The sequence below is a fragment of the Novosphingobium sp. BL-A-41-Hi4B-X5A genome (assembly GCF_055521705.1).
In genome coordinates, this window is record NZ_CM145500.1 from 113,089 (window position 1) to 169,762 (window position 56,674).

At 63.1% G+C, this 56,674-nt stretch carries 49 protein-coding genes and 1 tRNA gene (1 of these 50 cut by a window edge); 25 read left to right on the plus strand and 25 right to left on the minus strand.

Features of this window, described 5'->3' with window-relative positions; genetic code table 11:
* Both ACZ1JY_RS00540 and ACZ1JY_RS00545 read left to right on the plus strand, forming a co-directional pair.
* Window positions 1-87, plus strand: partial view of a S8 family serine peptidase gene (locus ACZ1JY_RS00540; RefSeq protein ID WP_465130008.1) — the end only. Its footprint begins 1,371 nt before the window's first position; 87 of the gene's 1,458 nt are visible here — the last part of the coding sequence; the start codon falls outside the window, past its left edge; the stop codon is at window positions 85-87.
* A gap of 86 nt (window positions 88-173) precedes the next feature.
* The gene (locus tag ACZ1JY_RS00545; RefSeq protein ID WP_465130009.1) at window positions 174-1,865 is read left to right on the plus strand and encodes an MFS transporter; all 1,692 of its coding nucleotides are present in this window, start codon (window positions 174-176) and stop codon (window positions 1,863-1,865) included.
* 42 nt (window positions 1,866-1,907) lie between these two features.
* Here ACZ1JY_RS00545 and ACZ1JY_RS00550 read toward each other — a convergent pair whose 3' ends face one another.
* The 4 genes from ACZ1JY_RS00550 to ACZ1JY_RS00565 all read right to left on the minus strand — a co-directional run bounded on the left by ACZ1JY_RS00550 (window position 1,908) and on the right by ACZ1JY_RS00565 (window position 9,561).
* The gene (locus tag ACZ1JY_RS00550) at window positions 1,908-2,987 is read right to left on the minus strand and encodes a phytase (RefSeq protein WP_465130010.1); all 1,080 of its coding nucleotides are present in this window, start codon (window positions 2,985-2,987) and stop codon (window positions 1,908-1,910) included.
* Window positions 2,987-5,785: a TonB-dependent receptor gene (locus ACZ1JY_RS00555; RefSeq protein ID WP_465130011.1), complete on the minus strand. Its 2,799-nt coding sequence runs from the start codon at window positions 5,783-5,785 to the stop codon at window positions 2,987-2,989. The genes ACZ1JY_RS00550 and ACZ1JY_RS00555 overlap by 1 nt, the downstream gene beginning before the upstream one ends.
* Window positions 5,786-5,949: 164 nt before the next feature.
* A complete protein-coding gene (locus ACZ1JY_RS00560; RefSeq protein ID WP_465130012.1) occupies window positions 5,950-7,401 on the minus strand; it encodes a Ppx/GppA phosphatase family protein in 1,452 nt (483 codons plus the stop codon).
* Window positions 7,402-9,561 carry an RNA degradosome polyphosphate kinase gene (locus tag ACZ1JY_RS00565; protein ID WP_465130933.1) on the minus strand — a complete coding sequence of 720 codons (2,160 nt, stop codon included), beginning with the start codon at window positions 9,559-9,561 and terminating at the stop codon, window positions 7,402-7,404. It abuts the gene before it with no gap.
* A gap of 177 nt (window positions 9,562-9,738) precedes the next feature.
* Between ACZ1JY_RS00565 and ACZ1JY_RS00570 the strand changes: the two genes are divergently transcribed.
* The 3 genes from ACZ1JY_RS00570 (at window position 9,739) to ACZ1JY_RS00580 (ending at window position 13,783) form a co-directional block, all read left to right on the plus strand.
* On the plus strand, window positions 9,739-12,036 hold the full coding sequence (locus ACZ1JY_RS00570) for a TonB-dependent receptor (RefSeq protein WP_465130013.1): 2,298 nt from the start codon (window positions 9,739-9,741) through the stop codon (window positions 12,034-12,036).
* 2 nt (window positions 12,037-12,038) lie between these two features.
* Window positions 12,039-13,406: an alkaline phosphatase family protein gene (locus tag ACZ1JY_RS00575; protein WP_465130934.1), complete on the plus strand. Its 1,368-nt coding sequence runs from the start codon at window positions 12,039-12,041 to the stop codon at window positions 13,404-13,406.
* Window positions 13,407-13,597: 191 nt separating this feature from the next.
* Complete coding sequence (locus tag ACZ1JY_RS00580) at window positions 13,598-13,783, plus strand: hypothetical protein (protein WP_118074256.1); 186 nt, start codon at window positions 13,598-13,600, stop codon at window positions 13,781-13,783.
* A 63-nt stretch (window positions 13,784-13,846) separates the two neighbouring features.
* On the opposite strand, the gene sucD is transcribed toward ACZ1JY_RS00580, so the two are convergent.
* Window positions 13,847-14,737 carry a succinate--CoA ligase subunit alpha gene (gene sucD, locus ACZ1JY_RS00585; protein WP_118074255.1) on the minus strand — a complete coding sequence of 297 codons (891 nt, stop codon included), beginning with the start codon at window positions 14,735-14,737 and terminating at the stop codon, window positions 13,847-13,849.
* Window positions 14,737-15,936, minus strand: a complete 1,200-nt coding sequence (gene sucC / locus ACZ1JY_RS00590; protein ID WP_465130014.1) for an ADP-forming succinate--CoA ligase subunit beta — start codon at window positions 15,934-15,936, stop codon at window positions 14,737-14,739. Before sucC ends, sucD begins: the two co-directional genes overlap by 1 nt.
* Before the next feature lie 426 nt (window positions 15,937-16,362).
* Between sucC and ACZ1JY_RS00595 the strand changes: the two genes are divergently transcribed.
* Together ACZ1JY_RS00595 and ACZ1JY_RS00600 are read left to right on the plus strand one after the other, a co-directional pair.
* The gene (locus tag ACZ1JY_RS00595) at window positions 16,363-17,175 is read left to right on the plus strand and encodes a ferredoxin--NADP reductase (RefSeq protein ID WP_465130015.1); all 813 of its coding nucleotides are present in this window, start codon (window positions 16,363-16,365) and stop codon (window positions 17,173-17,175) included.
* 156 nt (window positions 17,176-17,331) lie between these two features.
* Window positions 17,332-17,844 (plus strand): ferritin-like domain-containing protein, encoded by a 513-nt coding sequence (locus tag ACZ1JY_RS00600; protein WP_465130016.1) that lies wholly within the window; start codon window positions 17,332-17,334, stop codon window positions 17,842-17,844.
* Window positions 17,845-17,861: 17 nt separating this feature from the next.
* On the opposite strand, the gene ACZ1JY_RS00605 is transcribed toward ACZ1JY_RS00600, so the two are convergent.
* Window positions 17,862-18,512 carry a TetR/AcrR family transcriptional regulator gene (locus ACZ1JY_RS00605; protein WP_240344712.1) on the minus strand — a complete coding sequence of 217 codons (651 nt, stop codon included), beginning with the start codon at window positions 18,510-18,512 and terminating at the stop codon, window positions 17,862-17,864.
* Between the two features lie 109 nt (window positions 18,513-18,621).
* On the opposite strand from ACZ1JY_RS00605, the gene ACZ1JY_RS00610 reads away from it, so the two are divergent.
* From ACZ1JY_RS00610 to ACZ1JY_RS00630, 5 genes are all read left to right on the plus strand, one after another.
* Window positions 18,622-19,539, plus strand: coding sequence for a sugar phosphate isomerase/epimerase family protein (locus ACZ1JY_RS00610; RefSeq protein ID WP_465130017.1), 918 nt, complete (start codon window positions 18,622-18,624; stop codon window positions 19,537-19,539).
* The gene (locus tag ACZ1JY_RS00615) at window positions 19,532-19,936 is read left to right on the plus strand and encodes a C-glycoside deglycosidase beta subunit domain-containing protein (RefSeq protein ID WP_118074251.1); all 405 of its coding nucleotides are present in this window, start codon (window positions 19,532-19,534) and stop codon (window positions 19,934-19,936) included. The genes ACZ1JY_RS00610 and ACZ1JY_RS00615 overlap by 8 nt, the downstream gene beginning before the upstream one ends.
* 90 nt (window positions 19,937-20,026) lie before the next feature.
* Complete coding sequence (locus ACZ1JY_RS00620; RefSeq protein ID WP_465130018.1) at window positions 20,027-22,405, plus strand: TonB-dependent receptor; 2,379 nt, start codon at window positions 20,027-20,029, stop codon at window positions 22,403-22,405.
* A 90-nt stretch (window positions 22,406-22,495) separates the two neighbouring features.
* Complete coding sequence (locus ACZ1JY_RS00625) at window positions 22,496-23,413, plus strand: alpha/beta hydrolase (RefSeq protein ID WP_465130019.1); 918 nt, start codon at window positions 22,496-22,498, stop codon at window positions 23,411-23,413.
* Window position 23,414: 1 nt separating this feature from the next.
* Window positions 23,415-24,746, plus strand: coding sequence for a family 1 glycosylhydrolase (locus ACZ1JY_RS00630; RefSeq protein WP_465130020.1), 1,332 nt, complete (start codon window positions 23,415-23,417; stop codon window positions 24,744-24,746).
* Here the strand turns inward: ACZ1JY_RS00630 and ACZ1JY_RS00635 are convergent.
* The 4 genes from ACZ1JY_RS00635 to hppD form a co-directional block, all read right to left on the minus strand.
* A complete protein-coding gene (locus ACZ1JY_RS00635) occupies window positions 24,743-27,055 on the minus strand; it encodes a xanthine dehydrogenase family protein molybdopterin-binding subunit (protein WP_465130021.1) in 2,313 nt (770 codons plus the stop codon). The genes ACZ1JY_RS00630 and ACZ1JY_RS00635 overlap by 4 nt on opposite strands.
* Entirely contained in the window at window positions 27,052-27,573 is a 522-nt protein-coding gene (locus ACZ1JY_RS00640) for a (2Fe-2S)-binding protein (protein ID WP_465130022.1), read from the minus strand. The genes ACZ1JY_RS00635 and ACZ1JY_RS00640 overlap by 4 nt, the downstream gene beginning before the upstream one ends.
* Window positions 27,574-27,659: 86 nt before the next feature.
* Window positions 27,660-28,202 carry a VOC family protein gene (locus tag ACZ1JY_RS00645; protein WP_118074247.1) on the minus strand — a complete coding sequence of 181 codons (543 nt, stop codon included), beginning with the start codon at window positions 28,200-28,202 and terminating at the stop codon, window positions 27,660-27,662.
* Window positions 28,199-29,332, minus strand: a complete 1,134-nt coding sequence (hppD, locus tag ACZ1JY_RS00650) for a 4-hydroxyphenylpyruvate dioxygenase (protein WP_118074246.1) — start codon at window positions 29,330-29,332, stop codon at window positions 28,199-28,201. The genes ACZ1JY_RS00645 and hppD overlap by 4 nt, the downstream gene beginning before the upstream one ends.
* Window positions 29,333-29,528: 196 nt before the next feature.
* On the opposite strand from hppD, the gene ACZ1JY_RS00655 reads away from it, so the two are divergent.
* Window positions 29,529-29,777 (plus strand): hypothetical protein, encoded by a 249-nt coding sequence (locus ACZ1JY_RS00655; RefSeq protein WP_465130023.1) that lies wholly within the window; start codon window positions 29,529-29,531, stop codon window positions 29,775-29,777.
* Between the two features lie 4 nt (window positions 29,778-29,781).
* On the opposite strand, the gene ACZ1JY_RS00660 is transcribed toward ACZ1JY_RS00655, so the two are convergent.
* From ACZ1JY_RS00660 to ACZ1JY_RS00670, 3 genes are all read right to left on the minus strand, one after another.
* A tRNA-Thr gene (locus ACZ1JY_RS00660) sits at window positions 29,782-29,857 on the minus strand.
* 30 nt (window positions 29,858-29,887) lie between these two features.
* Entirely contained in the window at window positions 29,888-30,796 is a 909-nt protein-coding gene (locus ACZ1JY_RS00665) for a hypothetical protein (protein WP_465130024.1), read from the minus strand.
* A complete protein-coding gene (locus tag ACZ1JY_RS00670; RefSeq protein WP_465130025.1) occupies window positions 30,793-32,115 on the minus strand; it encodes a replication-associated recombination protein A in 1,323 nt (440 codons plus the stop codon). The genes ACZ1JY_RS00665 and ACZ1JY_RS00670 overlap by 4 nt, the downstream gene beginning before the upstream one ends.
* 100 nt (window positions 32,116-32,215) lie before the next feature.
* Here ACZ1JY_RS00670 and ACZ1JY_RS00675 point away from each other — a divergent pair, with 100 nt between their 5' ends.
* Both ACZ1JY_RS00675 and ACZ1JY_RS00680 read left to right on the plus strand, forming a co-directional pair.
* On the plus strand, window positions 32,216-32,872 hold the full coding sequence (locus tag ACZ1JY_RS00675) for a PadR family transcriptional regulator (protein WP_118074817.1): 657 nt from the start codon (window positions 32,216-32,218) through the stop codon (window positions 32,870-32,872).
* 86 nt (window positions 32,873-32,958) lie between these two features.
* On the plus strand, window positions 32,959-33,411 hold the full coding sequence (locus ACZ1JY_RS00680) for a hypothetical protein (protein ID WP_168905382.1): 453 nt from the start codon (window positions 32,959-32,961) through the stop codon (window positions 33,409-33,411).
* 1 nt (window position 33,412) lies between these two features.
* Here the strand turns inward: ACZ1JY_RS00680 and ACZ1JY_RS00685 are convergent, their stop codons facing one another.
* Window positions 33,413-34,600, minus strand: a complete 1,188-nt coding sequence (locus ACZ1JY_RS00685; protein ID WP_465130026.1) for a glycosyltransferase family 4 protein — start codon at window positions 34,598-34,600, stop codon at window positions 33,413-33,415.
* A gap of 231 nt (window positions 34,601-34,831) precedes the next feature.
* On the opposite strand from ACZ1JY_RS00685, the gene ACZ1JY_RS00690 reads away from it, so the two are divergent.
* The gene (locus ACZ1JY_RS00690) at window positions 34,832-35,725 is read left to right on the plus strand and encodes an outer membrane protein (protein WP_465130027.1); all 894 of its coding nucleotides are present in this window, start codon (window positions 34,832-34,834) and stop codon (window positions 35,723-35,725) included.
* A 646-nt stretch (window positions 35,726-36,371) separates the two neighbouring features.
* Here the strand turns inward: ACZ1JY_RS00690 and ACZ1JY_RS00695 are convergent.
* Both ACZ1JY_RS00695 and ACZ1JY_RS00700 read right to left on the minus strand, forming a co-directional pair.
* Window positions 36,372-38,285 carry a potassium transporter Kup gene (locus tag ACZ1JY_RS00695; protein WP_465130028.1) on the minus strand — a complete coding sequence of 638 codons (1,914 nt, stop codon included), beginning with the start codon at window positions 38,283-38,285 and terminating at the stop codon, window positions 36,372-36,374.
* 93 nt (window positions 38,286-38,378) lie between these two features.
* The gene (locus tag ACZ1JY_RS00700; RefSeq protein WP_465130948.1) at window positions 38,379-38,537 is read right to left on the minus strand and encodes a hypothetical protein; all 159 of its coding nucleotides are present in this window, start codon (window positions 38,535-38,537) and stop codon (window positions 38,379-38,381) included.
* Here ACZ1JY_RS00700 and ACZ1JY_RS00705 point away from each other — a divergent pair.
* The gene (locus tag ACZ1JY_RS00705) at window positions 38,500-39,732 is read left to right on the plus strand and encodes a DUF4118 domain-containing protein (protein ID WP_465130935.1); all 1,233 of its coding nucleotides are present in this window, start codon (window positions 38,500-38,502) and stop codon (window positions 39,730-39,732) included. The genes ACZ1JY_RS00700 and ACZ1JY_RS00705 overlap by 38 nt on opposite strands.
* 67 nt (window positions 39,733-39,799) lie before the next feature.
* Here ACZ1JY_RS00705 and typA read toward each other — a convergent pair whose 3' ends face one another.
* Window positions 39,800-41,626: a translational GTPase TypA gene (gene typA / locus ACZ1JY_RS00710; RefSeq protein WP_465130029.1), complete on the minus strand. Its 1,827-nt coding sequence runs from the start codon at window positions 41,624-41,626 to the stop codon at window positions 39,800-39,802.
* Between the two features lie 345 nt (window positions 41,627-41,971).
* Here typA and ACZ1JY_RS00715 point away from each other — a divergent pair, with 345 nt between their 5' ends.
* A complete protein-coding gene (locus tag ACZ1JY_RS00715) occupies window positions 41,972-44,662 on the plus strand; it encodes a TonB-dependent receptor (protein WP_465130030.1) in 2,691 nt (896 codons plus the stop codon).
* Window positions 44,663-44,928: 266 nt separating this feature from the next.
* Here ACZ1JY_RS00715 and ACZ1JY_RS00720 read toward each other — a convergent pair whose 3' ends face one another.
* The 4 genes from ACZ1JY_RS00720 to pdeM all read right to left on the minus strand — a co-directional run bounded on the left by ACZ1JY_RS00720 (window position 44,929) and on the right by pdeM (window position 47,728).
* On the minus strand, window positions 44,929-45,669 hold the full coding sequence (locus tag ACZ1JY_RS00720; protein WP_118074237.1) for a L,D-transpeptidase: 741 nt from the start codon (window positions 45,667-45,669) through the stop codon (window positions 44,929-44,931).
* Between the two features lie 100 nt (window positions 45,670-45,769).
* Window positions 45,770-46,069, minus strand: coding sequence for a hypothetical protein (locus ACZ1JY_RS00725; RefSeq protein WP_039335290.1), 300 nt, complete (start codon window positions 46,067-46,069; stop codon window positions 45,770-45,772).
* Window positions 46,070-46,385: 316 nt separating this feature from the next.
* Entirely contained in the window at window positions 46,386-46,907 is a 522-nt protein-coding gene (gene infC / locus ACZ1JY_RS00730) for a translation initiation factor IF-3 (protein WP_039335224.1), read from the minus strand.
* Between the two features lie 146 nt (window positions 46,908-47,053).
* Window positions 47,054-47,728, minus strand: coding sequence for a ligase-associated DNA damage response endonuclease PdeM (gene pdeM / locus ACZ1JY_RS00735; protein WP_118074236.1), 675 nt, complete (start codon window positions 47,726-47,728; stop codon window positions 47,054-47,056).
* Window positions 47,729-47,790: 62 nt separating this feature from the next.
* On the opposite strand from pdeM, the gene hemF reads away from it, so the two are divergent.
* The 4 genes from hemF (at window position 47,791) to ACZ1JY_RS00755 (ending at window position 52,410) form a co-directional block, all read left to right on the plus strand.
* The gene (hemF, locus tag ACZ1JY_RS00740) at window positions 47,791-48,654 is read left to right on the plus strand and encodes an oxygen-dependent coproporphyrinogen oxidase (protein ID WP_465130031.1); all 864 of its coding nucleotides are present in this window, start codon (window positions 47,791-47,793) and stop codon (window positions 48,652-48,654) included.
* A 1-nt stretch (window position 48,655) separates the two neighbouring features.
* Window positions 48,656-49,279 carry a GNAT family N-acetyltransferase gene (locus tag ACZ1JY_RS00745; protein WP_465130032.1) on the plus strand — a complete coding sequence of 208 codons (624 nt, stop codon included), beginning with the start codon at window positions 48,656-48,658 and terminating at the stop codon, window positions 49,277-49,279.
* A gap of 74 nt (window positions 49,280-49,353) precedes the next feature.
* Window positions 49,354-51,441, plus strand: coding sequence for a RelA/SpoT family protein (locus ACZ1JY_RS00750; RefSeq protein WP_465130033.1), 2,088 nt, complete (start codon window positions 49,354-49,356; stop codon window positions 51,439-51,441).
* Between the two features lie 153 nt (window positions 51,442-51,594).
* A complete protein-coding gene (locus ACZ1JY_RS00755; protein ID WP_465130034.1) occupies window positions 51,595-52,410 on the plus strand; it encodes an OST-HTH/LOTUS domain-containing protein in 816 nt (271 codons plus the stop codon).
* A gap of 278 nt (window positions 52,411-52,688) precedes the next feature.
* Here the strand turns inward: ACZ1JY_RS00755 and ACZ1JY_RS00760 are convergent, their stop codons facing one another.
* The 3 genes from ACZ1JY_RS00760 to ACZ1JY_RS00770 all read right to left on the minus strand — a co-directional run bounded on the left by ACZ1JY_RS00760 (window position 52,689) and on the right by ACZ1JY_RS00770 (window position 54,253).
* Entirely contained in the window at window positions 52,689-53,429 is a 741-nt protein-coding gene (locus ACZ1JY_RS00760) for a transglutaminase-like domain-containing protein (protein ID WP_465130035.1), read from the minus strand.
* A 95-nt stretch (window positions 53,430-53,524) separates the two neighbouring features.
* A complete protein-coding gene (locus ACZ1JY_RS00765) occupies window positions 53,525-53,932 on the minus strand; it encodes a DoxX family protein (RefSeq protein ID WP_465130036.1) in 408 nt (135 codons plus the stop codon).
* Between the two features lie 78 nt (window positions 53,933-54,010).
* Window positions 54,011-54,253, minus strand: coding sequence for a hypothetical protein (locus ACZ1JY_RS00770; RefSeq protein WP_465130037.1), 243 nt, complete (start codon window positions 54,251-54,253; stop codon window positions 54,011-54,013).
* A 309-nt stretch (window positions 54,254-54,562) separates the two neighbouring features.
* On the opposite strand from ACZ1JY_RS00770, the gene rpsM reads away from it, so the two are divergent.
* From rpsM to ACZ1JY_RS00785, 3 genes are all read left to right on the plus strand, one after another.
* Window positions 54,563-54,931 (plus strand): 30S ribosomal protein S13, encoded by a 369-nt coding sequence (gene rpsM, locus ACZ1JY_RS00775; RefSeq protein ID WP_039335281.1) that lies wholly within the window; start codon window positions 54,563-54,565, stop codon window positions 54,929-54,931.
* A gap of 49 nt (window positions 54,932-54,980) precedes the next feature.
* A complete protein-coding gene (gene rpsK / locus ACZ1JY_RS00780; protein ID WP_008065643.1) occupies window positions 54,981-55,370 on the plus strand; it encodes a 30S ribosomal protein S11 in 390 nt (129 codons plus the stop codon).
* 121 nt (window positions 55,371-55,491) lie between these two features.
* Complete coding sequence (locus tag ACZ1JY_RS00785; RefSeq protein WP_039335210.1) at window positions 55,492-56,556, plus strand: DNA-directed RNA polymerase subunit alpha; 1,065 nt, start codon at window positions 55,492-55,494, stop codon at window positions 56,554-56,556.
* Window positions 56,557-56,674: the final 118 nt, after the last annotated feature.

Genomic DNA, 56,674 nt, shown 5'->3' on the forward strand with positions numbered 1-56,674 from the left:
GCCTGCCGGCTGCAGCTCAGGAAAGCGGCGAAGGATCTGGGGACGCAGGGTTTCGACGAGACCTACGGCTTCGGCCTGATCGAATAGCGCGACGCAAGGCTGCGGTCGCAGGATTCCGTTCGGATTTGCCGTCAAAGACCGTATCAGGGAGTCGACAAGAACAAAGAACGAGGATGCCGCACTTGGAAACCCGCGATGATATCCAGGCCTTGCCGAAGCATCACGAGGCCACGCACAGCGAGAAACTGATCATCACCGCCTCATCGCTCGGCACGGTGTTCGAGTGGTACGATTTCTACCTCTACGGCCTCCTCACCGCGATCATCGCCGCCAAGTTCCTGACCGGCCTCAACGAGACGACGTCTTTCATCATGGCGCTGCTGGTGTTTGCCGCGGGCTTTATCGTCCGCCCGTTCGGCGCGCTGGTGTTTGGCCGCATCGGCGACATGGTCGGAAGGCGCTACACGTTCATCGTCACGCTGCTGGTCATGGGCCTGTCGACCTTCCTCGTCGGTTGCCTGCCGACGTATGAAAGCGTCGGCGTCGCCGCGCCGATCATGCTGGTCGTGCTGCGCATGTTCCAGGGCCTTGCCTTGGGCGGCGAATATGGCGGCGCGGCGACTTACGTTGCCGAACACGCGCCCGAAGGGAAGCGCGGGCTCTATACCAGCTGGATCCAGATCACCGCCACGGCGGGGCTGGCCATGGCGCTGCTGATCGTCATCCTCGTACGCTCGCCCGTCACCGGCGTTGGCGAGGAGGCCTTCAAGGACTGGGGCTGGCGCGTCCCTTACCTGCTGTCAGGCCTGTTCCTGGGCATCGGGCTGTGGCTGCGCCTGAAATTGCATGAATCGCCCGTGTTCCAGAAGATGAAGGCAGAAGGCACCTCGTCCAAGCGCCCGCTGTCCGAAGCCTTCGGCGAATGGAAGAACCTGAGGATCGTGCTGATCGCGTTCTTCGGCGCCATCGCCGGGCAGGCGGTGGTCTGGTACACCGGCCAGCTCTACGCGATGTATTTCCTCGAAAAGATGCTCAAGGTCGATGGTCTGACGGCCAATACCCTGATCATCATCGCGCTGGCCTGCGCCACGCCGTTCTTCCTGTTCTTCGGCTGGCTCTCGGACAAGATCGGTCGCAAGAAGATCATCCTGGCAGGCTGCGCGCTGGCGGCGCTGACGATGTTCCCCGCGTTCAAGGCGCTTACCGCAGCGGCCAACCCCGCGCTCGCCCGCGCGCAGGCAAACGCACCGGTCAAGGTCCTGGCCGACGCTGCCGAATGCTCCTCGCAGTTCGATCCCGTCGGCGCCAACAAGTTTGACGGCACCAGTTGCGACATCGTCAAGAACGCCCTCGCCAAGGCCGCGGTGAACTACGAGAACGTCGCCGCGCCCGCCGGAACCCTTGCCTCGATCCAGATTGGCGCGACCACCGTGGTCGCCCCCGATCCGGCCCGGCTTTCGGGCGAGGAAAGGAAGGCGGCTATCGCCGCTTTTGCCGCGCAGGTGACCAGCGACCTGGCGACTGTCGGCTACCTCGGCAAAGCCAACCCGGACGAGATCGACAGGCCGCTGGTCGTGGCCATCCTGTTCTACCTCGTGCTGCTGGTGACAATGGTCTACGGCCCGATCGCGGCAATGCTGGTGGAACTGTTCCCCAGCCGCATCCGCTACACCTCGATGAGCCTGCCATACCACATCGGCAATGGCTGGCTCGGCGGCCTGCTGCCGGCCATCGGCTTTGCCATGGTCGCGGCCAACGGGGATATCTACTACGGCTTCTGGTACCCGGTCATCGTCGCCGCTGCCACTTGCGTGATCGGCCTCATATTCCTGCCGGAAACCTACGAGCGCAGTATCGACGAATAGCCCTGCGTCAGGGGGCCTTCAGGCAAGGCCCCCAAACGCCGACTACCGCTCGAGCCTGTCTAATATCGTCTGCCACGACACCAGCTTGAAGTTCTGCGCGCGTGGCGCATTATCGCCATCCTGCGCGACGAACAGGCCAGCAGGGAAGGCCGGGCCAAAGTCGCCCGGCAGCAGTTCGATCCCGTCGGTATCGCTGGTTGCGCCGAACTGCCCCGCGATGATGCGGAAGCGTCCTTTCGGTGCGGCTGTGCCCAGGTCGAACAGCGCATAGGCGTTGTCGCCCTGGCTCGATGCCACGAGCATGCCGCCATCCCGCCCTTCGGGTGCCAGCGCCAGCCCTTCGACATCGGCTGCCAGCCCCTTTTCCGCGCCCACTATGGCAAAGGCTTCGGCCCGCAGCACCGCGCTGCGCAGATCCACCCGCCAGATGCCGACATCTTCCTCGGCGACATAGAGCTGGCCCGTCCGATCATCGACCACGCAACCCTCGGACTGGGTGCGGAAACGGACCGAGCGCAAGTGCCGCGCCGTGATCGTGCGGCCAGCCTCTTCCAGCGCGCTTTCGGCCACCGTGCCATCCTTCAGCACGACATAGGCCCGCGCCAGTTCGCCTGCCGCCAGAGCCTTGCCCATGCAGAAGCCATAGGCCTCGGCGGGAGCATGGCCAGCGTCCAGAAACGCCAGCGTGCCAAGACTGGTCAGCCTGCCCGTCGCGCCATCCAGCCGGAACAGCGCGATCTTCGGTTCAGCCAAGTCACTGCGGTCGCTTGCCGCCACGAGCACGAAGCCGGGCCGCACCTCGCGCAAGTCGACATTGTTGAGCGCGCCCGCCGCCACGAAATCGCGCACCTTGCCGTCCAGCCCATAGACATAGAGCCCGGCCTTCTTGTCGGTGCCGACGATCAGGCTGGCCGCGGGATCGGCAGGATTGCGCCAGATCGCCGGGTCGTCGGCGGCGTCGGCATTGGCGGACCCGACTGGCTCGGTTTCGCCCGTCGCGGCGATGTCCACCGCCGGATAGAATGGCCGCGGGAACTCCGCCACGCTGGCGCAAGCAGAGAGGAACAGGACCGGGAGCAATGCCCCCGATCCTGCCGTGACGAACCTGGGCAGGGCAACCATCAGAAGTTGATCCGCACACCCGCCGCATAGCGACGGCCGAAGCGTTCGTATTCGATGGTGTAGATGTTGGTGGCGGGTGTCGGCGTGCCGGTTGCCGTCAGCAGGTTGCCCGGCTCGGAATAGCGGCGGCCCGGCTTGTTGAGCAGGTTCGAGGCATCGAAATAGACTTCGAAGTTCTTCGTCACCGCATAGCGCGCCGAGAAGTCGAGCTCGTCGTCAGCCGCCCAATAAGTGTCGCCAGCGTCGGTCAGGTCATCGGCATAGCCATCAAGCCAGGTGCTGCGGCGCTGGTACTGCAGGCGCAGCGAAAGGCCGTACTTCTCGTAGTAGGCACCGAGGTTGTAGACCCAGTCCGAAGTGCCGGGCAGGCGGACCTTGCGGGCGGGGACGTCACCCACTGCAGGCTTGGTCACTTCGCTGTCGTTATAGGTCAGGTTCGCACTGACGCCGAAGCCGCCCATGAAGTCCGGCAGGCCAAGGCTTTCGGTCCACGGTTCGAGCTGAAGCTGCGCTGCCACTTCAAAACCGAAGATGCGGCCATCGCCACCATTGGTTATGCCCGTGAAGGTGTACTGCGAACGGTCCACGCCGTTGGTGTTCAGGACATCCGAATTGAAGGTCCGGCGCTGAGAATAGAGCACGTCCTCAACCTTCTTGTAGAACGCACCAGCCATCAGGTAGCCCTGAGGACGAACGTACCATTCGAAATAGGCGTCCACGCCATAGGCACGCTCGGGCTTCACGCCGGGATTGCCGCCGGAAATGGTCAGGTTGGCGTCATTCACCGTCACGTTCGGGCGGATCTGGTCATAATCTGCGCGCGCCGCACCGCTGTTGAACGAGAGCCTGAGCTTCTTGTCCTCGGCCAGGTCGTAATTCACGTGCAGGCTGGGGAAGGCGAGGGTCTGGCTCGCCTCGGCGGTGACCAGACCTGTGGTCCCGGCAATATTGGCCTCGGCAATGCCGCGGTTCTTCACATGCTCGACGCGAACCCCGCCGACCACCGAACCCCAGTCATAGCGCAGCGTGCCCATGGCGAAACCGGCAAAGACCTGCTCGCGCACGTCATAGATGTTCGCGGTATTGGGCGTGAAGGTAAAATTGGCGCGCGCGGCGTCGGCATACTGGCGCATCTTGTCGGTATCGAAATAGCGGAAGGTGTAGCCCATCGGGATCTTGCCGAGGAACGCCTGATCCAGCGAGAACTGGTTGTAGTCGGTGGGGATGCCGATCTTGGCGAAGTCGCCCGCCGCCGTCAGCGAGATCTGGCTTTCGTCCACCACCTTGGTGCGCTGGTCGAACTGGAAGCCCAGCTTGAATGTGGCATCACCACCCAAGAAGCTGGTGTCCTTGGCCACGATCAGGCGGCCGGTATAGGCCTTGGTCGTGTCCACCGCGTCAAGCAGGCGAAGCTCGGCCAGTGGCTTGGTGAACGTGTCGATTGCGCTGACGGCAGTCCCGGCAGTGTAGCGCGTCGGGCTGGAAAGCTGCACAGTCGTGAACAGCAGCGGCGTGTTGCGCAGCGGGTTGGTGAAGTCATAGGCCACGGTCGGGCGGGCAGAGCGGGTGGAAGGGCTGTTCCAGCGCGCTTCGCCCACCACCGACCGGTCGTCCTTGGACTCGGTATAGTTGCCCAGCCAGTTCACCTTCCAGCCTTCGCCGAACTCGTGGGTGCCTTCCAGCGTGTTGGTGAAGATCGACTGGCGGAACGCGCGCAGGGTGGAGCGCTGGTTGATGTCGATGCCGTATACCGTGCCCTTGAGCGGCGTATTGCCGATGCAGACGTCGGCATAGCCGGTGGTGGTCGGCGTGGTGTTGACCGTAGTCGGGCAGGCGGCCGAGCTGTTCGAAAGATCGCCCTGCTTGTCATCCATGTCGAAGATGTAGTTGTCGCGCGCTTCGTCGTCGGTGAAGATCGTGTAGACCGAGCGCAGCGAAATCGTGTTCTGGCTGTCGGGCTTCCAGTCCATCCGGCCAGAGACCGACCAGTTGCGGCGGCGCAGGCGATAGAGCTTGTTCTCGGTCTCGCGCGCCCAGAAGCGGGTGCCATTGCCGGGGCGCTGGTCCTGCGAAACGCGCTCCCAGTCGATCTCGAAATTGTCGGTGATCATGTTGCGTTCGAAGAAGCTGCCCGAAAGCAGCACGCCGATCTCGCCGTCACCCGCCTTGAAGCGATCGGAAACGACCAGCGATCCTTCGTACTCGCGCCGGTCGCCCAGCTCGGCGTAACCGATCCCGGCCTTGCCCTGAACGTGCAGCCCGGCGAAGTCGAAGGCCGAGCGGGTGATGACGTTGACGTTACCCGAAACCGTCTCGCCCGGCATGTCCGCCGTCACCGCCTTTGAAACGATGACCTGCTTGGCAATTGCCGAGGGGATCGAATCGAACCGCGCATCGCGGCCCTCGGGGCTGACCACGTTGATCCCGTCGAAGCTCAGCGTAGTCCAATAGTTGGGCGCACCGCGCAGCGAGACATAACGCGCCTGGCCCTGGTCGCGCTCGATGGCAACGCCCGGCAGGCGGCTGGTGGCTTGCGCGATGTTCTGGTCGGGCAGGCGGCCGACGCCATCGGATGACAGCACCGTTACCAGCGAATCCGACTTCTTCTGCACATCGAGCGCGGCGGCTTCGGATTCGGCGATGGGACGTTCGCCCGTAACCACGATCGGCGCCTCGGCGCTCTCTTCCGCGGCGAGGTCTTCGGCAAAGGCTGGCGTGGCAGCGAGCGCGGCAACCGAACCCAGCAGCATCGCACGAAGCAGAGTGCGGCTGCGCGCCGCGGAAAACACAGATGTCATGGTAAGCCCCCTGAATGACTTGGCTGGGGGAGCCCCTAGGCACTGCGTTTGACGGTCACGCGACAGTTCGAAGGCAGAATGAAGAATGCGTTTCAAACAGCCGTAACAATTGCGGAAAGTCGGGCGCGTGGTCCGGTCACACGCGACAAACTGTTACGCAAATGTCAGGCGGCAGGCGTGCTGCAGTGCTGCACCAGCTCGCGCAGGTCGCGCGCCGCGCTGTCGCCGACAAGGTTGGGGTCGGGGCTGTCGATCACGATTGTGTCGCCCTTGGCCCGCAGCCGCACCTGGCCGAGCACCCGCGCCGATCCCGCGCTCAGGCGTCGGCACAACCGCGCCGCATGGCCCAGCGTCCGCGCCTCGAACAGCAGGTCCTGCGAGGCGAGGGCGCTCCATGGCACCTGGCCGGCACCGCCCTTGCCAAGGCTCGCGCGCAAGGCGCTGGCCAGCGCGGCGCGCCCGGCGTTGTCCACGCCCACCCAGCGCTTCTGCAGGCCCCATTCCGTCGGCAGCTCACGCCGCAGGTTGGGCTCGACCCGGCCCGCAGCCAGGCACAGCATCACCGCCGCCCGCCCGACCGGAGTCTCCGCCAGCGGCGCAACCTCCTTTATCGCCGCCACCGTCGCCTCGACCAGCGCCGCATCGACGCCCATTGGCTCCACGAAGGCGCTGACACCGGCAAGCAACGGGTCCTCGCGCTGCGCCGCGTCGGGCAGCGACCCGAACAGCACGCCCTCGCGCAGGCCCCATGACGAGAACACGATGCCCTTTGGCTCCAGCTTCTGCAGCAGCACCGCCAGCAATGCCGCCGCGTCGGGAATGCTCGCCGCGCGGCTCGCCGAAACGCCATCGATCTGCCGCAGCGCCTGCCCCCGCCGCGCAAACCGCTTGGCCAGCTCCAGCGCCTTGGCGGCATCGAGCGCAAAGCCGTGCGTATCGTCCAAAGGCCAGCCCAGCTGCACCATCATTGCGCGGCCCAGCGCGCGCATCGATCCGCCGACGAGGTAGAGCGTCGCCTCAGGCTCGGCGACCCAATCCGCCCCCGCCAGCATTCGGCTGATTTCGCGCACGAACACCCGGTCGCCCCGCGCCCGCAACGGCGGCAGGCGTAGCGAGCCCAGCGGCAGGCTCACCCCATGGCTCGTCCCGCCATCGGCAATATCGACCAGTTCGAGACTGCCGCCGCCGAGGTCCCCGACGATGCCCGAGGCCCCCGGAAAGGCACCAAGCACGCCCGTCGCGCTGGTCTCGGCTTCCTCGACGCCCGAGAGCAATCGCGGTTCAAAGCCGATCTCGCGAATGCGCGCCAGAAACTCCGGCCCGTTGGTCGCATCGCGCGCCGCCGCCGTCGCCACCACGTCGACGCGCGGCACTTGCGCCAGATCGATCAGCGCCTTGTAGCGCCGCAGCGCCGCCAGCACGCTGTCCACCGCCTTGTCGGAAAGCCGGCCCGTCTCGGCCACATGCTTGCCAAGCTTGGCTGTCACCTTCTCATTGAGCAGCGTCACGGGAGCACGCGGCGGCCCGCCATAGACCACCAGCCGCACGGTGTTGGAGCCGATGTCGATGATCGCGCGCGATTGCGCCCAATCGTAGATGGTGGTTTGAGCCTTCACTCAGCCACGGTTAGCCGCGCCGCGCCGCAACGCAAGCTTTGGAACCTTTCTTCCCTTGGAAAGCGCTGCACCACGCCCGGAAAGCGACGGGTTGGTCATGAAATAGCCGTGGAGGTTGAACGAGGGGTCGCCCTTCTCGAACCGCTCGTACTCGCCGTCCGGTCCCAGTTCCCAGCTCTGTTCGGTATCCAGCAGGTTGGCCAGCATCACCTGGTCGAGGATCTGATCGTGCACCGTCGGGTTCTTGACCGGCACCAGCACTTCCACCCGCCGTCCCATGTTGCGGCTCATCCCGTCGGCCGAGGAGATGAACACCCGCGCCCGCTTGTTGGGCAGGTTGGACCCGTTGCCGAAAGCCCAGATGCGGCTGTGCTCAAGGAACCGCCCGATGATCGACTTCACCTCGATCGTCTCCGAAAGCCCCGGCACGCCAGGCTTGAGGCAGCAGATCCCGCGCACCACCAGCCGGATCTCCACGCCCGCCATGCTGGCAAGATAGAGTCGGTCGATCAGGTCAGGGTCGGTCAACTGGTTGAGCTTGGCCCAGATCGTGGCGGGACGGCCCTTGCGCGCCAGCGTGACTTCACGCTCGATGCATTCGTACAGCCGCTCGCGCAGGTTGATCGGACTGATCGCCAGCAGTTCGGTCTGCTTGGGCTCGACATAGCCGGTGACGAAGTTGAACAGCTGCCCGGCATCACGGCCCATGCGCGGGTCGGCAGTGAAGAATGACAGGTCGGTATAGATGCGCGCGGTGACCGGATGATAGTTGCCGGTGCCGAAGTGGCAGTAGGTGCGATATCCGCCACCTTCACGCCGCACCACCATGCTCACCTTGGCGTGAGTCTTCCAGTCGACGAAGCCGTAGATCACCTGAACGCCCGCGCGTTCAAGCTGCGCGGCCCACATCAGGTTCTGCTCCTCGTCGAAGCGGGCCTTGAGTTCGACCACTGCCGTCACTGACTTGCCGGCCTCTGCCGCCGCGATCAGCGCTGCGATCACGGCGGACTGTTTCCCGGCGCGATAGAGCGTCTGCTTGATCGCCACCACGTCGGGATCGGCCGCAGCCTGCCGCAGGAAGTCGATCACCACCTCGAAGCTCTCGTAAGGGTGGTGGATCACCAGATCCTTCTCGCGGATGGCAGAGAAGCAATCACCGTCATGTTCGAGAATGCGTTCGGGGTAGCGCGGGTTGTAGGGATCGAACTTCAGATCCTGCCGGTCCTCCTCGATCACCGCAGAAAGCCCGCTGATCGCCAGCAGGCCCCGGCTCTTGATCACCAGCGCATGATCGAGCCGCAATTGCTCGCGCAGCAGTTTTTCGGCAGCGGCATCGAAGTTTTCCTGCAAGTGCAGCAGGATCACCTTGCCGCGCCGCCGCCGCTGGATCGCAGTACGGAAGTAGCGGACGAGGTCCTCGGCGTCTTCCTCCACTTCGATGTCACTGTCGCGCAGCACGCGGAACGTGCCGTCGCCCAGGATCTTGAAGCCGGGAAACAGCAGCGTCGCATGGCGCCGCACCAGTTCCTCGATCCCCATCCACGAAGCCCGGCTACCCGGCAGACGGACGAAGCGAGGCAGAGCAGGCGGGATCAGGATCATTTCCGTCACCGCCGCGCCGTCGGCGGTGCGCTGCAGCTGGAACAGGATTCCGGTGCCCTGATTGGCGATGAAGGGGAAGGGGTGCGCCGGATCGATCGCCTGTGGCGTCAGCACCGGAACCACGTGCTCCTCGAAATAGTCGCGCAGCCACTCGGCTTCGCCCTTGTTCAGGGCATCGTTGTCGATGATGCGAATGCCGGCATCGGCCAGTTCGTCCTTGAGATCGGCCAGCACGTCCTGCTGCGCGTCGATCAGGTTCTTCACCGCATCGAGCAGCGCGCCCAGCTGCTGCTGCGGGGTCTGCCCGTCGATCGAAAGCTCGTCGATCTGGCGGCGCACCTGCGCGGCGATTCCCGCCACGCGAACCATCATGAACTCGTCAAGGTTGCTGCCGCTGATCGAAAGGAACCGCAGCCGCTCCAGCAGAGGGTAATCCGGGTTGATCGCCTCGGCCAGCACGCGGCGGTTGAAGGCCAGCCAGCTCAGCTCGCGATTGAAGAACCGCTCCTGCACGGGCGGCAAGCCTTCGATGTGCGTTGGAATTTCCCCTGCCGACATTACCAGAGCCATTGCGCATCTCGCGTTACAGTCCCGTGACAGTCCTGTTCCGGATGATTGCTGTCAACCAATCGTCACGCAGATGTCGCTGATCTGACGCCGAATCTCCATCATCCTGCAACAGCGCGCGCCTAGCAGGCCCTCGCCACACCGATGTGGTCTATGAGGGATAACACCATGCGTATCGTCGCCGTGCTGCTTGCCAGCACTTCGCTCATCGCTGCTCCTGCCTTTGCTGCGGAAGAAGTTGCGCCTGCCGCTGAAGCCGCCATGGCTGCGGACTCTGCCAATGCCGAGATCGTCGTCCTCGGCTCGGGCCAGACCCGCCAGGTGCAGGAACTCTCCACGCAAGAGCTGACCATCCTCGCCTCGGGCACCAGCCCCTTGAAGGCCATCGAAAAGCTGCCCTCGGTCAACTTCCAGTCGGCCGACGCTTTCGGCAACTATGAATGGTCGACCCGCGTCACCATCCGCGGCTTCAGCCAGAACCAGCTCGGCTTCAACCTCGATGGCATTCCGCTGGGCGACATGTCCTATGGCAACGCCAATGGCCTGCACATCAGCCGCGCGATCAGCCCTGAAAACATCGGCGTCACGCGCGTCAGCCAGGGTTCCGGCTCCATCGCCGCGCAGTCGACCAACAACCTCGGCGGTACGCTTGAATTCTTCTCGGTCGATCCCAAGGACGTGCTCGGTGCCGACGTTTCGGCATCCTACGGTTCGGCGGAAACATACCGCGGTTTCGCCCGTGTCGCGCTGGGAACGGCAGACGGCGCGCGCGGCTATGCATCGGTCCAGTATCAGGATGGCAAGAAGTGGAAGGGCGATGGCAAGCAGCGCACTTTCATGGCCAACGCCAAGGCCGTGCTGCCGCTGGGCGAAACCGTCGATCTCGATGGCTACATCAGCTATTCCGACCGCGCCGAGCAGGACTATCAGGATCTCAGCCTCGAGATGATCGATCGTCTCGGCTATGACTGGGACAACTTCGGCCCCTCGCGCTATGCCGAAGCCATCAACATTGCCGATATTGCCGCAAATACGGGCTACAGCGGCGTCACGCCGACCAACCCCGCTGCTGGCACGACCTATCCGTCGCCGTTCGTCATCGCCGATGATGCCTATTACGATGCTTCGGGCCTGCGCAAGGATACGCTCGCCGCACTTGGCCTGACCATCCAGACCGGCGATACCGGCAAGTTCGCGATCAAGGGCTATTACCATGAGAACGACGGGCAGGGCACCTGGGGCACGCCGTATCTGGCCAGCCCCTCGGGCGTGCCGATGTCGATCCGCACGACCGAATACGACATCAAGCGCACGGGCGTGTTTGCCTCGTGGACGGGCGAACTCGGCTTCAACAAGCTTCTCGTCGGCGGTTGGTACGAAAAGAACGACTTCATCCAGTCGCGCCGCTTCTATGGCTATGAAAGCCGCACCAATCCGGGCCGCGATCACCTCGATTTCCAGCGCAACCCGTTCTTCACGCAGTGGTCCATCGCGTTCGAAACCGACACGCTGCAGTACTACGTGTCGGATGACATCGACCTTGGCGATCTCAAGGTGAACCTCGGCTGGAAGGGCTACTCGGTCGACACCAACGCTTTTGCGCTGGTCAACACCAACAGCCGCGCTACCGGTGACCTCAAGGTCGAGGACTGGTTCCAGCCGCATGTCGGCCTGAACTACAAGTTCGGCAACGGTCTCGAAGCCTTTGCGGGCTTCACGCAGGTGACGCGCGCCTATCAGGCTTCCACCACCAGCGGCCCGTTCTCGTCAACGCAGGCTGGCTTCGATGCGATCAAGAACACGATCAAGCCGGAAAGCTCGGACACCTACGAGGCAGGCTTGCGGTACAACACCGGTATCGTGAACGCCTCGCTCGCTGGCTACTATGTCGATTTCCGCGATCGCCTGCTGGTCATCCCCACTTCGCTCGGCATCGTCGGAGCCACCAACGCCCTGCAGAACGTCGGCTCGGTCCGCGCGCTCGGCATCGAAGCGGCGGTGGACGTGAAGTTGCCCGGCGGCTTCGGCGCCTTCGCTTCCTATAGCTACAACGATACCACCTATCGCGATGACGTCGTCATCACCGCAGGCGGCGTTACCACGATCCGTCCCACCAAGGGCAAGACCGTGGTAGATACTCCCAAGCACCTCCTGCGCGGCGAACTGTCCTATGACAGTGACACCGTGTTCGGTCGGGTCGGGGTAAACTGGATGTCGAAGCGTTACTTCACCTACCTGAACGACCAGTCGGTGCCGGGCCGCGCGCTCGTCGATGCCACGATTGGCTATCGCGTGGACATCGGCCAGCGCCAGCCAATCGAACTGCAAATCAATGCGGTGAACCTGTTCGACAAGCGCTATGTGGCCACCATCGGCTCCAACGGCTTCGGCTTCAGCGGTGACAACCAGACCCTGCTCGCGGGCGCGCCACGGCAGGTCTTCGTCACGCTCAAGGCGGGCTTCTGATGATGCGCGGCCTTTCAACCGCAAAGGCCGTGATTGCGGGCGTCGTGCTGCTGGGCAGCACGGCGCCTGTCGTCGCCAAGGCCCAAGAAGCGGGCAAGCCTGTCCTGCTGATCTCGATCGACGGACTGCGTCCCGGCGACGTGCTGGAAGCGGAAAAGCGCGGTCTCAAGGTGCCGAACTTGCGCCGGTTTCTGAAGGAAGGGGCCTATGCCACTGGCGTCATGGGCAATCTGCCCACCGTCACTTATCCCAGCCACACCACGCTGATCACTGGCGTCGCCCCGGCCAGGCACGGGATCGTCAGCAACACCACCTTCGATCCCAGGCAGGTCAACTACGGTGGCTGGTACTGGTATGCGCAGGACATTAGTGCGCCAACGCTGTGGGATGCGGCGAGGGCGGCGGGCCTCAGCACCGCCAACGTCCACTGGCCGGTCAGCGTCGGCGTCAAATCGCTCACCTGGAACATGCCGCAGATCTGGCGCTCGGGCCACGGCGATGATCGCAAGCTGATCCGCGCGCTCGCCACCGATGGCCTCTATGATGAACTCGAACACGATTGCGGCGCCTATGCCGACGGCATCGACGAAGGCGTCGACGCCGACGAGAACCGCACAAAGTTCGCCGTCCGCCTGATCGAGACGAAGAAGCCCGATTTCCTTACGGTGTACCTCGCCGCGCTCGACCATGAGGAGCACCTCCACGGCCCCGGCAGCGCCGAAGCCAACGCCGTACTCGAACGTCTCGACACTGCAGTTGGCAAGCTTGTCAGCGCCGAACTCGCCGCGCGGCCCGATGCCACGATCGCCTTGGTAAGCGACCACGGCTTCGTCGCCACCGACACCGAAGTGAACCTGTTCCGCCCGTTCATCGAAGCCGGGCTGATCCGGCTCGGCGCCGATGGCAAGGTCGCGTCATGGGACGCGATGCCTTGGCCCTCGGGCGGCTCCATTGCAGTCGTCCTCGCCCGCCCGGATGATGCCGCGCTCATCGGCCTCGTCGGCGCATTGCTGGAAAAGCTTGCCGCCGATCCGCAGGCGAAGATCGCCAAGGTCATCGGCAAGGCGGAGATCGCCAGGCTCGGCGGCAATCCGCAGGCAAGCTTCTACGTCGATCTCAAGCCCGGCGCACTGGCGGGGAATTTTGCGGCTGATGCGCCGCTGGCAAAGCCTTCACGCTACAAGGGCATGCACGGCTACTTCCCGGCCATGCCTGAGATGCGCTCGACCTTCCTCCTGATGGGGAAGGGCGTGGCAAGGGGGCGCAGCCTGGGTGAGATCGACATGCGCGCGATCGCTCCCACGCTGGCAGAGGTGATGGGGGCGAAGCTGCCCGATGCGCAGGTTCCCGCCCTCAAGATCGGCGGGTAGGCGCAGTTCTGCATTCTCCGGGGAGAGTTGCGCCTCTGCCTCGGAGAGTTGCGGGTGAGTTGCCATGGAGTTGGAAAACTCCCGGTTGGCGCCTGTGTTGCTGAAATTTGACGAATATCGAATGCGTTAGCGCGAATCAGCGGTGCCGCTGCAAAGGTCCGGCGCGCATCCCCGCCAACCAATGGTAACCCATGAAACGCGGCCTCTTTCGCACGATCGACAGCTTCCTGGGCGAATGCGCCCGCGTCCACGAAGACGCCGGCGACGCCTTTCCCTACCTCCGTCCCGAACTCTATCGCAGGCTTGGTTTCACCCCGGCTTACGAGGACCTGCCATTCCGGTCAGAAGCCGAAGGCGCACTTCGGCGCACTTCCTGAGGCATGAAAAAAGAGCCCCCGCTTTCGCAGGGGCTCTCAAATTCTCAAGCCAAGGCTTTGGGTTTACACCCTTTCCTTCAGCACTTCGGCCAGCGTCTCGCCCAGCAGGCTGGGCGAGGCGGAGACCTTGATGCCGGCGGCTTCCATCGCCGCGATCTTGCTTTCGGCGTCGCCCTTGCCGCCCGAGACGATGGCGCCGGCGTGGCCCATGCGGCGGCCCGGAGGCGCGGTGCGGCCCGCGATGAAGCCGGCCATCGGCTTCTTGCGGCCACGCTTGGCCTCGTCGATCAGGAACTGCGCGGCCTGCTCCTCGGCGTCGCCGCCGATCTCGCCGATCATGATGATCGACTTGGTCGCCTCGTCGGCCAGGAACAGTTCGAGCACGTCGATGAAGTTGGTGCCGTTGACCGGGTCGCCGCCGATGCCGACAGCCGTGGTCTGGCCGAGGCCGATGGCCGAGGTCTGGAACACCGCTTCATAAGTCAGCGTGCCCGAGCGCGAGACCACGCCGACCGAGCCTTCCTTGAAGATCGAACCCGGCATGATGCCGATCTTGCACTGGTTGGGCGTGAGCACGCCGGGGCAGTTCGGACCGATCAGGCGGCTCTTCGAACCCGACAGCGCGCGCTTGACCTTGACCATGTCGAGCACGGGAACGCCCTCGGTGATCGCCACGATCAGCTCCATCTCGGCATCGATCGCCTCGAGGATGGCGTCGGCGCAGCCCGAAGGCGGCACATAGACGCACGAAGCGGTTGCGCCGGTCACCGCCTTGGCCTCTGCCACGGTGTCGAACTGCGGCAGGCCGATGTGCGTGGTGCCGCCCTTGCCGGGCGTCACGCCGCCAACCATCTGCGTGCCGTAATCAAGCGCCGCCTGCGTGTGGAAGCTGCCGGTCTTGCCGGTCATCCCCTGCGTGATGACCTTGGTGTTCTTGTCGACGAGAATGGACATTATGCGACCTTCCGGACTTCAGCGACGATCTTCTTGGCGGCATCGCCAAGGTCGTTTGCGGGGACGATGGGCAGGCCCGAATTGGCGAGGATGTCCTTGCCCTGCTGGACGTTGGTGCCTTCGAGGCGGACGACGAGGGGAACCTGCAGGTTCACTTCCTTGGCCGCGGCGACGATGCCATCGGCGATGATGTCGCACTTCATGATCCCGCCGAAGATGTTGACGAGAATGCCCTTCACCGCCGGGTCCTTGAGGATGATCTTGAACGCCGCGGTGACCTTCTCGGTCGTCGCGCCGCCGCCTACGTCGAGGAAGTTGGCCGGGAATTCGCCGTTGAGCTTGATGATGTCCATCGTCGCCATGGCAAGGCCGGCGCCGTTGACCATGCAGCCGATGTTGCCGTCGAGCTTGATGTAGGCAAGGTCGTACTTGCTCGCTTCGATCTCGGCCGGGTCTTCCTCGGTCTCGTCGCGCAGCGCCATCACGTCGGGGTGGCGGTAGAGCGAGTTCGAATCGAAGCTCATCTTGGTGTCGAGGACGAGGAGGTTACCGTCCTTGGTTTCCACCAGCGGGTTGATCTCGAGCATGTCGCAATCCAGCGCGACGAAGGCGTTGTAGAGCTGCTCGGCGATCTTGCCGGCCTGCTTGTTGAGATCGCCGGTGAGCTTGAGCGCATAGCCGACAGCGCGGCCGTGGTGCGGCATGAAGCCTTCGGCCGGATCGATCGTGATCGTGGCGATCTTTTCCGGCGTCGAGTGAGCGACTTCTTCGATGTCCATGCCGCCCTCGGTCGAGACGATCATGGCGACGCGGCTCGTTGCGCGGTCAACCACCATCGACAGGTAGTATTCCTTCGCGATATCAACGCCATCGGTGATGTAGAGGCGGTTGACCTGCTTGCCCGCCTCGCCGGTCTGCACCGTGACGAGGGTGTTGCCGAGCATCTCCTTGGCAAAGGCTTCGACTTCCTCGATGCTCTTGGCCAGGCGCACGCCGCCCTTGGCATCAGCGGGGAGTTCCTTGAACTTGCCCTTGCCGCGACCGCCCGCATGGATCTGCGCTTTCACGACATAAAGCGGCCCGGGAAGCTGCTTGGCCGCAGCAACCGCTTCCTCAACCGTCAGCGCCGCAATCCCCGCCGGAATGCCGACACCAAACTTCGCAAGCAGTTCCTTCGCCTGGTACTCATGGACGTTCATTCAACATCTCCTTGGCGCCGAGCGCCATATCGACCACCAGCGTTCAGGGGACACGAAGACCGCTGCCCTTTCAGACTGGTGCAAAGTTCGTGAAGGTGCGCTCACCATCCTGCACTTGCAGCCATCTGGCTGGTCGGACCTCTCCGTTGGTACGGAATTTCCGACAGAACAGGTTAGCCGAGCGGCCTTCCGCGCAGCCTCCGTGCATTCCGGCGGATGGCGTGTCAAATGCAATTCCGCAAACTTGCGAATCTCCGATTTGCAACTATCCCGCACTGCGGCATTGGCCGCTTACGTTACGTTACCTGCACGAAAGACCATATCGCCTCTGGCCAGCGATTCGTGGTTTATGGAAAGATCAGGGACGTATTTTCCTGCAGGACAAACTGCAGACCCTGCCCCTCCGATACGGGGATGCTTTCCATGATGAGCGATCGCAAGGCGGCGCTGGCAGCGCTCGGCCAATCCAATACGCTTACCGTCGAGACGATCCAGTCGGTCCGCCACTGGAATGCGCACCTCTTCAGCTTCACGATCACGCGGCCTGCATCGTTCCGCTTCCGCTCCGGCGAGTTCGTGATGGTCGGCCTGCCGATCGAGGGCAAGCCGCTGCTGCGCGCCTATTCGATCGCCAGCCCGGCCTGGGGCGAGGAGCTCGAGTTCCTGTCGATCAAGGTGCCCGATGGCCCTCTGACGTCACGCCTGCAGCATTGCGAGATCGGCGATCCGGTGCTGCTGGGGCGCAAGCCTACGGGCACGCTGGTTGCCGATGCGCTTACTCCGGGAAAGCGACTTTTCCTGTTCGCCACCGGTACCGGACTTGCACCATTCCTGTCGCTGGTTCGCGATCCCGAGATTTACGAGCGCTTCGGGCAGATCGTCGTAGTCCACTGCGTGCGCGACGTTTCCGACCTTGCCTATCGCGAAGAGCTTGAGGGCCATCTGGCAGGCGATCCGCTGGTGCAGGACCAGGCCCTGCTGCAATTGATCTATGTGCCGACGGTGACCCGCGAGGAGTTCCACACCAAGGGGCGCATTCCGCACCTGATCGAAAACGGCCGGCTGTTCGACGGGCTGCAAGGCCCCGCGGCGCTGGACCCGGCGACAGATCGTGTCATGCTTTGCGGCAGCATGGCAATGATCAAGGGGCTGACGGCGATGCTGGAAGAGCGCGGCTTCGCTGAAGGGTCCAATTCGCGGCCTGCGGACTTCGTGATCGAGAGGGCGTTCGTCGGTTAGGTATTCGCGCGGTATGTGCGCACCGGCAAGAAGAATGAAAAATCGACGGTCTGCCTCGCGCGTAGGTTATGATGGTACTCAACCAATTGAAATGACTGGACCCTGCAGGGCGCGCTGACCGTTTGGAGCACAGACCCCTTGCATGGAGAGCTCCAGATGGATTCGAGCAACCCCAACTACACCACCTCATCTGCCATGAACGGAACGACTGCGACCGGCGGCGATCCCGACGGCGATGTCACCGTTCTCAACACGTTGATTGCCACCTTGCTCGACAGTGTCGAGGGCTACCAGAAGTCGGCCGAGGACCTCGACAACGAGCAGTACCGGCGCATGTTTCTCGACCGGGCGCGCGAGCGTCAGTCGGTTGTCACCAGGCTGCAGGCCGCGGTCGGCCAGCTTGGTGGCAAGCCCGAGGATGACAGCTCGACGATGGGTTCCATCCACCGCGCGTTCGTGGATCTCAAGGCAGCGGTGATGGGCCGCGATGACAAGGCAATCATCAACGAGGTCGAGCGCGGCGAGGACTATCTCAAGGAGAAGTTCGAAACCGCGATGAACAATGCCGACCTTTCAGCAATCGCAAGCCAGGCCGTCAACGAGGCCTGGGGTTCGGTCCGCGAGGGGCACGACCAGATGAGCGCCCTGAAGCATGGACTTGGTGGCTAAGCCAAAAGCCTTTCAACTCAGGCCATCAGCCTAAGTGCCTGCCGGACGATCTCGGGAGCGAGTTCGTCCGGCATTGGCTCCTCCGGGTGGCCGCGCAGCATCGCCCGGTTGGTCTGCAGAGCAAAGCCGAAAATGGCGCTCCAGATCGTGGCGATGCGCAGGCTGCGTTCACGCTCGGACAGGTGCCCCGTGGCGCGCGTGACCTCGCGGCGGAGCATCTGGAAGCCCACCTCCTGTTGGGGAGCGAGCTCAGGCGCAAGCTGCGGGCGAACCAGTTCGCTTTCATACATCAGCGCGAACATGTTCGGATTTGCGGCGGCAAACCGGATGAAGTGCAGCAAGTTGGCGAAGAGCACGTCCTCTGGCGCCTTTGCGACGGCTTGCTCGGTTTCGGCAAACAGCCGACGATAGCCTTCGAGGGCAACCGCAACGAGCAGCGCCCGCCGATCCGGGAAATGGTGATACGGCGCGCCCGGGGAAACGCCGATCTCTTCGGCCAGCTTGCGAATCGACAACCCCTCATGGCCCTCCCGCGCCACGAACGAAAAAGCGGCGGCGAGAAGCTCGCTGCGTAGATCATCGCGGTGCGAAGGCTTGCCTCGCCGTTCCCGTATCGCTGTGTTCCCCGTCATTTCTGCAGCTTTGCTTGGTTTGGCGGCAATGCGCAAGGCGCTTGCACACCCTCTTGCGCTTCTATTGATCATCGATTAATAGGCGCTTTAATAAGCGGTGATCAATAGCGTCAATCCGGACGCCGCCGCAGCAGGAGAGGTTGGCGTGAGCAGCTTCAAGTACGGCGTATCGCTGTACAGCTATACCGACGACTTCGGCACGGTGATGACGCTCGACGATGCGTTCGATCACGTTGCCGACACGGGTTCCACCGGCATCGAAATCCTCGGCGAGACGAGCGTGCCACTCTATCCGGAGCCCCCGGTTGCGTGGATCGACGCCTGGTTTGCCAAGCTTGAGCGCTACCAGCTCGAGCCGACGAACTTCGCCTGCTGGGTCGACACCCGCATCCAGCTTGATCGTAACATGAGTGTCGAAGAGGGCGCGGCGCAGATCGCGCAGGATCTGCGTCTGGCGCACAAGCTGGGCTTCAAGTTTATCCGGCCCAAGTTCGGCGTTATTGATCATGACCTGACGCCCGACCCGATCTGGGAAGGCGCGGTCGAGCGCAATCTCGATCTGGCGCACCAGCTCGATCTGGTGATCCTGCCCGAGATCCATTCGCCGACGCCGATCCGCCATCCCGTCACCGATGCCTATGTGGAGTTCATCGAGCGTACTGGCACGAAGAACTTCGGTCTGATGATCGACACCGGCATCTTCCAGGATCGTCCGATCGATCACTGGGGCGGCGGCATCACCGACGAGATCAAGAAGGGCGCGCTGAGCTTCCTCAACGGCATCAACACGCCGGTCGAGCATCTGGCCGACGTGATCCAGTACGTGCCGTTCATACAGGCGAAGTTCCACAACATCGACGAGAATCTGCACGACCACCAGATCCCGTGGGAGCGCATCGTGCCGATGCTCAAGAAGCTGGGCTACGCCGGTTATCTTTCGAGCGAATACGAGGGCAAGCGCGACCCGTGGGTGGCGATCGAGCAGGTGCGCCGCCAGCACGCGCTGATCCGCAAGCTCGAAGAAGAATACGACGCCGCCAACATGGAGACGGCCAATGCTTGAGCGCAGCCATATCCAGAGCACCGGCTTCCGCAACGTGGGGCCCGAGGGCGCCCGCACCGGCTTCGAGGTGCGCATCCGTCAGGCCAACTACCGCTCCTCGCGGTTGAGCCTGATCGAAGGCGTGGACATCACCGTCGACGGAGTGGTCTATCCGGCCGAGGGCAACCTGTTCCGCCTTGGCGAAAAGGCCTACACCCGCGAGGAGCTGAACGAAGCGACGCAGACGCGCCTCTACGTGGGCGACTACTTCACCGTGGTCGTCCCGAAGGAAGGCGGCCTGACGCGCGGGGTTCATCTCGTCGGCAGCGCGATCCGCTACCGCCACCCCTATTTCCCGCCCGAATTCCAGCCCGCCATCGTCCGCAACGAACGCCACGCGACGATCATCCTGCCCTGACGAGCGCCGCTCAGGGCAAGACGCCGGGCGCGCGGGCCGGCGGGGCAACAGTCTCATCCGCGTTGGTTAAATGAGTGGGAGGATAAGCTCATGAACATTCACAGGAAGACCCGGCTGATCCAGTCGGCATCGGTTGCAGCCATTGCGCTGTTCTCGTCCGTACCGGCCTTTGCGCAGGCGGCCGACGAACAGGCGGCCGATGAGGCCTCGGCGCCAGGCGAGATCATTGTCACCGCACAGCGCCGCAGCGAGAATGTGCTGAAGGTTCCGGTCAGCGTGACCGTGGTCGGAGCAGAGCAGCTGATCCAGCGCGGCGCCAACGATCTCACTGCCGTGACCAAGCTTGCGCCGAGCCTGCAGGTTGCGCAGGACAACACCTTCTCGGTCCGCGGCGTCGGCACGGCCACGTTCTCGAATACCGTCGAAGCCAGCGTGTCGCAGGTGATCGACGATGTGGTGCTCGGCAACCGTGAATATGCCGCCAATGCGTTCTACGACGTTGCTCGCGTCGAAGTGCTGAACGGGCCGCAGGGCCTGCTGTTCGGCAAGAATGCTTCGGCCGGTCTGGTCAACATCACCACCAACAAGCCCAAGCTGGGCGAGTTTTCCTTCAGCGCCGATGGCGAACTCGTGCAGCGTGCGCGCCCGGGCGACGACGGCACCGGCTACCAGATCCGCTCGACCGTCAACGCTCCGCTTGGCGACAAAGCTGCGCTGCGTCTCAACGCCATCTACAGCGATCAGGATCCGATCACTGTCGGCAAGGTCAACCCGAGCGTTCGCAACGACCTCGGTCTCGAGAACCTCGGCCTGCGTGCAAAGCTGCTGTTCGAACCGACCGACAACCTTTCGGTTTATGTCATCGGCGATTACAACCGCCAGCGCGGCATCACTGGCCGCTATGACATCACCTTCCGCCAATTCGGCCCCGGCAGCCAGTACCCGGCACGTGGCCTTGTGGCAGGTACGGAGAACCTGAACTTCGCTGCAGAAGCGCCAAACTTCCGTGACAGCGATACCGGCGGTCTCCAGGCCAACATCAGCCTGCAGCTTGGTAACGGCATGGAGCTGAGCAGCATCACCGCGTGGAAGCAGGCCAAGGTCGACTTCCAGTTCGATTCCGACCAGACGCCGTTCAACTTCTTCAGCTTCAACGGTGCCAACCAGAAGTACGACCAGTACTCGCAGGAACTGCGCCTTGCCCTGCCGAGCGGCAATGCCCTGTCGGGTCAGTTCGGGCTTTATTACTACCGCTCCGTGGGCAACAACTCGGGCTTCCGCGGCGGCAACAACGGCGTTCCCGATTTCGTGGCCGTCGGCTTCCCGTTCTGCATCGGCGCAACCGTCACGGCGGGACCGCCGCCCGCGTGTGGCGTGAACAACCGCTCGTTCCTCGGTCAGGACTTCCAGTACCGCCTGCAGAACGACAGCTACGCTGCGTTCGGCCAGCTCGGCTACCAGCTGACCGACACGTTCAAGCTGACTGCAGGCGCGCGCCTGACCTACGAAAAGGCGCAGATCAACCTGCGGGAGAATTTCGGCAACTACTTCGTCACGCTCGGCGTGAAGAAGAACGTGTCCGACCAGAGCACCGACGCCACCGATCTCAGCTACAAGCTGGGCTTCGATTGGCAGGCGACGCCTGACCTGATGGTCTACGGCTTCTACGGCGAAGGCTTCAAGGGACCGGGCTTCTCGAATACCGCACCTGCTCCAAACGCAGACCTCGCGGTTCGTCCGGAAATTTCGCGCGGCGGCGAACTCGGCATCAAGGGCAAGGCTCTCGACGGCGCGCTGACCTTCAGCCTCTCGGGCTTCTACACGAAGTTCTATGACCTGCAGGTTCAGGCGTTCGTGCAGGCGCTGCGCACCTTCGTGCTCGGCAACGCGGCTACGGCAACGACCAAGGGCATCGACTTCTCGTTCCAGGCACGGCCGTTCGAAGGCCTGACCCTGTCGGGTTCGGCGTCCTATGCCGATGCGACGTTCGACGATTATCCGGGCGCGCAGTGCTACCCGACGCAGACGACCGGCGGTTGCAAGGCCGACATCAACTCGTCGCTGCCTGGCTTCGTTGGCACGTTCAACGCCAAGGGGTACCAGCTGCCGCTGTCCTCGAAGTTCACTGCAACGCTCGGCGCTGAATACGCCGCGCCCATTTCGGAAGGCCTCGAAGCACAGTTCGGCGTTGGCTACTACCACCGCTCGCCGCAGTCGGCCGGCATCGGCGCACCGTTCACCATCCCAACCTGGGATACGATCGACCTGCGTGCCGGCGTGAAGGCGGACAACTGGACCATCAGCCTGTTCTGCAAGAACTGCACGAACGAGATCCGTCCGATCTCGATCGGTTCGGACGGTGGCGATGCCAACCCGGTTGGCGTTGCTCCGCCGGTGCTGACGCTGAACCAGCGTTTCAGCTTTGAATCGGTCCGCACTATCGGCGTTCGTGCGGGCATCAACTTCTGATGTGATAAGGGGTCGCTACTGCAGGGTGGCGGCCCCACTTTCTGCTGCATCCGGCCGAGACCGGAGCAGTTCCGGATAAGGATGGACCTGATGACCGTTCGCACAGTTCGGCGCTCGATGCTTTGCCTCAGTCTCGTGCTCACAGGGGCTTCGTCGGTCCACGCGCAGACAGGCATCTCAACCGAAACGGTTGCTGCGCCCACGCAACCCAACACCATCACACTGCAGACTGCCGAAAAGGCGGATCGCGAGGTCTGGCATCCCAGCGACAACGGCCGCTATGCCGTGCGCAACGTCACACGCCCGACGCTGACCGTGTTCCAGCCCGTGGGCAAGCCATCCCCGGCATCCGTCATCATCGCTCCCGGTGGTGCGTTCCTCGGCCTCGAGATGGACAAGGAAGGCTGGGAAGTCGCGCGCTGGTTCGCCAATCATGGCGTGACGGCCTTCGTTCTCAAATACCGCACCTTGTCGACGCCGCCCGACCAGAAGGTCTTTGTGGCGGAACTCGACAAGATGATTTCCGGGCAGAAGGCCGCTTTCGCGCCACCTGCCGAAACGCCTGCGGAGGCTCTGGCCGACGGCATAGCTGCGCTGCGACATGTGCGCGCGAACGCCGCGCAGTTCGGGATCGATCCGAAGAGGGTCGGGTTCATGGGCTTTTCCGCTGGTGGTTTCCTCACCCGCAGCGTGGTGGAGAAGGGCGGCGCCGACCGCCCGGACTTCGCCGCGCCGATCTATCCCAACATGGCTGCCATGACCGTGCCTGCCGATGCGCCGCCGATGTTCGTGGCGATTGCCGCCGACGACTTCCTGCTGGCGCGCGAGAAGGGACTGCCGCTGCTGGACAGCTATCGTGCGGCGGGCAAGTCGATAGAGTTCCACCTGTTTTCCTCAGGTGGCCATGGCTTCGGGGCTGGACCTGCCGGCTCGCCCGAGGAAGGCTGGCTTGACCTGATGTACCGGTGGATGCGCACGCAAGGCCTGCTGGCAACGGAGAAGAAGTAAGATGATCAATCGTCGCAGCGTGATGGCCTCGGCCGTGGCTCTGGGAGCTTCCGCTCTGGCCGGCAGCAACGCGCTGGCACGGGCTGCGAAGATCAGGCCAGTGGACCCGAAGTTCCCCGACGGCTTCCTGTGGGGCGCCGCCACGGCCGCACACCAGATCGAAGGCAACAATCTCAACGCGGACTTGTGGGTGATTGAAAACGTCCCCGGCACGATCTTTGCCGAGCGCTCGGGCGATGCGGCAAACAGTTTCGAGCTGTGGCCGGTCGATCTCGATCTGGTGAAGGGGATGGGCCTGAATTCCTATCGCTTCAGCCTTGAATGGGCGCGGATCGAGCCGGACGAGGGTCATTTCTCCAACGCCATGCTCGATCACTACAAGGCGATGATCGAAGGATGTCGGGCGCGTGGCCTAAAGCCGGTCGTTACCTTCAACCACTTCACCACGCCGCGCTGGTTCGCGGCCAAGGGCGGATGGCACAGTCCGGAATCGCCAGCTTTGTTCGCCCGCTTCTGCGATCGCGCCGCGCGGCACCTGGCTGCCGGCATCGAGCTTGCGACCACGCTCAACGAACCCAACCTTGCTGGCGTGATCGGAGAGATCCTGCCGCCGCAGTTGCTGGCGGGTGACAAGGCGACGCAGGAAGCCGCCGCGAAGCAGCTTGGCGTGCCGCTCTATACGCCGGGCGTCTCGCTCTACATCAAGGACCCGAAGACCTACCGCGCCAACATGATGGAAGGCCATCGCCGGGGCCTCGCTGCGATCAAGGCGGTTCGGCCTGACCTTCCGGTCGGCGTGAGCCTTGCGATGCTTGATGATCAGGCCGTCGGCAAGAATTCGATGCGCGATCAGATCCGCGAGCGCTACTACAATGAATGGCTGCGCTTGGCGCGAGATACCTGCGATTTCATCGGCGTCCAGAATTACGAGCGCAAGATGTGGAGCGACAAGGGCGAGGTGCCCGCGCCTGCCAATGCGCGACGGAACACCGGTGGGACCGAAGTATGGCCGGGATCGCTCGCAGGGGCGGTACGCTATGCCCACGAGGTGACGAAGCTGCCAGTCTCCGTCACCGAGCATGGCGTCAACTCTGACGACGACACCCTGCGCCAGTGGCTGATCCCTAACGCGCTCACAGAGCTGAAGCGCGCGATGGACGATGGTGTGCCGGTGCGGGGATATATCCACTGGTCACTGATCGATAACTTCGAGTGGGGTTTCGGCTATCGCTACCGCTTCGGGCTGCATTCATTGAACCGCGAGACCTTCCAGCGCACGGCCAAGCCCAGCGCCGAAGTGCTGGGCTCGATCGCGCGACGGAACTCGCTCTAGGCCAACGCCGCCTTGACGTACTCTGGTCGCAGCGGCAGGCGCCGAACCGGCTTGCCGGTCGCGTCCAGCACCGCGGCAGCGATGGCGGGGCTTGCCAGCGCGTTGGCGCTTTCCGAGCCTTGGCCATAGTTGCCCGCAGCAAGGTTGGTTTCGAACACAACCTTGATCTCGGGCGCTTCGGCCATGGTCAGGATCGGGTAGCTCGCCCAGTCGGCCGCGGTGATCGCGCCGTGATCGAAGCTGACTTCTTCGTGCAGTGCCTGGCTGACGCCCATCAGGCATCCCGCCTGGATCTGGCGGCGCAACTGCAGCGGATTGATGACGATGCCGACGTCGGCAACCATGGTCATCCGTTCGACCCTGACCTCGCCGGTTTCGGGTGTGACCGCAACGTGCGCGGCGCAGGCCCAGTAGCCGTTGTCGCGCAGCATGATCGACATGCCACGGCCCTTGACCACGCCCTTGCCGTTGGCCCGGGCGCCTGGCGCAGGGGAGGGACGGCTGTCCCAATCGGCTTCGGTCCGAAGCTTCTCGATGATCGCCTTGAAGCGCGGGTCGGTAACGTGGTCGAGCCGGAATTGCAGCGCATCCTTGCCGGCAAGCATGGCTGCCTCGCTCATCGCCACTTCGCGCGGGAAATTCTGCTGGAACTGGATCGGCGTGCGCATCGAATGGTCGCGCAAGCCCACGGCGATCGGCGATTCCTTCTCGCCGATCTGCCAGGTGCTCCTCGCCTTCTCGCGCACGGCGGGGACGTTGCCGTAGACCCAGATATCCTGCATCTCGTTGACGCCGTTCTGGAAAATGTCCTTGGTGACGGGGGCAGGGGAATCGATCACCGGCAGTCCTGCAAGGATCGCACCGACAAGGCGGTCATCCTGCATCGGCGGCACGCGGTGTTCGGCTGCGTACCCCGCGATCCGCCCATCCTTGTCGAGCTTGATTGCGATATCGGCCAGCGCGCAGGAGGATTGCGTGGTCCACTGCATCTCGTCCGCGCGCATCCACTGCACGCGCACCGGCCGGCCCAGTTCACGCGAAAGAAGCACGGCTTCGTCCTCGCTCCCTGCGCTGCCGCCATTGGAGCGGCCATAGTGGCCCGATCCGGGATAGGTGCGCACCACCACCTTGTCCTCGCCCACGCCCAGCATCTTGGCGATCATGTGGCGCAAGTGCTGCGGGTTCTGGCTGAGGGTGTGCAGCGTGACCGATCCGTCCGGGCGGTAATCGGCCAGCGTCACCATCGGGCTGATCGGGGCGTGCTTGTGATAGGGCAGGAAATACGATGCCTTGTGCTGGCGCACGGCAGACACCTTTTCCGGCTCGCCCTTGTTGGCCGCGCCATCGCGTGACGGGAATGTTGTCCAGTCAGCCTTCGTGCGCAGATGGTCTGCCAGCCCTTCGTGGCCGGGCAGGCCCTGCCAGTCGCTCCACTTCGTTTCCGCTGCGACGGCCTGTGCGGCTTGCACCGCCTCCCACTCGTCGGGCGAGACGACGGCGAGCAGGTTGCCGATCGTCACCAGTCGCGCGCCTGGATACTGCGCGCCATCAAGCTTCCCGGCCTTGACCAACTTCGAGCCGAGCGTCGCGGGGTGGATGGTGCGGGCGTGGAGCATTCCCGGCAGCTTGACGTCGCCGACCCAGACCGCTTCGCCCGAAACCTTGGGGCGGGTCATCGGATTGGCTGAAGGCTTGCCGATGATGGTGTATTCCGACACGGGCTTCAGCGGCGGCTCGCCCTTGACCGTAAGGCCCATCGGGCTGGTCAATTCGCCCTCGACCGGGATCGTCAGCTTGAGGTCCTGGCCCTTGACCAGATCGGCATAGCTGATCGCCTTGCCGCCGCCAGAGATGACGCCGTCCTTGACACTCAAGGCCTTGCGATCGACCCCAAGCTTGCCCGCTGCGAGTTCCAGCGCGGCCTCGCGCATGTAGGCGGCAACCTTGCGCAGGTTCTGGACATAGCCGAGCAGCCAGAACGTGCCGCCACCGTCGGGCGTGCGGTCGGTATCGCCGGTGATCACGGTCGTCATCGCCGAGAGCGGGACGCAGAGTTCCTCGGCGACGATCTGACGATAGGCCGTGTTAACGCTGCTCTGGCCGAAATCGCATTTGCCGGTGCGGATCGTGACCGTGCCGTCGGCCATCAGTTCGATCCAGTTGGCGGGTGCACTGGCATCGAGCGATGCGGGCGCGGCGGTGGCCGATGCCTTGACCGGCAGGCTTACCGCGACGGCAAGCGCCCCGCCGGTGCCGATGAACGCGCGGCGGGACAGCCTTGCGCCGTTGATGTCGAGGGCTGCGCTCATGCCGCGCCTCCTTCGGCCATCAGCTTGGCCGCGCGGTGCGCGCCTTCGAGGATCGCCGCATAACTGCCGCAGCGGCACAAGTGTGGCGAGGGGCCGGAGTTGGTCAGCGCTTCGCGGATATCCGCGTCGGTCGGCTTGGGGTTCGCCTCGAGCAGTTCCGTGACCTTGATCATCATGCCGAACTGGCAGATCCCGCATTGCGGCACCTGTTCGTCCACCCAGGCCTGCTGGACCGGGTGCAGTCTCTGCGGGTCGGGCGCAAGGCCCTTCTTCTCGGCCCAGCGCGCCGGCAGCCCGTCAACCGTGGTGACCGGCTTGCCCTCTACCGCCGCAACCGGCGTCACGCAGGCGCGCACTTCCTCGCCGCCGAGCAGGACCGAGCAAGCCCCGCATTGCGCGAGGCCGCAGCCGAACTTGACGCCCATCACGCCAAGCTCGTTGCGCAGCACATAGAGCAGCGGCGTGTCCGGCGAGGCCTTCACCTCGCGCTGCTGCCCGTTGACGACGATCCTGGTCACACCAAACTCCCCCACCGTGAATGGACTGTTCTATCGGCAAATTCCGCCTTTGAACAGCAAGGGAGGGCGCGGCCCTGTTCCTTTATTCAGGCCGTAGCCGGGTCCTTGTGCAGCCATTCGGCGTGGCGGGGTGCGCGTCGGGTCCTGCTCCATTCCTCCAGCATGACCGGCGCAAGGTCGGCCAGTTCCGCATACTGCTCTGCCGTGCCGATGTTGCAGGCCAGTTCGAGCCGGTGGCCGTTGGGATCGAAGAAGTAGATCGAGCGGAAGATGCCGTGGTAGGTCGGCCCGAGCACGTCCACGCCTTCGGCTTCGAGATGGGCCTTGGCGGCCTGCAGGGCGGCCTCGTCCTCCACCTCGAAGGCGATATGCTGGACCCATGCCGGGGTGTTCGGGTCCTTGCCCATCTCGGGCTGGTTCGGCAGCTCGAAAAAGGCCAGCACGTTGCCGCCCCCGCAGTCGAGGAAGACATGCATGTAGGGATCGTCTTCGCCGGTGGAGGGCACCTTGTCCTCGGCAAAGGCGGTGGTGTAGCGCATGCCCATCACGCGCTCGTACCAGTCGACCGTTTCCTTTGCGTCGCGGCAGCGATAGGCGACATGGTGGATGCGCTTGATCTGCGGGATCATTCCGCCGTCTCCTCGACCTGCAGGACGCCCCGGCGCATCTGATCGCGCTCCATCGACTTGAAGAGCGCGGTGAAGTTGCCTTCGCCAAAGCCCTCGTCCTTCTTGCGCTGAATGAACTCGAAGAACACCGGGCCGATCTGGGTTTCCGAAAAGATCTGCAACAGCAGACGCGGATCGCCCTTTTCGGTCGAGCCATCGAGCAGGATGCCACGGCGCTGCAACTCGTTTACCGGCTCGCCGTGGCCAGGCAGGCGCTCATCCAGCATCTCGTAGTAGGTGTCCGGCGGAGGCGACATGAACGGCGTGCCGATGGCCTTCAGCTTGTCCCAACCGCCGAGAAGGTCATCACTGGCAAAGGCGATGTGCTGGATGCCCTCGCCGTTGTAGGCGCGCAGGAATTCCTCGATCTGCCCGCCGCCGGCCCCATTGGTTCCTTTGGCGCCTTCTTCGTTGAGCGGAATGCGGATCTTCCCGTCGGGCGCCGTCATGGCGCGACTGGTGAGGCCGGTATATTCGCCCTTGATGTCGAAATAGCGGATCTCGCGGAAGCCGAACACGCGCTCGTAGAACGCCGCCCAGTGCGCCATGCGCCCGCCATAGACGTTGTGGGTGAGGTGATCGATCGTGTGGAAACCGGCGCCAACGGGATGACGGTCCACCCCCGGCAGGTATTCGAAGTCAATGTCGTAGATCGACAGGTCGCCGAACGCGCCGCCCTCGTAGCGGTCAATCAGGTAGATGATCGAACCGCCGATGCCACGAATGGCCGGCAGGCGCAGTTCCATCGGCCCGGTGCGCACTTCGACGGGTTCCGCGCCACGTTCGATCGCCGTGGCATAGGCCTTGGCCGCGTTGCGCACGCGCCAGCCCATGCCACAGGCCGAAGGTCCGTGTTCGGCCGCAAAGTAGGCCGCGGGACTGCGCGGCTCGTAGTTCGCAATCAGGTTGATGCCACCCTGCCGCCACAGTTGCACCGCCTTTGAGCGATGGTTGGCGATGCGGGTAAAGCCCATCCGCTGGAATACCGGTTCGAGCGTGCCGGCCTCGGGTGCGGAAAACTCGATGAATTCGAAGCCGTCGAGGCCAAGCGGGTTTTCGAACAGGTCTTTCGTGGGTTGGTGCTGGCTCAAGGAACTCTCCGATCGAAACTGCAAGCAGCGCAGGGCTGTAAAAGTAGTTTCAATTTATACCAGATTTGCGGAGCGTTGTCGCCATGAATCTTGTTGCTGCCGATCAGCTTCTTCGACCACGCGCCGTCCTCACGTCAGGACGTGGCATTGCTGAGGTCTGCTGCGTGCGTGGAAATATTCGCAATTTCGGGCGTTTATGGTATCAGGAACCATGCCTGGTAGCGCCTCGCCCAATTTGAGCGATCAACGGCTCGATGAAATTGCCGCACATCTGCGGCAGGCTTTTGCCGTCAACAGTGACGACAACGTGATGCTTTCGGATCTTGCAACGGCGCTGGACTCGCCGGAACTCGCGGAGATTTTCCAGGAAATCGCGACCCTGCGCAACGAGGAGCTGCAACGGCTCGAGCGCCTGCTCGGCCGGTTCGCACACAACGACCGCTGAAAAATGGTGCCGGCTACAGGATTCGAACCCGTGGCCCCCTGATTACAAATCAGGTGCTCTACCAACTGAGCTAAGCCGGCCCTGCGCGATGCGCATTGCGCTCCCTTGCCTCAGACCGCACCGAACGTCCAGCCCTCGGTGAGGGCAATTTCGTCGGAAAGTTCGCGCGGGCGCCAGAGGCCGGGATCGTGGGCGGCCTCGCGCAGCCACGCAGCGGTCAGGATGGCGTCGCAGGTGTGATCATCAAGCGCGCCGGCAAGCCCGGATGGCGCGCAGCCGATGACCGCCAGGGCCTCGTCCAGTTCGCCCGCCGATCGCATCTTCGAACGCGACGCAGTTCTCCCCGCGGCCATGGCGGCAATGGTGGTATAGATCTCGCAGATCACCGGTCCCTTGGCGGGCAGGCCGTCCACTGGCCAGACGCTGGCCCGGTCTGCCAGCCGGTGCAGGAGGCGCATCCCCGACAGGCTTGACTTGCCGACCTGCGCTGCGCCGACCAGATTGAAGTTCGAATAGGGTTTGCAGCCCATGCGCCGTTGCGCTGCCTCGGTCACCCGGAAGCGGCCCTGACCCCCGCCGAATTGCCCGCCTTCGCGGCCGCCATGGCGACGGAAGTAGGCGGAAAGATCAGGATGGTCGACCAGCGCCGAGACGCCAAGATGCGGTTCATCGGCGCATATCGCGTCGATCAGCGCCCAAAGCTCGCGCGCGCTGCCGGGACTGTCCGGCCAGCCGGGAAAGAATGCGCCCCGGTCTGCAAAGGGCAGGGCGATGCCGAGGTCCATGCCGACCAGCGTATCGTCCGGCAGCTCATCGCGCAGGTAGGCAAGGACTTCGCAGCGTGACCAGCGATGGCCCGGCCGGACGATGCGCGGCGTCGCCGTCCCGCGCGTGGCCAGCGCCACGGCAATGCCCTTGTGCCGCTCGCCTGCCGCCCCTGACCAGTCGATGGCGACGAAATGGCCGAAGCGCCTCCCGAAACGGTCACCGAAACGGTCGCCAAAGCGATCAGGCGTCATTCGCCCTGGCGCTCGCGGCGCTTGCGTTCCCACCAATCGAGGCGTTTGGCCACTTCACGTTCGAACCCGCGTTCGACCGGGGCATAGTAGGTCTGCGGTGCCATGCCTTCAGGCCAGTAGTTGTCGCCGGAAAAGCCGTCCTCGGCATCGTGGTCGTATTGGTAGCCCTTGCCATAGCCGATGTCCTTCATCAGCTTGGTCGGCGCGTTGAGAATGTTCGCTGGTGGCATCAGCGATCCGGTATCGCGCGCGGATTTCCACGCAGCCTTGTGCGCCATGTAGGCGGCGTTCGATTTGGGCGCGGTGGCGATGTAGAGCAGGGCCTGCACTATGGCCAGTTCGCCCTCGGGGCTGCCGAGGAACTCATAGGCATCCTTGGCGGCAAGGCACTGCACCAGTGCCTGCGGATCGGCCATGCCGATGTCTTCGACCGCCATGCGCACCAGCCGTCGCAGCACGTAAAGCGGCTCTTCGCCTGCCACCAGCATGCGTGCCATGTAATAGAGCGCTGCCTGCGGGTCTGAGCCGCGCACCGCCTTGTGCAGGGCGGAAATGAGGTTGTAGTGCCCCTCGCGGTCCTTGTCGTAGACCGCCACGCGCCGCATCAGGAACTTGCCCAGCCCCTCGGGATCAAGTGGTGCGGGCAGAGACACGTCAAACAGCATTTCCGCCTGGTTGAGCAGGAAGCGCCCGTCGCCATCGGCAGAAGCCACCAGTGCTTCGCGGGCAGGCGGGGTGAGGGGAAGGCGCAAGCCTGTGATGTCTTCAGCGCGGTCGAGCAGCGTGCCCAGCGCGGCGGCATCGAGGCGATGCAGGATCAGCACCTGTGCACGGCTGAGCAGTGCGGCGTTCAGCGCAAAACTGGGGTTCTCGGTGGTCGCGCCGACCAGCGTGACTGTGCCGTTCTCCACAAACGGCAGGAAACCGTCCTGCTGCGCACGGTTGAAGCGGTGGATCTCGTCAACGAACAGCAAGGTGCGTCGGCCGGCCAGCGCCATGGCTTCCGCTTCGGCAAAGGCTTTCTTGAGATCGGCCACGCCTGAAAACACTGCGCTGATCGCAACATAGCGCATGCCCACGGCCTCGGCGAGCAGCCGCGCGATGCTGGTCTTGCCGGTGCCGGGCGGACCCCACAGGATCATCGAGGTCAGTTTGCCCGCCGCAACCATCCGCCCGATCGCGCCTTCCTCGCCGGTCAGATGATCCTGCCCGATCACCTCGGTCAGGTCGCGCGGGCGCAGCCGATCCGCCAGCGGCGCTTCGGCGCTGGCTTCGGGCGGGGGGCGGTCCTGCGGAGGCGGGGCGAAGAGATCAGCCATTGGTCACCGAGATAGGACGGGCTGAGAAAAATTGCACCTGCCCACTTGCCAACGTCGCATTAAGATATATCTTAGACGCATCATGAAAGGATATGAACACATGAGAATCGAAAGAGGTCGGCACGGCAATGGTCGCGGCCATGGCCATGGCCGGCACGCCATCAAGATGATGGCCATGATGGGCGGACGCTTTGGCGGTCCGTTCGGGAAGGGCGGTGCCTTTGGCGAAGATGGCCCGTTCGGGGGCAGTCCGTTCGGGGGCGGCCGGGGTGGTCGCGGTGGTGGTGGTCGCCGGGGCGGACGGATGTTTGCCGGTGGCGAACTGCGCCTGCTGCTGCTTCACCTCGTCGCCGAGCAGCCGCGCCATGGCTATGATCTGATCCGCGCGATCGGTGAGCTTGCAGGCGGCGAATATGCGCCCAGTCCGGGCGTGGTCTACCCCACGCTAAACCTTCTGGTCGACGAGGGCCTGATCGCCGAGGAAGCCGGAGAGGGGCCACGCAAGGCCTTCGCCGTGACCGACGCAGGCCGTGCCGAGCTCCATGGCAAGGACGCCGAACTCGACGCGATCCTGGGTCGCCTCAAGGCGCTGGGCGAACAGCGCGACCGTGCGGACAGTCCGCCGGTGCGCCGTGCCATGGGCAATCTTCACGCAGCCGTGCGCAATCGCGTCATGGCGCAGGGCTTCGATACCGAGACTGCCCATGCCATCGCCGATATCCTCGACGAGGCCGCACGCAGGATCGAACGCCTCTGATGCTCCATGAATCCGCGCTTTCGCGCCGCTTTGAGGATGCATTGGGCCATGATATCCTCTCCCCGGGTAACAGGGGGAGAGGACCCATGGATAACCTGCAAGACGATCCCGTGAAGACTCCGGGCCATCTCTGGGCTGTCGGCGTGATCAGTCTGTTGTGGAACAGCTTTGGTTGCGTCGATTACGCGATGAGCAAGCTCGACCCGCTCGGCTACATGAACTCTGTCGGCATGACTCAAGCCGAGGTCGCCTACATGCTGGCCATGCCCGCCTGGCTCAGCGCGTTCTGGGCGCTTGGCGTCTGGGGCTCGCTGGCGGGTTCGCTCCTGCTGCTGTTGCGTTCGCGCCACGCGGTGACGGCGTTTGCGGTTTCGCTGGTTGGCCTTGCCGTAAGCCAGCTTTCGCACTTTCTCGACAGCACGATGCCCGCATCCATGAACTCGGGCGCCATGATGGCGATGAACTTCCTGATCTGGGGCTCGCTCGTTTTCTTCCTGTGGTATGCGAGCCGGATGAAGGCAGCGGGCGTCCTGCGCTAAATCAGCGCCGGCTTGCCTTGGCCTTCTGGCGCACCAACCTGAGGTAGGTATCGGCGACCGCCTGGTTGATCCGGTCCCAGGAGAAATCGAGGCTGCGTTCCTCGCCTGCCATGCCATGGCGCGCGCGAAGCCCGGCATCTTCCACATAGCAGCGTAGCGCCTCGGCAAACTGGCGCACCGCTCCGGGCGTGATCAGTCGGCCCGATACGTTGTCGTCGACGAGACTCTGGCTTCCGGTCGCCGCTGCGGCAACCACCGGCACGCGGCAGGCCATCGCTTCAAGCGTGACATTGCCGAACGTTTCGGTGACCGAAGGATTGAACAGCACGTCCATGCTCGCCACGGCGCGGCCAAGATCGTGCCCGCCCTGGAACCCTGCGAAGACAGCATCCGGCAGCCGGGCGGCAAACCATTCGTGCGCCGGGCCTTCGCCGACCACGAGCACGCGATGCTTGACGCCCTTGCGCACCAGTTGGTCGACCGAGTCTGAAAAGACGTCGAGACCTTTCTCCATGACCAGGCGGCCAAGGAAGCCGATCACCACTTCGTCATCGCCGATGCCGAGCTCGCGCCGCCATTCGAGACTGCGAGCGCCGGGGTGGAAGATCTCGCGATCGACCCCGCGTGACCAGATGTCGATGTCGTAGTTCATGCGCTGGTCGCGCAGCACTTGCGCCATCGATTCCGATGGCGCGACCAGGGCATCGCAGCGGCGGTAGAAGCGGCGCATCAGGGCTTCGACCACGGGTTCGGCCCAGGCCATGTTGTAGTAGCGGAAATAGGTCTCGAACCGGGTGTGGACCGAGGCGAGGATGGGCAGCCTGCGGTGTCGCGCCCAAGAGACCGCGCGGTGCGCGACGACATCGGGCGAGGACACGTGCACGACATGGGGCGCAAACTCGGCCAGATCGCGACGGATGCGCGGAGACAGGGCCAGCGGGAAGCGATATTCGGGGCGGCCGGGAATTGCGAACGAGGGCACGCCGATCAGCGTGCCCGTCGCCTCGAAGGCAGGCTCTTCGACCTTGGGCGCATAGATGCGCACATCCGCGCCTTGGCGCAGGAGATAGCCGACGAGGCGGTTCAGCGCCTGGTTCGCGCCATCGCGGACGTAATTGTAGTTGCCGCTGAACAACGCGACGCGCAGGTTTGAAAGATCGGTCGGGAAGGGGGAGTTTGCCTCGCTCATCGGCTGCGCCATAGCCCGGCAGAAGCTGAATGGCGAGTGACGGCGACGGATTTGCGCGACTTTTGCGCGATCTGAACAGAGCACGGCCGTGGGCCGCGCGGCAGGTTACTCCGCCGCTGATGTACCTCGGGTGTCGCTCCGGTCCGATCCGGAGCGGTTTTGCGGAAACCTTTCATAGGCACCGGGGTTTGGGCTGCACGACAGGTCTCAGGCAATCCAGAGGGAAGATCAATGATTTCGAAGAACATTCTCACGTGGCCGCTGGCCGCGACGCTGGCGCTCGTCGCCGCTCCGGCCATGGCGCAGGACAGCATGGACGACACCGCCACGACCACGTCCACCGCCACCACGGCAGATGGCTTCGATCGCGACAGCCACTTTGACGGCGTGTACATCCAGGGCTTTGGCGGCATCAGCCTGCTCGGCAACAATCGCGGCCAGTTCGAGTTCGATACCAACCGCGATGGCAACTATGGCGACACTGTCCAGACGACGGCCGGTGCCAATGCCTTCTCGCCGGGCTTTGCCAACTGCGGTGCCACCGGATCGACGCGCGGGGCGGGTTGCGTTGCCGACAAGCAGGGTGCGGAATACGGCGTTCGCGTTGGCTTCGACGCGCGGTCGGGCAACATGGTGTTCGGTGGCCTGCTCGAAGGTTCGCGCAACGAATCGATCTATCGTTCGACCGCGTTCAGCACCACGCCGGCGTCCTATCGCATCGACCGCCAGCTCGACTACGCGATCTCGGCCCGCGCGCGTCTTGGCTACACTCCGGGCGGCGGCGCGCTGTTCTACGTCACCGGTGGTGGCAGCTACGCCAAGATCAACCATGACTTCTCCACCACCAACACCGCCAATTCGTTCACCGAGCGTGACGACGGCAAGATGGTCTGGGGCTGGCAGGCAGGTGGCGGCACCGAAATCATGCTGTCGAACAACCTCTCGCTGGGCCTCGAGTACCTTTACAGCCGCTACCAGGACGACAAGTACGAAGTCGAAGTGGGCCAGGGCACCGCGCCTGCCACCAATCCGTTCCTGCTGAACGGCGGCGGCACGAACCTGCGCGTGACCGACAAGGTGTTCGACACGCATGCCCTGCGCGCCACTGTCGGCCTGCGTTTCTGACCATATGGCCTAACCCTGCCGCGTGAACGATCCGGAGCTTGCAGACCCGCAAGGCCGGTCAAGTGAAGCGCGGAAGGTGAACCCGGAGAAGCTGCGGCGACATCCCTCGCCGCAGCTTTTTTGTGCCCTGCGAAGACCCCGAATTCGCCGAGGGGTTTACGCGGTTTACACAGTTCAGGAGAGCTATCGTGTTCGATCGGATCGGCGCAATTGATCGGGTTTTGCGATTTGCGGTGGGCGGGTTCGGGCGGCTGTTGGCGAGGCGATTCCTGGCGTTTGGCGCTTGCCCACCCCCGACCCCTCCCGCCTGCGGGAGGGGAGGAAATTGGCGCTTTTCCTGCGGGGGCGTGCTGACGAGCAGCGCAGCGCTTGGTGCTGCTGTGCGAGTGGGGGTGAGGTGCGACATGGCTTGAAGGCTATGTCAGCTGAGGGCCTGTAGGAAAGTCATTTTGTGCTTTGTCTGTTCTCATGGAATGGGCGTCGGTGCGGCTAAATCTGACACATGCGTCAATAACGCTTTCCGGCTGTTCACGCGGGGGCAGGAAGTTTTGGCGGTTTGTCAAACAGACACCGCCACTCCGATCAAACCGGTAACTCCAGAAGCCTGGCAGGGTCCGCCCTCAGCCTTGGCGGACCCTGCCTCCGATCAGATCCTGATCTGGCTGCCCAGTTCGACCACGCGGTTTGCAGGAAGCCGGTAGTAGTCCATCGCCGATTCCGAGGCTTTGAGCATCCAGGCAAACAGCTGTTCCCGCCAGAGTGCCATGCCGGCGACTTCCCGGGCCGCTATGAGTTTCTGTCGGCCGAGGAACCAGCTGGTGCGCATGGGATCAAGGGTAATTCCTTGCCGGGCGAGTGGGGAAAGATCATTGGGAAGATCGATTTCCTCGGTAAAGCCGTATCGTGCCACGACCCTGTAAAAGCCGTCACCCCAATCGTGGCGCTCCAGTCGTTCGTGCGGTTCGAGGCGAGGAACGTCGGCAACCTCCACGGTAAGCAGCACCACATTCTCGTGCAGGATCTGGTTGTGCTTGAGATTGTGCAGCAGAGCAGCGGGAACGCCATCTTTCGAGGCGGACAAGAACACGGATGTTCCTTTTACCCGGTGCACGCTGGACGCGGTCGAGCGGATGAAGTCGTCGAGGCCCATGGCCTCGTCTTCGAGATGACGGCGCAGGATCGCCCGGCCCTTCGCCCAGGTGGTGAGCACGATGAAGATTGTGGATGCTATGACCAGCGGCACCCAGCCGCCATCGGCGATCTTGGCAATGTTCGACATGAAGAATGCGGTGTCGATGGTGGCAAAGAACGCAATGGTCGCGGCCGCCGCCAGCTTGTTCCAGTGCCAGACCTTGAACAGCAGGAAACCCAGCATGGCGGTGGTGATCAGCATCGTCCCGACCACCGATATGCCGTATGCCGAGGCCAAGCGGGTGGACTGCCCAAAGCCGATGACGAGAACGAGGACCATGGCCAGCAGGCCCCAGTTGACGGCAGGCATGTAGATCTGCCCGGCGGCTTTCTCGCTGGTGTGCAGGATCTTGAGACGCGGCAGGAAGCCGAGCTGAATTGCTTGATGTGTGACGGAGAAGGCGCCCGAGATCACGGCCTGGCTGGCGATGATGGTTGCGAAGGTGGCCAGAATGATCAGGGGGAGCCTGGCCCATTCGGGCGCCATCAGGAAAAAGGGATTTTCCACGGCGGCTGGATTCGACAACAGCAAGGCGCCCTGGCCCATGTAGTTCAGGAGTAGAGCCGGGAAAACGAGCGCGATCCAGCTGAGCCCGATGGCCTTGCGGCCGAAATGTCCCATGTCTGCATAGAGCGTTTCGGCCCCGGTGACCGCCAGGAAAACCGAGCCCATGGCAAGAAAGGCGAGACGGGAATCGTGAGTGAAGAATGCCGCCGCCCAGCGCGGGTCGACGATGCCGAGAATGGACGGATTGTTGGCGATATTGGCGATGCCAAGCACGGCAAGAACGACAAAGTAGGCAATGACCACCGGACCGAAGAAGGCGCCGACACGGGCCGTGCCGCGCGATTGGATCAGGAACAGACCGACCAGGATCAAGACCGATAGAGGGAGGACCAGAGGTTCGGCACGTGCTTCGATGATGGTCAGACCTTCAACAGCCGAGAGCACGGACATTGCCGGTGTGAGCATGGCGTCGCCATAAAAGAGCGCTGTGGCCAGAACGCCCAGTACGACAAGCCAGCTCTTCTGCCGGCTGTCGAGGTGACCGGAGATCAATGCCAGCAATGCGAAGGAGCCACCTTCGCCGCGATTGTCGGCACGCATGGCAACCAGAACGTACTTGATAGTGACGACTATCATCAGCGTCCAGAAAATCAGGCTGAGGACGCCGAAGATATGCAGGGCATCAACCTTGAGGGGATGAGGCCCGATGAAGGATTCCTTCATGGCATAGAGTGGCGAGGTGCCGATATCGCCAAAGACGACACCGACGGCCCCGACCATGAGGACGGCCAGACTTTCTTTCTGCGGGGTTGGGCCGGGCGAAGCGCCGCCTGATGGCGGAGCGGATTCGGAATGTAGCATGGCTTTATTGTGGTGATTTGCAGCATAAAGATTCCATGTGGAATTCGCTTGTGGATGCCATATCCTGTCGACGTGGATCGCACGTTCCGGCAGTCAATCCGCCATGTTCACCGACACTCTTCTGCCGCTTGACCGGGTACGATCGGCAAAGGCATCGATCACCCACACATCAGCGGCTTTGCTGCTTGCGGGCATTTCCACGGCCATCGGAGTATTGACGGCCAGCCGCTGGGGCAATGCCCCGGTGGTCATGCTGTACCTGCCGCCCGTGCTTTATGCCGCGATTTACGCAGGGCTTCGTAGCGGCTTGCTGATCTCGTTCGCCTCGGCGCTTGCGTTCAACTATTTCTTCACCTCGCCCTATCACACGCTGGTCATCCACAGTCCCGCAGATGCGGTGACCATGGTCGTGCTGTTCATCGTGGCGGCCGTGTGCAGCCAGCTGGCCGCGTCGGTCCGCAGGCAGTCCCGGCTGGCCGCGGAACATGCCGGTCGCAATGCCGCCATTGCCGGCTTTGCCCGACGCCTGCTGTCCACCCGCGATGTCGGCGAAGTTGCCGAGGTCAGTGCGGCGCAACTGGCGGCGCTGTTCGGTTGCCAGGTGGCGGTTGCTGTCGATGCTGAGCCAGTGCGGATTCTGGCGAGCATACCGGCTGATGCATCGCCAAATCCTGATGATCTTGCCGCTGCCGCCTATGCCCTCCAGTTCGGCGAGAGTTCGGGGCGGGGTGAGAAGCGCGCCGCACAGGCGGATTGGCAGTTTCATCCCATCGCATCGGACAGTGCAGTGCTGGCGGCGGTTGGCCTGGCCAGAGAAGATGGAGTGCCGCCAATACCACAAGAGCGGCAAGTCTTGTTCGAGAGCCTGCTGAACCAGATGGCATTGGCGCTTGAGCGCACGAGACTGGAAGGCGAAGCGAGGGAAGCGGCAGGAATGCGCGCTCGCGACAAGTTGCGGTCAGCGTTGCTGGGGTCAATCGGCGACGACATCAAGCCACGCATCAGGGCAGTTCAGACCACCTTGCGTGCCTTGCGTCGCGAGGGCAATCTATCGAGGGAGCCGGCCTCGCTATTGGAAGGGGAAGTTGCGGGGATCGAGCGTCATATCGACAATCTCGTCGACCTGCAGGGCACCGACGGAGACCTGAACATTACGGTCGGAGAAATCGTGATCGATCTGCATCACAGGTCGGTTCTGCGGCAGGGCGAGAATGTGCGTCTTACGCCCAAGGAGTTTGCGGTTCTGGCAGAATTGACCAAGAGTGGTGGAAGGACGTTGACCCACGGCCAGCTTCTGAACGCGGTATGGGGACCAGCGCAGCAAGAACACGTCGATTATCTGCGGGTCGCAATCATGGGGCTGCGCCGGAAGATTGAAACTGATCCGGCAAGTCCGCAGCTCGTTCTTAACGTCCCTGGCGTGGGGTATCGCCTGGCCATTAGTTGAGCTGGTTCGCCGATCGCGGGCCCTCCAGCAAAAAGGGCGGCTCACTCGAGCCGCCCTTTCGTTTTGCTTACGCCGCTTCCTTCTTGCGGCTGGCCTTCTTGCGTTCGTTCGGGTCAAGGATGGCCTTGCGGATGCGGATCGACTTGGGGGTGACTTCGACCATTTCGTCGTCGTCGATGTAGGCGATGGCCTGTTCCAGGGTCATGATCTTGGGCGGGGTCAGGCGGATGGCGTCGTCCTTGCCGCTCGAACGGAAGTTCGTCAGCTGCTTCGACTTCATCGGGTTGACCTCGAGGTCTTCCGGCTTGGCGTTCTCGCCGATGATCATGCCTTCGTAGAGCGGGGTGCCGACGCCGACGAAGAGGATGCCGCGCTCTTCAAGCGGCCCGAGGGCATAGGCCACGGCTTCGCCGTTGCCGTTGGAGATCAGCACGCCGTTCTTGCGGCCTTCGATCTTGCCCTTGTGCGGACCGTACTTCTCGAACAGGCGGTTCATGATGCCGGTGCCGCGGGTGTCCGAAAGGAATTCGCCGTGGTAGCCGATCAACCCGCGCGAGGGGGCCGAGAAGGTGATGCGGGTCTTGCCGCCGCCCGAGGGGCGCATGTCGGTCAGCTCTGCCTTGCGGATGGCCATCTTGTCGACCACGGTGCCCGAGTGCTCGTCGTCCACGTCGATCATGACGGTTTCGTACGGTTCGAGCAGGTTGCCGTCCTCGTCCTTCTGGAACAGCACGCGCGGGCGGCTGATGCCGAGTTCGAAGCCTTCGCGGCGCATCGTCTCGATCAGCACGCCGAGCTGGAGTTCGCCGCGCCCGGCGACTTCGAAGCTGTCCTTGTCGGCCGATTCAGTGATGCGGATGGCGACGTTGGATTCCGCCTCGCGCTCAAGCCGGTCGCGGATCATGCGGCTGGTGACCTTGCTGCCTTCGCGGCCGGCCATGGGCGAATCGTTCACGGCGAAGCGCATCGACAGGGTCGGCGGATCGATCGGCTGGGCCTTGATCGGCACGGTCACTTCCGGCGCGGCGATGGTGTTCGACACGGTGGCGACGGTGAGGCCGGCGAGGGAGATGATGTCCCCCGCCTTTGCTTCGTCAACCGGAACGCGATCGAGGCCGCGGAAGGTCATGATCTTCGACGCACGGCCGGTTTCGATGACCTTGCCGTCCATGTCGAGCGCACGGATCGGATCGTTGACGCGGATCACGCCCGACTGGACGCGGCCGGTGAGGACGCGGCCGAGGAAGTTGTCACGATCGAGCAGCGTGGCGAGGAAGGTGAACGGCGCGTCCTCATCGAGGTTCGGCGGCGGCACGTGATCGACGATGAGCTGGAACATCGGCTCCAGCGTGCCTTCGCGGCGATCGGGATCGGTGCTGGCATAGCCGTTGCGGCCCGAGGCGTAGAGCACCGGGAATTCGAGCTGTTCGTCGTTGGCATCGAGCGTGACGAAGAGGTCGAACACTTCGTCGAGCACTTCCTGGATGCGCTCGTCAGGACGATCGACCTTGTTGACGACGACGATCGGGCGAAGGCCCAGGGCCAGCGCCTTGCCGGTGACGAACTTGGTCTGCGGCATCGCGCCTTCCGAGCTGTCGACCAGCAGGATCACGCCGTCGACCATCGAGAGGATGCGCTCGACCTCGCCCCCGAAGTCGGCGTGGCCCGGGGTGTCAACGATGTTGATGCGCACGCCGTTCCATTCGATCGAGGTCGGCTTGGCAAGGATGGTGATCCCGCGTTCCTTTTCGAGATCGTTGGAATCCATCGCGCGCTCTTCGACGCGCTGATTGTCACGGAAGGTGCCGGACTGGCGGAAGAGCTGGTCGACGAGCGTGGTCTTGCCGTGGTCGACGTGGGCGATGATCGCGATATTGCGCTGCTGGGCGGACATGAAAACTGGCTTTCGGTTGGAATCGGCTGGAGTCGGCACAAGCAGCGCTCGCTCCGGTTTCGGCGCGCGCTTACTCGGAATTGTGCGTTGCGGCAAGCACGCTTCTATAAAGCAGTGCGTTGCGGCAAGCTTGGTGTGGAGAAGCGGGCAATCGGTTGCAGGTGTGACTATCATGCAACAGCGCATCAAAATGCATGAACTATGCGAAGGATTTCATCGAACTGGAATTGTTCGCATGTTTTCCGCGCCCTAGAAGGTCGGTTGGGAACTAGGATGACCTTCCGGCCTGACAAATGGCCACTGCCCGGCAAAGCCAGGCGGGTGAACAGAGGAACAGTTTTGCAGATGAAATCCGTAATTGCCGGTCGTGCCGGCCAGGCCGCGCTCCTTGCCGGAGCCTGCGGTCTTGCTCTTGCCTTCTCTGCCACGGCGCACGCGCAGGATGCTGCCGCGACGACCGAGGAAGAGGCGCAGCCGGCACCGCCCGCGCCCGATCAGGTGGCAGAGGGCAACGAGATCATCGTCACCGCCACGAAGCGCGAGCAGACCCTGCAGGACGTGCCCATCGCCGTTTCGGTGACGAGCGCGAAGACGCTTGAGCAGGCGCAGATCCGCGATCTCAAGGACCTGACGAGCGTGGTGCCGTCGCTGCGCGTCACCCAGCTGCAATCGAGCGCGAACACCAACTTCATCATCCGCGGCTTTGGCAACGGCGCCAACAACGCCGGCATCGAACCTTCGGTGGGCGTGTTCATCGACGGCGTCTATCGTTCGCGTTCGGCTGCGCAGATCGGCGACTTCCCGGACGTGCAGCGCATCGAAGTGCTGCGCGGGCCGCAATCGACTCTGTTCGGCAAGAACGCCAGCGTCGGCGTGATCTCGATCGTGACGGCAGCGCCGAAGTTCGAGTTCGGCGGCAATGTCGAGGCGAGCTACGGCAATTACGATGCGGTGGTGCTCAAGGGCGTGGTCACCGGTCCGGTGACGGACGGGCTGGCGGTGAGCCTTGCCGGCGGCATCAACAAGCGCGACGGGTACAACAAGGACCTCGGCACCGGCAACGACACCAACGAGCGCAACCGCTGGTTCGTGCGCGGACAGGCGCTGTGGGAGCCCAATGCCCAGGCGCGGGTGCGCCTGATCGGCGACTATTCGAAGATCGACGAAAACTGCTGCGGGGTCGTGAACTTGCAGCCCAGCGCTTCGACGCAGGCGATCCGCGCACTGGGCGGGCGCGTGAACGGTCCGAACGAGATCTATGCCAACCGGGTCTATTCGAATATCGATTCGGTCAACGATATCGAGAACTGGGGCGCATCGGGCCAGGTCGATTACGACTTCGGTCCGCTGACCTTCACCTCGATCACGGCCTACCGGCGGCTGGACGCATTCACCAACCAGGATTCCGACTTTACCAGCGCGGACCTGATCGGGTTCAACGCGCAGGATCAGGGCATCAAGACCTTTACGCAGGAACTGCGCGCGGCCACCAACATGGATGGCCCGCTCAATTTCCTTGTTGGCGGATACTATTTCAACGAGAATATCCGCCAATCCAACCAGCTTGGCTGGGGTGAGGACGCGCGCGGCTATGCCGACGTGCTGATCCGGGGACTGACGCAGAACACCCAGTCGCTGTCGAGCATCGAGGCGACGATCAGCGGGCTGACCGGCACCAACTACACCGGCCGGTTCTTCGTGGCAGGGCAAAAGCTCGACGAACGCTATCGCCTGCGGAACGAGGCTTTTTCGGTCTTCGGCCAGGCAGACTTCAAGATCGGTGACCGGGTGACCGTGACGGGCGGCATCAACTACACCAAGGACAAGAAGGACTTTGCCGCGTCGGCAACATCGTCCGACGTGTTCGCCAACCTTGATCTGGTGCAGATTGGTGGCACGGCCTTGAGCCGCGGCTTCATTTCGACCGCGCTGGGCACGACGGACCCGCTGGCCATCGCGGCTTTTGCGCAGGCCAATCCGGCGGTGTTTGCCAACCTTCAGGCGCAGGCCTCGGGCTTTGCGGCGCTGAACCGGAGCCTTTCGACCGAAGCAGCGGCGGCCGACGCCAATCCGCTGACCGTGGGCAATCCGCTGCTGGCGCTGCAGGATCTGCAGTATCTGCCGCCCTTCCTGGCCGTGCCGAACGCTGTGGAACCGGGCCGGACCCGCGACGACAAGTTCACGTATATCGTGCGCGTTGCCTTTGACCTGACCGACGACATCAATGTCTATGCGAGCTATGCGACCGGCTTCAAGGCAAGTTCGATCAACCTCTCGCGCGACAGCCGTCCGCTGCTGAGCGATCGCGATGCCCTGATCGCGCGGGGGCTGACGGTGGCCAACCAGACCTATGGCAGCCGGTTCGCCGGGCCGGAAAGCTCCACCGTCTATGAAATCGGGCTTAAGGCGGACTGGGGGCTGGTCACGGCAAACCTTGCTGCCTTCGACCAGCGGATCAATGGCTTCCAGTCGAACACGTTCACGGGTTCGGGCTTCGTCCTGGCCAATGCCGGCAAGCAGTCTGTTCGCGGTATCGAGTTCGAAGGCACGGTCAAGCCGGCCAAGGGCTGGCAGTTCAACGTGGCGATGACCTACCTCGATCCGAAGTACGACAGCTTCGTGCTTTCGGCGGTGGGCGACCTTTCGAAGACGCGACCGGCAGGCATCCCTGCGATCTCATCGACATTCGCGGCAAGCTATGACCATGAATTCGACAGCGGCCATCACCTGATCCTGCGCGGCGATTTCCATTATGAATCGCCGGTGCAGATTGCCGAGGGGCTGCCCGGCTTCCTTGATGGCGGCACGAGCATTGCGATTGCCGCAGCACGTCCGTTGCGCCGTGAGGTGAACGAAGCCAATGCCTCGATCACCTGGGCCATGCCCAGCGGCTTCGAGCTGACGGCGTGGGGACGCAACCTGACCGACAACCGCTATCTGCTGCAGATCTTCGATACGCCGGCCCAGCCGGGATCGATCTCCGGCTATACCAGCCAGCCGCGCACCTATGGCGTGGCGGCACGCTACCGGTTCTGAGGCGGAGGCCTTTGAAGGGGGAAGGGGAGCTTCGGCTCCCCTTTTTCGTTCGGGCGGAGCGTCCCGCGTCGGCAGCGTCGGGTTGTGCGCGTTGAGGGCGTGGGTGGCGGAAAGGTCATGGACCCCGGCCTTCGCCGGGGTGACAGGGGTTTGGAGGCTGATCGGGGGAGACTCGATCACTCATGTCTCGTAATCCCGGCGAAGGCCGGGATCTACTCGGCTTGTGGGTGGCGCGAGTTTCGAGACGGGAACTCGCTTGTCGCCGTTCAGCGGCTCGGCATCGCTTCCGAGGAGGGTGCGGCTGCGGCATTGAAAGGCCGGGCGTGGAGCGGCGGGAAGGCGTCTTCCAGCGGCTTGGTATCGGGCAGGATGTAGACATAACCGCCCTTCTTGCCGAACATCGGGGCGATCTTGCCGTTGTAGAGCGCCTTGGGGACATTGATGCAGCCGAACGTGATGCGGTTGTCGTCAATGTCGGGCGAAAGCATGCGCCTGGTGCGGTTTTCCTTGGGATTGCCGCTGGGGATCGTGTGGATGGCGACGGAGGTTGCGTAATCGACCCACAGCACGCGGGTGTTTCCTGCCGCCTTGCCGAAGCGGGCGAGGAAGCGACCTGCCGGCGTCGTCTTTTCGGCCGGGCCGATTTCGGCGAGGCTCTTGTTGCCGATGCCGGGCGTGGCGTCGTCCCCCAAGGCACGGCCGATGAGCACGGGGCCGAAGCCGACCGGCTTGCCACTGGCATCGAACGCGAAAATCGTGGCGCTGGGCTTGTCGATCACGAGATAGGGCAGGCCGTTGTTGTCGCCGGTTTCGTTCACCCACGACGTCACGCGCTGCGTGGGGATTGTCAGGTCGGGCATTTCGACCGGCTTCTGGACGGATTTGGCACTCTTGCGCTTCTGCGCCTTGGCTTGCGAAGCGGTCGCTGTTGCCGCTTGGGCAGGCGCGGTCATCGGGGAGGGGAGCGCCAGCGCCACACCGGCAATCGCCGCAAGAGCCTTCATCATTTCAAACGTCACTCGCACCAGAAACGAAAAACCGGACAGGTTTCCCTTGGTCGTCCGACCACAGGAGGCCTGTCCGGCATTTTAACGCAACAAGCGCTGATTAGTTGCGCGGACGCTTCTGCTGGGCCTGCATCATGCGCTGGTCCATGCTGTCGACGCGGCCAGTAAGCTGGTCGAGGCGCTGGGTGTTGGTCTGAGCCTGCGCGTTGGCGGCCTGGGCCTCGCTGCGGGCGGCCTGGGCAACGCCGTCAGTTGCCTGGAGGCGGCTTTCCACGCCGTCGATGCGCTGGTTTACCGTTGCGATCTGCTCGTTGACGTAGCCCTTGGTGGCGCAACCACCGAGGCCCAGCGATCCGGCGAGAATTGCGACGGCGGGAATGATCTTGAGGGACGGCGTCATGTAATGCTCCTTGATGAAACCTGTTGGTTTTTTGGCGAACCGCAGCGGCAACGCGCAGATGGGCCAAACAGATATGGGTGAATCGGCGGAGCGTTTGCTGGCGGGGGCGAGTTGCCGAACGCGCGACAGGGCGTTTCGGGATGTCGACGGCCGGTGGTCGCGACAGGCGTTTGAGCAGGTAGTTGCGGGTGTCGCCTGCCCACCCCCGACCCCTCCCGCCTGCGGGAGGGGAGATTAGGCGTTCTGGCAGTTTCGCAAACGAAAAGGGCGCGCCTTGCGGCACGCCCCTTGCGGTTTGCAGTGTGAGATCCGGCGCTTACTTCGGCGCGAGGACCATCAGCATCTGGCGACCTTCCATGCGGGGGAAGGCTTCGATCTTGGCGATCTCGGCAACGTCGTCCTGCACCTTGCGCAGCAGGTTCATGCCGAGCTGCTGGTGCGAAAGCTCACGACCGCGGAAGCGCAGCGTGATCTTGACCTTGTCGCCTTCACCGATGAACTTCACGACGTTCCGCATCTTGGTGTCGTAATCGTGGTCATCGATGTTCGGACGCATCTTGATCTCCTTGATCTCCTGCGTCTTCTGGCTCTTGCGGGCGAGGTTCGCTTTCTTCTGCGCCTCGTAGCGGAACTTGCCCACGTCGAGGAACTTGCAGACCGGCGGGTCAGCGTTCGGGGAAACTTCAACGAGATCAAGGCCGACTTCGGCAGCCTGTTCGATCGCTTCGCGGGTGTACATCACACCCAGGTTCTCGCCGTTCTCGTCAATCACGCGCACCTTGGGCACGTTGATCATCTGGTTGTAGCGAGGCCCGCTCTTGACGGGGGGCGCCATCATGCGCCGCGGTGGGGGAGCTATAGTGCTTTCTCCTGCAGTTTTTGCCGAATATGGTTCCGGGCGCTCATATCACAATGTGCGTTCAGATAAAGGGCGGTTTTGCCCTTGGTTCCTGATCGTGCCGGATTGGTTTGGGCCTGTTGCTTTCAGGCTGCAGCGCGCCAGAGGTTGAAGCGGGCGAGCTTCTCTCCGGCGGGAACGATCGCGTCGATCGAGCGGGCCGGCTGAAGCGCCCTGAGGATCGCCGGGTCGCCAGCGTTCATTCCGCCGGTCAGCGATCCAAAAGCAGGGAGAATCAAGCGGTTCTCGCTGGCCACGGCGCAAGGGCGGGCGATCGTGCGGCCGCGGATCGAGACGCGCAGCTTGGGGTGGAAGTGGCCGGAAACTTCCGCATCGGCGGTGCCTTTGCGGGCAATATGGCGCAAGGTGAGTCCGCGCACGGTGAGTTCATCGACCAAGGTTCCGCCCGGTGCCGAGGCGTCTTCATCATGGTTGCCGGTGATCCAGACCCAGTCCGTGGCACGGGTGAGGGCATCGAGCATGCCGCCGGCGTGGGGCTCCATGCGGGCAACGGCGGCGGCATCGTGGAACGAGTCGCCAAGGCAGAAGACGCGGCGGGCGCCGGTCTCGCGCAGGGCCTGTGCGATGCGTTCGAGCGTGGCGCGGCTGTCATACGGCGGGAGCATCTGGCCGTGGCGGGCAAAGAAGCTGGCCTTTTCGAGGTGCAGGTCTGCCACCAACAGTGCGTTCTCCTCGGCCCAATAAAGCGCACGGGATGCACCGAGGCGGAATTCCTGTGAAGCGAACGAAAAGGGAACCATGGCTTTCCCTTGCCGGATCGCGATTCCCTTGGCAAGTCGGTCAGACTGATTTGGGGGAATGCATGACCGACTGGACGACCCACACCACCCGCGCCCGTGCCTGGTTCGAGAGCTTGCGTGACCGGATCTGCGCGGAGTTCGAGGCTATCGAACGCGAGGCGGGTTCGGATGCGTCGTTCACCTATACGCCGTGGAACCGCGAGCATGAGGGCGAGGCCGTCGAGAACGGCGGCGGCGGCGTGCAGGGCCTGATGAAGGGCAAGGTGTTCGAGAAAGTCGGCGTGAACGTCTCGACCGTGCAGGGTGAGTTCTCGAAGGACTTTGCCGGGTCGGTCAATGGGGCGAGTGCGGAGGCGCCGGGCTTTACCGCAACCGGCATCAGCCTCGTCGCGCACATGCGCAACCCGCACGTGCCGGCGGTCCACATGAACACGCGCTTCCTGACGACGAGCAAGGCGTGGTTCGGCGGTGGCGGCGATCTCAATCCGCCGATCCCCTATGATGAAGACACGGCCGAGTTCCACGCCGAGTACAAGGTCGCCTGCGACCGGCACGACCCGGAATACTATCCGAAGTTCAAGAAGTGGGCGGACGACTACTTCTGGATCCCGCACCGCAAGGTGCATCGCGGGGTAGGGGGCATCTTCTACGATCATCTGGAATGCGCGGACGATGCGGCGTTCGAGGCGAACTTTGCCTTTACGCGCGATGTCGGCGATGCCTTCATCAACGTGTTCCCGCATCTGGTGCGCAAGCGGATGGGGATGGATTACTCGCCGGAGGAGAAGCTGACGCAGCTCGAGTATCGTGGCCGCTATGCCGAGTTCAACCTGGTGTGGGACCGCGGCACGCTGTTCGGGCTCAAGACTGGCGGAAACATCGACGCCATCCTGATGAGCCTGCCGCCGGAAGCTGTCTGGAGCTGACGTGATCGAGGCGGAAGGCCCGGCGCTGAGGCACGGGTTCCACAACGTAGCGCCGGGTGATCTGGCATGCGTGGTCACTGCGCTCGAGATGCTGGCGCCGCCCGAAGGCTTGCGCCGGCTGGTGCCCGAGGGCGACGTGCCGGTGCAGCTGGTACGATGGAAGGAGGCGGCGCCCGAGAAGTACCGCCTGCTCTACAAGCGTATTGGTGGGCCGTGGCTGTGGTGGACGCGGCTGGGCAAGAGCGATGCGGAGATTGCGCAGATCATCCATGACCCGCGCGTGCAGCTTTTTGCCGTGGCCGACCGGGCGGGCGTCGAAGTCGGGATGCTGGAACTCGACTTCCGGGAAGAAGCGACGTGCGAGATCGTGTTCTTCGGCTTCATCAAGGGGGCTACGGCCAAGGGGCTGGGCAAATGGCTGATGCGGCGGGCCTTGCAACTGGCGTGGGGGCCGGGGGTGAAGCGCGTATGGCTGCACACCTGCACCACGGATGACCCGCGTGCCTTGCCGTTTTACCAAAGCCAAGGCTTTGCGCCTTTTGCGCGCTTCGTGGAGATACTGCCAGACCCGCGCGTCGCCGGCCTTCTGCCGCAGGACATGGGCAGCGCTCCGATTATCCTCTGATAGAGCAAGTCGATTGCATTTAGGCGGTATTCCCCCTTGCAGGGAACGCCCGCTTGCCGCCATTTAGGGCACAGATGCTCCGCCAGTACGAACTTGTCGAACGTGTGCTTGCCTATGATCCCGATGCGGACGAGGCGATGCTCAACCGTGCCTATGTCTATACCGTGCAGAAGCACGGCACCCAGAAACGGGCGAGCGGTGACCCCTACTTCTCGCACCCGGTGGAAGTGGCGGGCCTGATGACCGAGCTCAAGCTCGATCAGGACACGATCATCACTGCGCTGCTCCACGATACGGTGGAGGATACGCTCGCCACCGTGGACGAGATCGAGCGCCTGTTCGGGCCGGACGTGGCACGGCTGGTCGATGGCGTGACCAAGCTCTCGAAGATCGAGACGATGAGCGAGAGCGAGCGCGCTGCGGAGAACCTGCGCAAGTTCCTGCTGGCGATGAGCGAGGACTTGCGCGTCCTGCTGGTTAAGCTGGCCGACCGCATGCACAACATGCGCACGCTCCACTATATCAAGAGCGAGGAAAAGCGCCGGCGCATCGCGCGCGAGACGATGGATATCTACGCGCCGCTGGCCGAGCGCGTGGGCATGTACGAATACATGCGCGAGATGCAGCTGCTGGCGTTCGAGCAGATCGAGCCCGAAGCCTATGCCACGATTACCGGCCGGCTGGCCGCGATCCGCAGCGAGGAAGGCGCGCAAGTCGATGCCATCGCGCTGGAAATCAAGAAGGCGCTGGCCGAGGCGGGCATGCGCGTTGAGGTTTCAGGGCGGGAAAAGCACCCCTATTCGATCTGGCGCAAGATGGCCGAACGGCACGTTTCGTTCGAGCAGATCACCGACATCATGGCCTTCCGCGTCCTGACCGACAACGAGGACGACTGCTACAAAGCATTGGGCATCCTCCACCGCGAGTGGCAGATGATCCCGGGGCGGTTCAAGGACTATATCTCGACGCCGAAGATGAACGGCTATCGTTCGCTGCACACGGCGCTGATCTATTCCAACGCGATGCGCGTGGAAGTGCAGGTCAAGACCCACGAGATGCACGAGCGCAACGAGTTCGGCCTGGCGGCGCACTGGGCCTACAAGCAGGGCGACCGGCCCGACGGGCAGGTCGGCTGGCTGCGCGACCTGATCGAAATCCTCGAATCCAGCCATGATGCCGAGGAACTGCTCGAGAACACCAAGATGGCGATCTATCAGGATCGCATCTTCGCCTTCACGCCGAAGGGGGCGCTGTTCCAGTTGCCCAAGGGCGCGACGCCGATCGACTTTGCCTTTGCCGTGCACACCAAGCTCGGCGCGCAGGCTGTTGGCGCCAAGATCAACGGGCGGCACGTGCCGCTGCGCACGCCGCTCGGCAATGGCGACGTGGTGGAGATCATCAAGAGCCGCACCTCGGAGCCGCAGCTATCGTGGCTGGGCTTTGTCGTCACCGGCAAGGCGCGGGCCGCGATCCGCCGTTTCGTCCGCCAGAAGGAGCGCGCCGAAGTCGCCGCCATCGGGCGCAAGCTCTATGAGGAAATCGTCGAGCGGCTGCCGACCAAGATCGGCAAGAAGGCGCTGAACGATGCGCTGAAGCGGTTGAAGCTGGCGAGCGAGGAAGACTTCATGTTCGCCATCGGCTCGGCCAAACTGGACGACCGGCACGTGATGGAAGCGCTGGTGCCGGGCAGCGCGGCGAACATTCCGGAAGAGAACTGGCCGAGCCAGAAGCGCGCGATTGCGGTGCGCGGGTTGACGCCGGGCATGGCCTTCAAGCTGGCCGACTGCTGCCACCCCGTGCCCGGAGACCGCATCGTCGGCCTGCGCCGCCCCGGCAAGGGCGTGGAAGTCCACGCGATCGACTGCATGAAGCTGGCCGACGGCGTCGATGCCGACTGGATCGACCTGTCATGGGACGCCCGCACCGACGGCGCAATCGGGCGGCTGCGGGCAGAACTGTACAACCGCCCCGGCACGCTGGCCGAGATGGCCGGCATCTTCGCCAAGAACCACGCCAACGTGGTCAACCTCGAGATGACGCAGCGGGAGAACCCGTTCCATACTTATGAAGTGGATCTTGAGGTGCGCGATCTGGCGCATCTGACGCGGATTATTTCGGCGCTGCGGGCGAGCGAGGCTGTGGCGCAGGCGGAGCGGATTTGAGGGGGTGACGGCGGTGCGCATGATGGACTTGGGGATTTATGGACGTGTTATTGTAAGGCTGCGGTCTTTACCTCCCAGTAATTCAGGATAAATATAATTCAATCAACCGTTTTCCTCAAGCTAAGTTACATTCTCAGTCCTTCGGAGAAATTCATGTCTCGTAAATGCGATGTATATACGGTCTTTATTGCGTCTCCTTCTGATCTTATTGACGAGCGCATAGTTATACCAGAGGTGATAAACGACTGGAATGCTTCTCATGGGTTGCCCAACAATATAGTTTTCCTGCCCATAAAATGGGAGACACACGCTACTCCCCAACTTGGTGAGCGGCCTCAGGAAATTATAAATCAACAAATACTAAGGGAGTGCGATTTATTAGTTGCATTATTTTGGACTCGGATAGGACAGAGTACCGGAAAAGAAGAAAGTGGAACTGTGGAGGAGATAAAGGAATTTGTTGGCGAGGGTAAGCCTGCTCTTTTATATTTTTCGGAAAGACCGGTTCCTCCGAACAAAATTGATGCGGAGCAACTCCTAAAGTTAAATTCCTTTAAGAAGGAAATAAAATCTCAGGGATTGATTGAAACATTTTCCGATTTATATGATTTCAGGGCAAAATTCTCACGTCAATTAGGTATGACAATTGGTCGAATTGTATCGGAATCGCAGGGTAGGGCGAAGATAGCAAAGACAAAGGTAGAGGCTATAAAGACTGCTTATGTTCCTAATCTTACAGAGGATGAAATTCGTAATTGGCTTTTTAAGGCTTTTGCAATAACGGCTCGTGAAGATGGTTCAGCTAATCTTTCAACATTGGCTGGATACCTTGCGAGATACACCCCAGTTGATTATAAGACTTTAGGCTTTTCAAAGCTAAAGCCTTTCCTTGAATCTCATGCGATGTTCGATTTTGAAGTTATTAGTCCAACCCATCAGTTGGTGCGTTTGAGGGAGAGATCTGGCTAGATGTGTATAAGCCGCAGCAACATTTTACCCTATCCCCGAATTCAAGTCCACGATCACAAGGCGCGGGTTTGGTGCTGATTGGATGGGTTTGGTTGGTGGTGGTCATCACGCTTTCTTCTGGCTGTCTGACCACTGGGTAATCTTACGATCTCCAGATTACGTCATCCGAACTTTATCCGGGATAGGGCTTTCTTTGGCGTTTTGCGGGCCGGAAGAAAATGGGACCCCGCATCGGGGTCAGAGGAGAGGCTGAGTTTGAGGGTTAGTTGTCTGGCCCGTCAGGCCTGCAGCGCCACCTCAACCACCTGTTCATTCAGCATCGCCCCGCCGAAGATCGTCAGAAATGCGATGTCCGCTGCGTCGCGGCCCACGCCGATGATGGCGGTTGTGGCGGGGTCGGCCATGCCGGTGGCGTCGACGAGGTGCCAGTCGCCGGCGAGCCAGACCTGGGCGAGGGCGTGGAAGTCCTGGGGGGTGACGTCGGGGCTGTAGGCACTGACCATTCTCGCAGGGATGCCGAGGCCTCGGACGAGGGCGATCAGGAGGTGGGCGTAGTCGCGGCAGACGCCTTCGCGGGCGTGGAAGGTGTCGAGCGCGGTGGTGCCGCCGTGGCTGGCGCCGGGGACGTAGGCGAGGTGGGTGGCGATCCAGTCGCGCACGGCCTCTACCGCCGCGCCGCCGGTCAGGTGGCCGAACATGTCGACCGCGGCGGCGTGCATCGTGTCGACCGGGCAATAGCGCGAGGGGAACAGGTATTCGAGGACTTCGCCGGGCAGGGCGGTGAGGTTGTCTGCGGCCAAATTGGCAAGGGGCAGGGGCTGGCGGTCGATCTCGACGGTGACGTTGTAGGATACCTCGAACCGCGTTTGCGGCTCGAGCCAGAGGCGCTCGCCCAGGCCGTCATGCCCGGGGACGGTGTGGGCGATGCCGGGCATGGTGATGCAACGGGTTTCGAGCAGGCGCTGTCCCGCCAAGTCCGCAACGCCGAGCTGCATCAGCACCGGAGCGGGGCCAGCCATGGCATAGTCGAGCGATGCGGCGATGCGCAGGCGAGTGGTGATGGCGATATCCGACGCTGGAGGGACGGCCGCCCAGTCGGCGCCGTAACGCTTCGCTATCTAGCGGCCGCAGCCCTTTGCGCAAACAGCCATGCGACGACGGCCGTTATAAAGATCGACAGCAGGTTCTGGGAAAGCGATGCGCCGTCCTGCGCGATTTGATGGGTTACGGTGGAGACCAGTTCCAGCGCGATGAAGCCGCACGCCGCCAACATGCCGAGGCGGCTGTATCGTGGCCGGACCAGTGCCAGCAGCAGCAGTAGCGTGAGCGCAAGCTCGGTGATGCCGACGAAGCGTCCGAGCCATTCCGGCAGATGCACGGTCCATGCGGTGTGGCGCATCAGTTCCTCGCGCGAGGAGAAGACCTTGTGCCAGCCGACGAACCCGTGAAATGCCGCAAGCAGCAAGGTCAGCGGCACGAGCAGGGCCAGTCTTACAAGCGGCGGAAGACGCAGTGCGGCCATCGAATTCTCTCCCCCTATATTATTAGAACCTGTGGTCTAATATGGATCGGGGGTGGTGACAATCGGTAAGGTTGGAGGTCAGTCGTCGGTGTCGTACGTGGCATCGAGGGCAACCGGACCGCGCTTTGCCAGCCTGAGCTTGATCGCCTCGCGCGCATGCATCAGGCGCTGGTTGATGTGGGCTTCGAGCAGGCGGCCGAGCCATCCCGCGTCTATGCCCTGCCGCACGATGCGGGCGGGGTTGCCCGGGCCGATGAAGTCACCCGGAACGTCGCGCGTCACGACGTAGCCCACCGCGACGATATGGTGGGCAAGGGTCATTGCTTCGGCCGAGTGAAACTGCGCGCCGGGGGTTTTGACCTCGCGCCGCGATTGGGGTAAAGGTTGCTCCATATCCGAGCAGGACCGTGCCACGAACGGCGCGCAGTCCGCCTTTTGTGCTTGCGTAGCGGTTGACGTTGCAGTCGAAACCGCCTAATCGCGCCTTTCACTCAATTCCGGACGCAATCTGCAGGTGCAGGGTCAAGGCTCTGAAATATTGCAGAAATCCGGGATTTCCCGAGTGAGTTTTCGCGATGAGATAGGCGGCGTGAGTGATTCGCGCGGCCTGTGGAGCAAACGGAGAAGCAAGTGGCTCGTATTGCCGGGGTCAACATCCCCACCAACAAGCGCGTGATCATCGCGCTCACCTATATCCATGGCATTGGCGCTCACAAGGCCAAGCAGATCGCCGACAAGCTGGGTATCGAACACACCCGTCGCGTGGCTGATCTTTCGGACGCCGAGATCCTTCAGATCCGCGAAACGATCGATGCCGAGCACACCGTGGAAGGCGATCTTCGTCGCGAAGTGGCGATGAACATCAAGCGCCTCATGGACCTCGCGTGCTATCGTGGTCTGCGTCACCGCAAGGGCCTGCCGGTCCGCGGTCAGCGCACGCACACGAACGCCCGCACCCGCAAGGGGAAGGCCAAGCCGATCGCCGGCAAGAAGAAGTAAGACCTTTTCAGGTCCTTCTTCCGTCCCAGTTTCTCGAGGATAGTAAACAATGGCACGCGAACCTCAGCGCATTAAGCGCCGCGAGCGCAAGAACATCACCAGCGGTGTTGCGCACGTAAACGCCAGCTTCAACAACACCATGATCACCATCACCGATGCCCAGGGCAACGCCATTTCGTGGTCGTCGGCCGGCATGATGGGCTTCAAGGGCAGCCGCAAGTCGACGCCGTACGCTGCGCAGGTCGCAGCTGACGATGCCGGCAAGAAGGCTGCGGAACATGGCGTCCGCACCCTCGAAGTCGAAGTCAAGGGTCCGGGTTCGGGCCGCGAGAGCGCCCTGCGCGCACTCCAGGCGGTCGGCTTCACCATCACGGCGATCCGTGACGTGACTCCGATCCCGCACAACGGCGTTCGTCCGTCGAAGCGTCGTCGCGTCTGATCCTGCCTATGGTGGATGGGGTGCAGGTACCGGCGCCCCTTTCACCCAATATCTCGACCGGAGCCGGGAATTAAGCATCCCGGCAACCGGCAAAAGCCCGCACAAACCCCAGGGGAATTCCATGACTGTCAACATCAAGAACTGGCAGGAACTGAAGAAGCCCAACAATCTCGAGATCAAGCCGGGCAACGACGCCAAGCGCCGCGCGACTTTCGTCGCCGAACCGCTTGAGCGTGGCTTTGGTCTCACCCTCGGCAACGCGCTGCGTCGCGTGCTGCTCTCCTCGCTTCAGGGCGCGGCGGTTACCTCGATCAAGATCGAGAACGTCCTTCACGAATTCTCGTCGCTCGCTGGCGTCCGCGAAGACGTGACCGACATCGTGCTCAACGTGAAGCAGATTGCCCTCAAGATGCAGGGCGAAGGCCCGAAGCGTCTGCAGCTCTCGGCCACTGGCCCGGGCGAAGTGAAGGCAGGCGACATCGCCGTTACCGGCGACATCGAGGTCATGAACAAGGACCTCGTGATCTGCAATCTCGACGAAGGCGCGACGTTCAACATGGAACTGACCGTCGACACCGGCAAGGGCTACGTCCCCGCCGTGTCGAACCGTCCGGTTGACGCGCCGATCGGGCTTATCCCGGTCGACTCGCTCTACTCGCCGGTGCGTCAGGTTTCGTACAAGGTCGACAACGCCCGTATCGGTCAGGAGCTTGACTACGACAAGCTCAACCTGACGGTCGAAACCGACGGCACGATCACTCCGGAAGACGCCGTGGCCTATGCCGCGCGCATCCTCCAGGACCAGCTCGCGCTGTTCGTCCACTTCGACGACCAGGTGCCGGTCGGCCACGTTCCCTCGGTTGCCGGTGGCGTTGCTGCCCATGCGCCGGAAGAGAGCGATGCCAACCAGCTCAACCGTTACCTTCTCAAGAAGGTCGACGAGCTCGAGCTGTCGGTGCGTTCGGCCAACTGCCTCAAGAACGACAACATCATCTACATCGGCGACCTGGTCCAGAAGACCGAAGCCGAGATGCTGCGCACGCCGAACTTCGGCCGCAAGTCGCTCAACGAGATCAAGGAAGTCCTCTCGTCGATGGGCCTGCGCCTCGGCATGGACATCCCCGGCTGGCCGCCGGAGAACATCGAAGAGATGGCCAAGAAGCTCGAGCAGGAGCTGCTGGGCTGATCCATTCGGCCCATGCGGGGCTGCGAAGCGCGGTTTCTTGCGTTCAGGTGCTCACGTACTGAAAGTACGGTGCGCTCCGGCACTCGGAAACCACGCTTCTCGCTTCTACCTGGCCCAA

Excerpts from the sequence above, each read along its gene's own strand:
- ACZ1JY_RS00545 (WP_465130009.1), top strand. The coding sequence starts at position 174 with ATGCCGCACTTGGAAACCCGCGATGATATCCAGGCCTTGCCGAAGCAT.
- ACZ1JY_RS00550 (WP_465130010.1), bottom strand. The coding sequence starts at position 2,987 with ATGGTTGCCCTGCCCAGGTTCGTCACGGCAGGATCGGGGGCATTGCTC.
- ACZ1JY_RS00555 (WP_465130011.1), bottom strand. The coding sequence starts at position 5,785 with ATGACATCTGTGTTTTCCGCGGCGCGCAGCCGCACTCTGCTTCGTGCG.
- ACZ1JY_RS00565 (WP_465130933.1), bottom strand. The coding sequence starts at position 9,561 with ATGTCGGCAGGGGAAATTCCAACGCACATCGAAGGCTTGCCGCCCGTG.
- ACZ1JY_RS00570 (WP_465130013.1), top strand. The coding sequence starts at position 9,739 with ATGCGTATCGTCGCCGTGCTGCTTGCCAGCACTTCGCTCATCGCTGCT.
- ACZ1JY_RS00575 (WP_465130934.1), top strand. The coding sequence starts at position 12,039 with ATGCGCGGCCTTTCAACCGCAAAGGCCGTGATTGCGGGCGTCGTGCTG.
- ACZ1JY_RS00580 (WP_118074256.1), top strand. The coding sequence starts at position 13,598 with ATGAAACGCGGCCTCTTTCGCACGATCGACAGCTTCCTGGGCGAATGC.
- sucD (WP_118074255.1), bottom strand. The coding sequence starts at position 14,737 with ATGTCCATTCTCGTCGACAAGAACACCAAGGTCATCACGCAGGGGATG.
- sucC (WP_465130014.1), bottom strand. The coding sequence starts at position 15,936 with ATGAACGTCCATGAGTACCAGGCGAAGGAACTGCTTGCGAAGTTTGGT.
- ACZ1JY_RS00595 (WP_465130015.1), top strand. The coding sequence starts at position 16,363 with ATGAGCGATCGCAAGGCGGCGCTGGCAGCGCTCGGCCAATCCAATACG.
- ACZ1JY_RS00600 (WP_465130016.1), top strand. The coding sequence starts at position 17,332 with ATGGATTCGAGCAACCCCAACTACACCACCTCATCTGCCATGAACGGA.
- ACZ1JY_RS00615 (WP_118074251.1), top strand. The coding sequence starts at position 19,532 with ATGCTTGAGCGCAGCCATATCCAGAGCACCGGCTTCCGCAACGTGGGG.
- ACZ1JY_RS00620 (WP_465130018.1), top strand. The coding sequence starts at position 20,027 with ATGAACATTCACAGGAAGACCCGGCTGATCCAGTCGGCATCGGTTGCA.
- ACZ1JY_RS00625 (WP_465130019.1), top strand. The coding sequence starts at position 22,496 with ATGACCGTTCGCACAGTTCGGCGCTCGATGCTTTGCCTCAGTCTCGTG.
- ACZ1JY_RS00630 (WP_465130020.1), top strand. The coding sequence starts at position 23,415 with ATGATCAATCGTCGCAGCGTGATGGCCTCGGCCGTGGCTCTGGGAGCT.
- ACZ1JY_RS00635 (WP_465130021.1), bottom strand. The coding sequence starts at position 27,055 with ATGAGCGCAGCCCTCGACATCAACGGCGCAAGGCTGTCCCGCCGCGCG.
- ACZ1JY_RS00645 (WP_118074247.1), bottom strand. The coding sequence starts at position 28,202 with ATGATCCCGCAGATCAAGCGCATCCACCATGTCGCCTATCGCTGCCGC.
- ACZ1JY_RS00655 (WP_465130023.1), top strand. The coding sequence starts at position 29,529 with ATGGTATCAGGAACCATGCCTGGTAGCGCCTCGCCCAATTTGAGCGAT.
- ACZ1JY_RS00665 (WP_465130024.1), bottom strand. The coding sequence starts at position 30,796 with ATGACGCCTGATCGCTTTGGCGACCGTTTCGGTGACCGTTTCGGGAGG.
- ACZ1JY_RS00670 (WP_465130025.1), bottom strand. The coding sequence starts at position 32,115 with ATGGCTGATCTCTTCGCCCCGCCTCCGCAGGACCGCCCCCCGCCCGAA.
- ACZ1JY_RS00675 (WP_118074817.1), top strand. The coding sequence starts at position 32,216 with ATGAGAATCGAAAGAGGTCGGCACGGCAATGGTCGCGGCCATGGCCAT.
- ACZ1JY_RS00680 (WP_168905382.1), top strand. The coding sequence starts at position 32,959 with ATGGATAACCTGCAAGACGATCCCGTGAAGACTCCGGGCCATCTCTGG.
- ACZ1JY_RS00685 (WP_465130026.1), bottom strand. The coding sequence starts at position 34,600 with ATGAGCGAGGCAAACTCCCCCTTCCCGACCGATCTTTCAAACCTGCGC.
- ACZ1JY_RS00690 (WP_465130027.1), top strand. The coding sequence starts at position 34,832 with ATGATTTCGAAGAACATTCTCACGTGGCCGCTGGCCGCGACGCTGGCG.
- ACZ1JY_RS00695 (WP_465130028.1), bottom strand. The coding sequence starts at position 38,285 with ATGCTACATTCCGAATCCGCTCCGCCATCAGGCGGCGCTTCGCCCGGC.
- ACZ1JY_RS00700 (WP_465130948.1), bottom strand. The coding sequence starts at position 38,537 with ATGACCACCGGGGCATTGCCCCAGCGGCTGGCCGTCAATACTCCGATG.
- typA (WP_465130029.1), bottom strand. The coding sequence starts at position 41,626 with ATGTCCGCCCAGCAGCGCAATATCGCGATCATCGCCCACGTCGACCAC.
- ACZ1JY_RS00715 (WP_465130030.1), top strand. The coding sequence starts at position 41,972 with ATGAAATCCGTAATTGCCGGTCGTGCCGGCCAGGCCGCGCTCCTTGCC.
- ACZ1JY_RS00720 (WP_118074237.1), bottom strand. The coding sequence starts at position 45,669 with ATGATGAAGGCTCTTGCGGCGATTGCCGGTGTGGCGCTGGCGCTCCCC.
- ACZ1JY_RS00725 (WP_039335290.1), bottom strand. The coding sequence starts at position 46,069 with ATGACGCCGTCCCTCAAGATCATTCCCGCCGTCGCAATTCTCGCCGGA.
- infC (WP_039335224.1), bottom strand. The coding sequence starts at position 46,907 with ATGATGGCGCCCCCCGTCAAGAGCGGGCCTCGCTACAACCAGATGATC.
- pdeM (WP_118074236.1), bottom strand. The coding sequence starts at position 47,728 with ATGGTTCCCTTTTCGTTCGCTTCACAGGAATTCCGCCTCGGTGCATCC.
- hemF (WP_465130031.1), top strand. The coding sequence starts at position 47,791 with ATGACCGACTGGACGACCCACACCACCCGCGCCCGTGCCTGGTTCGAG.
- ACZ1JY_RS00750 (WP_465130033.1), top strand. The coding sequence starts at position 49,354 with ATGCTCCGCCAGTACGAACTTGTCGAACGTGTGCTTGCCTATGATCCC.
- ACZ1JY_RS00755 (WP_465130034.1), top strand. The coding sequence starts at position 51,595 with ATGTCTCGTAAATGCGATGTATATACGGTCTTTATTGCGTCTCCTTCT.
- ACZ1JY_RS00760 (WP_465130035.1), bottom strand. The coding sequence starts at position 53,429 with ATGGCTGGCCCCGCTCCGGTGCTGATGCAGCTCGGCGTTGCGGACTTG.
- ACZ1JY_RS00765 (WP_465130036.1), bottom strand. The coding sequence starts at position 53,932 with ATGGCCGCACTGCGTCTTCCGCCGCTTGTAAGACTGGCCCTGCTCGTG.
- ACZ1JY_RS00770 (WP_465130037.1), bottom strand. The coding sequence starts at position 54,253 with ATGACCCTTGCCCACCATATCGTCGCGGTGGGCTACGTCGTGACGCGC.
- rpsK (WP_008065643.1), top strand. The coding sequence starts at position 54,981 with ATGGCACGCGAACCTCAGCGCATTAAGCGCCGCGAGCGCAAGAACATC.
- ACZ1JY_RS00785 (WP_039335210.1), top strand. The coding sequence starts at position 55,492 with ATGACTGTCAACATCAAGAACTGGCAGGAACTGAAGAAGCCCAACAAT.